This is a genomic window from Lentzea sp. NPDC051838 (assembly GCF_040681245.1).
GTDB lineage: Bacteria > Actinomycetota > Actinomycetes > Mycobacteriales > Pseudonocardiaceae > Lentzea.
The window spans coordinates 1-55315 of the sequence record NZ_JBFAYI010000030.1; the positions used below are offsets into that span (position 1 = coordinate 1).

Genomic DNA, 55315 nt, shown 5'->3' on the forward strand with positions numbered 1-55315 from the left:
TGGGGCAGAGCTCCCAAGGGGAAGCACGCAACAGGAACTCTGACTACGCAAGCCGGGAACGGCACGGACTCGCAACAGGAACACGCCCAACGCAAGCCGACCACCCGCAAAGCCGCGACTCGCAAGGCGACAGCCGCAAGCAACAGGGGAACAGCACGGACAACAAACCGGAACCCGCCAACGAAACAGGGGGACGACCGACGGACCCGGTGCGCCCCCCACCAACCCCAACCTAGAACGGCTTGGTCTCCACCGCGATCTCCCCAAGAATCTCGCTCAACGGCCGCGAAGACTGCACCGACATAGCAGCCGAACCAGAAGCCACAGCCCCCGGCGGCACGTTCTCCGCAATGTCAGTACCAGCACAAGTAACCCGAGAAGCCGGCAAAACCCCAGAAACCAAGTACTTGTTCACCAACGCATCCACACAAGCGTTACGCCGCAACGCATAGTGCCCATGCTGCCCATCGTTGGCAACGTTGATCAGCGGAACCCCAAGGTGCTCAGCCATGACCCGCCCATTGGCCAGCGGAGTCTGAGTGTCCCCATCAGAGTTGACCACCAACCCAGCCGGATACTTCCGAGTGATAGCAGGAATCTTCTCCGGCCTCTTGAACGCCCGGAACGTGCAGTTCGTAGGCGCCATGTAGTCCACAGTCCCGCCATACGGCTGAGTGTCCCGCCACCGCTTCATGTCGTTGTAGTAGGTGTTCACATCGCTGAACCAGTCCCACTCACACGTGACAGCCTGGTACGTACCAGCAGAAGTAGGCTCGATGTCGCCCTTCTTCAACGCCGCCACAACAGCAGCAGCCTCACCCGAATCCGAAGACCCCGCCTTGATCGAAGCGATGTGCCGCGAGAACGCCGCCCAGGACCGACGGTACCGAGTAGCCCCAACCGCGTAGTCGAACGACGAAACGTCCGCGTACCCACCGTACGGCCCGACCTTCAACCGAGCAGCGATCGCGTCCAGCTCAGCCCGAACAGCAGTCGGCGTAGTCCCGAGCCCGTACGTTCCATTCCGAGCCGCAGTCCACTCAGTCCACTTCTTGAGGTTGTCCGTGATGGCATCCACCACGTCGACATCCTGCTCGTGCCAGGTCTTCAGCGGGTCCAACGCCGAGTCCAACACACTGCGATCCAACGACTTCGGGAACATGGACCCGAACACCGCACCGAGCTGAGTCCCGTACGAGTACCCGACGTACGAAACCTTCTTCTCCCCCAAAGCACCGCGGATGACGTCCATGTCCCGAGCGGTGTTCATCGTCGACACGAACCGGCGCATCTCCCCGCCACCGCGCTCGCAGTTGGCCTCGACGGAACGCGCGTACTCGGACCAGTTCGACAGCTGCGCATCCGTTGGGCGCGAAGGGAACTCATCATCAGAGGGCGTCGAGATGCAGCGCAGCTGGGTCGAACGGCCGACACCACGCGGGTCCATCCCGATGACGTCGTAGATCTTCAACACCTCGGTCTGCGCGTTGAACCAGTGCACCGCACCGAGTCCGGACCCACCTGGCCCACCGGGGTTCGTCAGCAAGACGCCTCTGCGACGCGCGGGATCAGTAGCCTTCTTGCGCGAGATCGCGATTTCCAGGTTGCCGTTGTCCGGGTTCTTGTAGTCCATGGGCACGATCACGGTGGCGCATTCGACGCCAGTCGAAGGCGAAACCCAGCCCGCCGGACACTCGGCCCACGCCACGGGCTGGGTGTAGTACTCGTCCAGCGGCCCCGGTTCCGCATGGGCCGTTCCCACCAGGGACATGAACAGCGGGGCGACCAAAGCCGCCGCGCCCCAACGCTTCCTCACCACAACACCCCTCCGGTCGATGGTCCCGCCTAAGATCGACGACGACGCTTCCGCAGTCGCCGACCCCGCCGGAACCCCCGAAGGTCGGGTGAATTTCACCTCACGAAGCACACCTCGTAAGTCAGCACCAGGCCGTCCAAGACACCCTTTGCGACTGCTTGGACGCGGTTCAACCAGCGGTAGCGGTCGTCACCGGTCTCGAACAACGGAGCCGCGTACAGCGGCGCACCGGAACCATTCGAGACGTCAACCCGCCCTGAGTAGTGCAAAAACACGTAGGCGCCGTCATGAGTCAGCAGGACGGAACGCACGTCGAGGGTCGCAGTACCGTCGGGACCGATGGTCAGCCAGTCGGCGGTGGACGTCCCGTGCATGACACCGGACAACAGCTCGCCTTCAAAAGAACCCGACTCGACCTCGTAGATCAGCCGGTCGCCGACGGGCGTTTTCGGGAGCAGGTAAGGCTTTCGCAGGGTGGCGGTCATCGTCCCCAACGGCACGAGCTCCATCACGCCACCGTCCCGCCGTCGACGACGAGCACAGAACCGGTGGTGTAGGCGGCGGCCGAAGACGCCAGGTACGCCACGGCACCGGCCACCTCGGACGCCTCGCCCACCCGTCCCAGAGCGGTCTTCGCGACCACGGACGCGTGCAGGTCCTTGTTGCCCACGATCGCGGCCGAAAAATCGGTGCGGATCACGCCGGGCGCCACCGCGTTCACCCGGATCCCGGCAGGGCCGAGCTCACGGGCCAACGTCCGGGTGGCGCTGATCATCGCCGCTTTGGCCGCCGAGTACAGCCCCATGTACGGCTCGGCCTTCAGACCGGCGGCCGACACGATGTTGATCACGGAACCACCACCGGCGCCCAGACCGGCGGCAACAGCCGCGCGAGTCAGGGCAAGTGGCGCCCGCACGTTCACGGCCATGATCTTGTCGAACGTACGAGAAGAGACGTCGATCAGAGGACCGAACGGCGGCGCGGCACCGGCGTTGTTCACCAGCACGTCGATGCGGCCGAACCGGTCGACGACAGCGGACACGATGCCCGGGATCTCGTCGTCGTGGCCGAGATCGGCGACGACGGGCAGCGCCTCGACCTCGAACTCGCGCTCGACGGCGGACGCCACCTCCTTGGTGGTCTCGGCCGTGCGCGCGACCACGGCAACGCTCGCCCCCGCGCGGGCCAGCGCGCGCACCGACTCCAGGCCGATGCCGCGGGTGCCGCCGGTGACCAGCGCGACGTGTCCGATCAGCGAAAACGGGTTGCTCGACATGGTGGCGAAATTATTCGACACAGTGTCGAGTGAGCAACGAGCACCGCTTATCTACTGCGGAACCCCATACACCGCCCGCAACCACACAGCAGTCAGCGTCTCCACGACCTCGCGATCACGAGCAGCCGACTTGCGGCCCAGCGAAAGGCTGTAGCACATGGACTCGTTCATCGAGACCAGGACGGTCGCCAGCGCACGCGCGGACGGCGGCCCCGGCACGGCCACACCGGCGTCACGTTCGATCTCGATCTGCTGCGCGGTCGACTCGACGAACTTGCGGGCGACCTCGGACCAAAAGCCGCGCACGACCTCGCTCGTGTCGCGAGCACGGACGGCCGCTCGTAAAACGGGACCGTGCGCCCGCCACAGCGCGACGGTTCCCGAGATCGCGCGCCGGATCGATTCCGCCGGCGGTTCACTGCCGCGGCGCAACCACAGCGCGGCGGAATCGTAGAGACCTTCCACGACCCGTTCCGACAACGCGTGGAGCACCGCTTCGCGCGATTCGAAGTGGAAGTAGAAGGTGGATCTGGAGATTCCCGCGCCCGACGTGAGTTCGTCGACCGCGATCTCGTCGAGCGACTTCGTCTCGAGCAGCTGCTCGGCGGTGTCGAGAATGGCCTGCGAGGTCAGGTCACCCTTGCTCCGCCTGCGCCGCGAGCCAGCACGGTTCATGACGAACATCATTGTGGATCGAATCAACTTTGCAAACAGAAGCGCACGCAGAGTGGATGAGGTAGGAAGAGGGCATGGATCCGGTCAAGGCGTTGAAGCAGGTGGCCTTCCACCTCGAACGAGCGGGCGAGCCGACCTACCGCGTCCAGGCCTTCCGCAACGCGGCGGCCGTTCTCGCCGATCTCGATCCCGCCGAGGTCGAAAAACGAGCGAAACTCGGCACTCTCACGGACCTGAAAGGCGTCGGGAAATCGACGGCCGGTGTCGTGCAGGACGCGCTGGCGAACCGCGAACCGTCCTATCTCGCGAAGCTGCGGCACGTCGACATCACCGGCGGCGAGGAGCTCAGGGCGAAGCTCAAGGGCGACTGCCACGTCCACTCCGACTGGTCCGACGGCGGCAGCCCGATCAGGGACATGGCGGAGGCGGCACGCGATCTCGGCCACGAGTTCATGGTGCTCACGGATCATTCGCCGCGGTTGACCGTCGCGAATGGACTGTCCCGCGACCGGCTGGAGAAGCAGCTGGAAGTGGTCGCCGAGCTGAACGTCGAGCTTGCGCCGTTCCTGATCCTCACGGGCATCGAGGTCGACATCCTCGACGACGGCTCGCTCGACCAGGACGAGGACCTGCTGGCCCGGCTGGACGTCGTGGTCGCGAGTGTCCACTCGAAACTGAAGATGCCGCGCGCCGAGATGACCACGCGCATGGTCAACGCGGTGCAGAACCCGCACGTCGACATCCTCGGCCACTGCACCGGCCGCCTCGTCGTCGGCAAAGGCCGCCCGGAGTCGCAGTTCGACGCGGCAAGAGTCTTCGAGGCCTGCGCGGCCAACGGCACCGCTGTGGAGATCAACTCACGCCCGGAGCGGCTCGATCCCCCGCGCCGGCTGCTCAGCCTCGCCGTCGACGCGGGCTGCACGTTCTCGATCGACAGCGACGCGCACGCGCCCGGCCAGCTGGACTGGCTGAACTACGGCTGCGCGCGGGCGGAGGAGTGCGGGGTCCCACCGGATCAGGTGATCAACACGAGGCCCGCATCTCGGCTGCTGTCCGGGTGAGGTGCTCGTACCAGGAGACCAGCGGCCCGGTGTCGGCGAGCGCCCGGCCGAGCGCGACCCGGCACAGGTCCTGGACGGGTTCGGGATCCCACGACCGTCTCAGCTCCTCCAACGACCCCAGTGACCCCAGCGCGTACTGCTCCAGCCCGGCGCAGATCGGCACGACGGTCCCGTCCGCCTTCACCACGAGCGGATCGACGCGCACGAACGCCGACGGATCCGCGCGCAGCAGTGCGGCGGAGGTGACGTCGAACTGGACCTCGACGGCGTCGTCCTCGGCGACCCGGTTCAGCTCCACCGCCGCGTAGACCAGATCGACCCGGTCGACACCGTGCGGCCGCACCCGCACCTTGCGCGCGCCCTCCCCCACGGCCTCGGTGGCCATTCCACGCAGCGACGCCACGTTGTCCGGCACGAGGTCGATCATCACCGTCACGCGGTGCCCGGCAGCGGCGTACCCGCCCACATCGTCCAGCCCGACCACGAGCTCGGCTCCCGGCACAGCGGTGAGCCAGCGAGGGTCGTGGACCTCGACTCCCATACCTGTTAGGAGCGTCCGTTCGGCCTACAAATACCTCCGTACCGCTCACCGGGCCATTTGGTTTTTCCATGTGGCTGTATCACGGCGCTGCCCGCTTCCATCAGAGTGCAAACGAATCTGGGACCCAGGCCCGTCACGTGCGGGAATGGGCCGATCGAGGGACTTCTCGTCACTCCATCGGGAACCTCGGAAACGGGTGCGGACGTCCAAGCGACGTCACTTTTGGGGAGGGAGGGAGCATGCGCCGCCAATTCATCGTCCCAGCGGAGTCGTGCGCCCGGAGTGCTGCCGAAGCACGCCGGACGGTCCTGCGCGACCTCCACGACGGTGTTGGCCCGTCACTCGCCGCTGTCGCCCTCGGGCTGCGGTCGGCGCGGCAGCTCCTCACCTCCGACCCGGCCGGCGCGGCGCGGTTGCTCGCGCTGCTCGAGGACGAGATGCACTCGGCGATCGACGACATCAAGTCGCTGGTGGCGAGCGAGAGCCCGTCCGTCGTCACCAAGCTCGGGCTCGTCGGCGCGGTCGAGCAGTTCGTCACCGCGTTGCGGTCACGGCTGCACTTCGCGATCGACGTCGTGGTGCCCCAGGAGATCCCCGCACTGCCCGACGCGGTGAGCGTCGCGGCGTACCGGATCATCCGCGAGGCGTTGACGAACGTCGTGACGCACGCCGACGCGCGAACGTGCTCGGTGCGGCTGTGGTTCGACGGCGAGCTGCACGTCGAGGTGATCGACGACGGCGTGGGCGCGCCAGAAGTGTCATCAGGGGTGTCGACGGGCGTGGGCCTCGCGTCGATGCGGCAGCGGGCCGGCGACCTCGGCGGGAACTGCCGGGTCGAGCCCGGACTCGGCGGCGGCACCAGACTCAGCGCCGCTCTACCCGTGTCATGACGTTGCGCGCGCTGGTCGTGGACGACCACCCGCTCTTCCGCCGCGGGGTGATGGCGGCGTTGACCGACAACGGCATCGACGTCGTGGGCGAGGCTTCCGACGGCGCGTCCGCCGTGGAGGTGGCCCACCAGCTGCAACCCGACGTGATCGTGATGGACCTCAACATGCCGGATCTCGGCGGCGTCGAGGCCACCCGGAAGATCGTCGCGGCACGGCCGTCCGCACGCGTGCTCGTGCTGACGATGTTCGAGGACGACGAATCCGTGTTCGCCGCGATGAAAGCCGGCGCGCGGGGGTATTTGGTGAAGTCTTCCAGGCCTCAACAGATAGTGGACGCTGTGCGCGCGGTCGGCGAGGGTGAGGCGATCTTCAGCCCTGCCGTGGCCACCAGGTTGCTCGACTTCTTCGCGACGGCACCACGGCCGAGCGCGCTCCCGGAGCTGACCGGGCGCGAACGCGAGGTCGCCCGGCTGATGGCGGCGGGCAAGGGCAACGCCGCGATCGCCAAGGAGTTGTTCCTGAGCACCAAAACCGTGCGCAACCACGTGTCCAACATTCTCCGCAAGCTGCAGGTCGCGGACCGAGCACAGGCGATAAACCTGTTCCGGGACAACTCGGGATAACTCGGGATGCGCGCCCCTGTGGTCCGGGACGGTCCTGGGCCGATGATTGTTGTGCTGACGTCAGAAGGGGAGCTGATGAACGCCGAACCGGTAACCGTCGTCCTGCACGCCACCGACTCCATCACCCGCGCGGGCGTGACCGTCGCGCTGCGGTCCCGGCCGGAGATCCGGCTCGTCGAACCGGAGACCGCCGAGAGCTGCGTCGCCCTCGTCGTCGCCGAACGCCTCGACGAGAACGTGCTGCAACTGCTGAGAAAGCTGCAGTGCCAGCCGAATCCGGGCATCGTGCTGGTCGCCGGTGACGTGGCCGACTCCGAACTGCTCGACATCGTCGGCAGCGGGGTGTCCGCCGTGCTGCGCCGCTCCGAGGCCACGCCCGACACGCTGGTCCGGCTGATCCGCGCCGCACACGCCGGCGAGGGCTCGCTGCCCGCCGACCTGCTCGGCCGGTTGCTCGGACGCGTGTCGCAGCTGCAGCGCAACGTGTTGCGCCCCAACGGGCTCAACCTCGCCGGCATGTCCAGCCGGGAGACCGAGGTGCTGCGGATGATCGCCGACGGCCTGGAGACGAGGGAGATCGCGGAGAAGCTGTGCTACTCGCAGCGCACCGTGAAGTCGATCCTGCACGACATCACCAACCGCTTCCAGCTGCGCAACCGCGCCCACGCCGTCGCGTTCGCGTTGCGCGAGGGCCTGATCTGACGCGGCGGCCGTTGCACACGGCCGCCGCACCAGCAGTCTCACTCCGCGCGTCCGTTCAGCACCACCGAAGGCGTGCACGCACCCTTCGGTTGCGGGTTCTGGCAGCTCACCCGGAACACGATCTTCTCGCCGGGGTTGAACCGCAGCGGTTCCTGGAAGTGCTCGTCGCGGTCCCGGAAGTTCCCGAGCCCGATCACGCGAATCGTGCTGCGCGTCCCGTTCGCGTCCCGGACCAACTGAGCCGTTCCCGCGTCACCCTTGGAGTTCTCGAAGAAGATGTCCTTGACGAGGATGGTCTTCTTGTCGTCCGGCGGGGTGAAGGTGAGCTCCGTGAACTGAGTCGCGTTCGCGGTGATCTGGGCCGTCACGTCGATCCGGAACGTCACCGGGTCGCCCTTCTCGGTCGCCTTGGGCAACGTCGGCGGCGTGGTCGTGTCGCCCGGTTTGAGGCCCAGCGCGCCCAGTGCCTGCCCGGCGTCGGCCTTGGCCTGCTTCGACTCGTCCTTGGCCGCACCGGCCGCGCTGGCGGCTTCGTCGGCCTTCTCCTTGATCTCCTTGGACTCCTGCTGCATCGCCTCGCGCGCCGCCGACTTCACCGCAGGCGCCAGCAGCGTGAACCACAGCGCCACCAACGCTCCCACGAGCAACAGCAGTGCGAGCAGCGCCGGCAGCAACCACTTCGGCAGCAGCTGGCGTTGCACCATCGTGCCCTGGGCGAGCATCGGTTCCCCGTGCTCGGGCGTGATCTCGACCTGGAACGGGTGCCGCTTCGGCTCACCGCGCATGAACGTCTTGCGCGGTTTCGCCTGCAACCGCACGAACGCGGTGGTGCCCGGTGGCAGCGAGATCTCGGTGCGGTCCAGCCGGAAGTCCAGCTCGTCCTCGGGGTCGACCGCCCGCAGCCGCAGCAGCGCGGGCGCGTTGCCGACGTTGTCGACAGCGACCTCGTACTTGGCCTTCCTGGCACCCTCCGCCTTGGCGGGCACCAGTTCCGCGGCCACGTCGGTGAACGCGCCGACCACGACGACGCCCTCTTCGACGACCGAGCCGTGCGGGTCCTCGCGCGAGATGACCCGCACGCCGAACGGCACCGGGCCCGCGTAGACGCCCGCGTCGCGTGGTGGCGCGAACCGGATGAGCACGGGCGCGGACTCACCGGGGTTGAGGTTGACCACGGCCGGTTCGGCGTGGCTCCACGACGCGGCATCGCCGACGACGTCGATCGTGAACTGGTCCACCAGCTCGCCCGCGTTGCGCACCATCACCTGGCAGGTGACGTCCCCGCCCGGTGCGACGGCCAGGTCCGAAGTGGACAGTGTCGCTGTTGCTCCCATGACTAGCAGTCTCCTTCTTTCCCTGGTGCCGCACAGTGTCGGTCGAGGCGTGGCCGGGTGCGCGCATTCCTGCCCGTTGGGGAAGTCAGCCGCGCTCCACGAAGTCCGATGGCTGCACGGTGTTCGGCAGCGCGAGGAAGTCCCCCGACTTCACGTCGCCGAACTTCGTGCCCTCGACTCGGGTGGCCTGGGCCTGTCTCAGTCCTTCGGTGTCGTTGTGGAAGACCAGCATCTGCGCGGTGAACGCCCCGTCGGTGGTGGTGAGCTCGCCCGGTGTCTCGGAGATGCCGACGGTCCAGCCGAGCCTGATCCTGGCGTTCGGCGGGAAGTCCTTGCCCTGCACCGAGACCACGCCGCCGAGCGGTCCTGCCTGCTGGTCGACGGTCAGCGTCGGCGGCTTGATCACGATCTTCGTCGTCGCCACGTTGTCCGCCGCGTTCTCGTCCGGGCCGGTGGCGATGACGACGGCGGCGAGCTCCTGGTCGACGGCCGCGGTCGCCGGGATCGTGAGCTTGACCTCGGTCTGGCCGTCGGGTCCGAGCGTGCCGACCGCGCACTCCGGCTGGCAGCCGAACGCCGAGGCGTTGACCCGCACGTTCGTCAGCGTCGAGCCTGAGCTGTTGAGCAGCTTGAAGGTCACCGTCACATCGTCACCGCCGACGAACGACGGCTGCGGGCTCGCCGCCACGGTCAGCGACAACGATCCCGTTCGTTCCAGGACCTTCACGGTGACCTTGGAGGTGATCGTTCCCACCGCCGCGGTCACTTCGTGCTCTCCCGCGGTGGTGCCGGTGGCCTCACCGCTGACGACTTTCTTGTCTCCCGCGGCGATCGGGCCGATGTCGCCGCCGGCAGGACCGCCGGTCAGGCCCGGTGGCATGGTCACGGTGAGCGTGGCCGGGCTCGGCGCGAAACCGGTGTTCGCGACGGTGACCTCGATCGTCGTCTTGCCGTTGAACGGGATCTCGGCCGGGTTCGCGGTCGTGGTGACGGTGATGCGCGGAAGTCGTTGCACCGTCGCCTGGCCGGCGTTGCGGGTCAGGAGCTTCGGCGTGCCGTTCACGACCGGGATCGTGTAGAGATCCGGGGGACGCTCGCAGCACGACGACTGGAACACGATCCTGGTGCCGTCCGGGATCCAGGCCGGCATCCGCGGCACTCCGATGGACTCGGAGGTGGCCACGACGACGCGGGCCCCGGTGCCGTCGGCGTTGACCTGGCAGATCTGGTCTTCCTGGGTGAAGGCGATGGTCTTGCCGTCCGGGGACCACGCCGGGTCCTCGTCGTAGTTGCTCTTGCACGGGGCGGTGAAGCGTTGGGAGAGGTCGATCTGGCTGCTGCCGTCCGGGGTGACGAGCCAGATCTCCGGACCGGGCGGGTCGGCCGCCGTGACGGTGATGATCGCGGTGTCGGTCCCGGTGTTGCCTCGCGCGTCGGTGGCCGTGCAGGTCACGCGGGTGACGCCGATCGGGAACCCGGTGCCGGACGGCGGGGTGCAGACCGGGGTGAGCCGCACGCCCTGGCTGTCGAGCGCGGTCGCCTGGTAGGAGACGGTCGCTCCGGTCGTGTTCTCCGCCTGCACCTTCACGTCGTCGACGCGCACCACCGGTTTGACGAGGTCGGCGACCTGCACGGTGACGGTCTGGGTGTGGCCGGGGCGGACCTCGGTCTCCTTGTTGAGCAGGAAGTCGATGGTGCAGCGCAAGGTGCTGCCGGGCGTGGCGGTCGGCGCCACGGTGAACTTCTCGGCGAACGTGTAGTCCTGGCCGCTCGGCCCGGTGACCGGCCCCGGCGGGGTGAGCTCGACGGTGAGCCCGGTGTCGCACCTCGGCCTCGGCGTGACCGTGACGTCGAGGTCCTTGATGCCGTCGAGGATCGCCTTGCTGATCTCCTCCTCGCCGTTCTTCACGTACTTCTGCTTGGATCCCTTGGGGTCCAAGATGATCCTGCTGAGCTGGCCCTTGGAGTCGAGTCCGACCTTCTCGTCGCCGCTGTCGACGCCGACGGTGCGGATGTTGGCGCGCTTGAGGATCGCGATGGCGTTGTCCACCGTGTCCTCACCGGTCATCAGCCCCTCCGCGGTCGGCTCGTCACCGATGATCACGAAGACCTTGCTGGCGTCGGGCGCGAAGTCGAACTCGCCCGTGGCGGACTTGATCAGCGCGTGTGCCCAGACCTCCGTGGAGGTCCGGTCGGTGACCAGCTTGACGTCCTTGACGGCCTTGACCGCGTCGGCTTCCGAGCTGGTCAGCTCGATGACGCGCTTGAACTCGTTGCCCTTGTTCTCCGCGCCCGCGTAGGTGGCCACGCCGAACCTGGTGTCCGGCTGCAGCTTCTTGACCTCGCCCATGATCGTCGCCAGCTGCTCCTGCACGCCGGTGAGCTCGTCGAGCATCGAGCGGCTGATGTCGATGAGGATCACGATCTCCGGCTTCGGCGGGATGCGCGGTGTGTGCACGACCTGCGAGAGGTCGAACGTGCTGCCCTGGCGGGCCGGGATCTCGGGGTCCGGGCCGGGCACGGGCGGTGGCGGCAGGACGATGTTCTCGGCGCTGCGGGTGATCGCGATGGTCTTGCCGTCCGGCGACCAGTCCGGCCGGCTGTCGTCGCCGTCCAGGTGCTTGGGAACCGGGATCGTGCCGACCTTCGCGCCGTCGGACACGCGGTAGATGTCGATCACCGAGTCGCTGCCGTCGCCGTTCGGGATCCGGGTCGTGACCGCGATCATCGTGCCGTCCGGGGACCACGCCGGCTGTGCCTGCGTGAACGTCTCGGTGTTGAGCCGCTTGGGGTTCGCGCCGTCCGCTGCGGCGATCATGATCTGGCCGCGTTCGACGTACGCGAGCTTGGTGCCGTCCGTGGAGAACGCGGGGTCCTGCTGGTTGATGATCGGGCTCTTGGTGATGTTGGTGCGCGCGTTTCCGTTGCTGTCCACGGTGAAGATGTCGCGGTCGTCGTTCTCCAGGCTGGAGAAACCGATCTTGAACGGCTCCGGCTCTGGAGGTTGGGCGGAGGTCGTGGGCACTGGCAGCACCAGCAAGGCCACGAGCAGCAACGGAAGTGCGCGCACTGTCATTTCACCTGCTTCTGGAAGAGCTCTATCTCGCTGATCACCGTGTCGGTGCTCTCGGTGGACGGGTAGACATCGGCGATCAGGATCTGGACCTGTTTGACGCCGTCACCGTTCTTGATCGCGTGTTGCTGCTCGACAGGCTTGTCGGTGAGCGTGATGTCGGTGGTCTTGCCGGTGTCGAACACCAGCGTCAGGCGCCGCGGGCGTTGGGAGCCCGTGAACTTCTTGCCGTCGCCGCTGTAGACGATCATCCGGCGCAGGTCCGTGACGTGGTCGAAGTCGATCGTCAGCGCCGCGGTCCTGGGGTCGGTCGGGGCCGCCCAGAACGTGCCGTAGTCGTTGTCCATCGCGAGCTTGGCCGGGTGGTCCGGCAGCTCGCGTCCGGCCGAGATCCGGCTCTGCCGCACCGGTACCCAGTCCTCGAACAGGCCGGCGACCTTGTCCTTGGCGGAGATCACCTGCGTGTTGACGGTGCTGCGGAACGGCTGCGAGATCCCGTAGAAGCCGCCGAACAGCAGGACCGCGACCGCCAGCGCCCACCGGAACGCCCTGCCGACGCCCTGCTTGACCTTGGTGGCCCTGCGGACTCGGTCGGGCCTGCTGCCGCCTTCCCTGACCTTCGGGCCTCTCGACGGCAGCCAGCGCTTCCACCACGGCTGCTTCTGCGCCACGGCGTCGATCAGCGAGTAGCCGCAGACGCCGCAGAACTTGCGCGTGGGGACGTTGCCGGAGCCGCACTGGCCGCAGATCAGGTCGCCGGGCTGGGCCTGGCGCTTCATCGTCTGGACAGGACGGTGGTGCGGCTGGGGTTGCTGGGGCGCGTCCGGGCGAACCGGGCCGGCCTGCGCCTGGGTTCCGGTCCACTTGAGGAAGTCGCCGCAGTTGCCGCAGAACTCGGCGTTGGGCGCGTTGTGCTCGCCGCAGGTCTGACAGACGATCATGTGGTCACCTCGATGGTCGTGGCGACGTGGGCGGGCACCATCCGGCGCACCGCCGCGGTGATGCGCGCGCGGTCGACGGCGTCCGGGTTCGTCACCCGGATGCGGATCAGCACGTGCGCGGGAGAACTACCGGGAACCTGGCCGTTCGGTCGTGCCGAGATCGAGACTCCGCCGCTGTCCGCGATGTCGACGCGGCCGCCGGTGAGGAGCCAGACGTGTTCCGCCAGGCCTCTTCTGGTGCCGCGGAACCGGTGCAGCCGCACGGCTCTGGCGACGAGCTCGCGGCGTTGGGCGGCGGACCAGCTCTCGTCGAGGTCGAGCGCGACCCACTGCGCGAGCCAGTCGACGAAGTCAGGTGGTGCCACGCGCGGGTCGAGGTAGGCGGAGAAGCAGTCCAGGACGGTGAAGACCGGCGCGATCACCTCGTCCAGGGCCTGGGTGAAGCGCTGGGTGAAGTCGTCGTCGGTGTAGACGGCGGGCATGCGCTCGCCCAACGGATGCGGGGACGTCAAGTCGTCGACAGCTGTGCGCATCTCAGCTCTTCACCACCCTCACCTGATGCCCGTACGAGAACGCCAGCCCGTTCGGCGGCAGATCGACGCGCTGCACGGCCTGTCCGCGCTCACCGGTCAGCAGGTTCGCCGCGAACAGCCGCACGTCCTCCACCAGCTCGACGCCCGGAATCCGTTGCAGGACCGCGTACACCTCGCCGGAGTGCACCGGCCGCCCGAACGGCCACCCGTCGCCGTCCGCTCCACCGCGGATCGGATCGAGGTAGTCGCCCAGCGCGTCCATCGCCCGCGCGCGGACGGCTTCGGTCGGCGTTCCGGTGCGGGCCTTGAGGTCCGCGACCACCGTGATGCCCTGGTAGAACGGCGGTTCCACGCTCACCCGCGCGCCGACACACCTGCGTGCGTCGAGGTGCCGGGCGATCCGTTCGAGCGTCTCCTGGTCGACCTGGAAGGCCTGGAAGTTCGGTTCCTCGTGCTCGGGGACCGCCGGCACGACCAGCACGCGCACCCCGTCGTCACCCGGCGCGCACCGCACGCGTTTGACCTCCGGAGCGGCCTCTCTGGCGAGGATCTCGTAGTCCTCGGCCGTCACCGCCCGATCGCGCGTTCGCAGCGACAGCGGGCCTCTCAGGGCCGCGTCCTCGACCGACTCCCCCGCCACACCGCCGCGGCCGGGCTTGCGGTTCGTCACGTTGCTCACGAACGGCACCGGATCCCGTTGCACCGTCACGAGGTTGCGTGCCACGTTGCCCCGCAGGCCGCCGCCGGTGCGGTACTCGGGCACCCGGATGGCCGCAGACTTGGCCGGCACCGCGCCGTAATGCCGCAGCGTGCCGTCCTGCTGCCGCACCGCCGGGCCGAAGATGATCTGGCCTTCGATGTTGTCCAGCAGGAAGTGCCGATCCTCCGGTCCAGACTCGACGAACGTCGGCACCTCGGTCCACTCGTCCCAGGTTCCGTCGGCGTTCGCGACTTCGACGACGATCGGCGCTCCCGCGACCACCGGGGTGCGGGCGAGCTGAAGACGCTGTCCGGCAACACCTTCAGCAACGCCGAGCTGTTCGGCTTTGACGACGTCCGCGTGCACTGCCTCGGTGGTGCCGCCGATGGTGGCCGCCGTGACGTCGCGGATCTTCGGAGAGCGCTGGTAGAACGGCTGCCCCTGCCACAGTTCCGCGGCACGACAACGCAACCAGCCCGCGCGTTGGCGGACGAGGATCGACGTGGTGTGCCCCTGAGGGACGTGCACGACGACGTCGCCGGAGGAGTTGAAGCCGCCGTTGGTGAAGCTGTCGACCTCGCAGGCGGTCCAGCCGTCGCTCGTCCACGCTTCCCAGACCCACGGCGGGTCGGCGGGGTTGATGCCGGAGCCCATCGGCTCGCAGTCGAACCTGAGCAGCACCGCGCAGCCCGGAACCGCGTTGGACAGGCCGAACAGCACGGCGTCGCCCGCTTGAGGTTGCTCGCTGAAGGCCTCCGGTTCCTTCAACGCCAACAGGTCGTCGGTGCGGTCGACGGGCTGGCCGTCCGCGGTCGCCGTGGCCAGGCGTTGGAGCTCACAGGGCACGATCGTGAGCGGGCGGTCGACCGTGAAGACGACGGGATCCTCGACGCCCTTGCGCTGCGTGGCGATCTGGTTGCCTTGCGGGACCTCGACCGGCGCTTCCTGAGGCGCGGAGAGCCAGTAGGTGACGTCCACGCGTGCGGCGGTCGGCGCGAACAGCTCGACGCCGATCAGCTCCAGGAACTTGAGGTAGTGCAGCCGCGGCACGCGGTTGAGCCGGTACATCAGCTCGTCGACCATGTGCGCGAAGGCCTCGATCAGCGTGACGCCGGGGTCGGAGACGTTGTGGTCGGTCCACTCCGGACAGTGCTGCTGGACGCGACGTTTGGCCTCGTCGACGAGCTGCTGGAACCTGCGGTCGTCCAGGTTCGGCAAGGGAAGCGGCATCACGCACCGTCCTCGTGCGGCGGAATGACGTAGAACGGGAACACGAGGTTGCGCGGGTCGTTGGTGTTGCGCAGGGTGTACCGGATGTCGATCAGCAGGGTGCCGTTGTCGGCCTCGGAGAAGTCGACGACGACGTCGGTCAGGTCGATGCGCGGCTCCCACCGCTCCAACGACATCCGCACCTCGTAGGCGATCTGCCCGGCCGTCGAGGAGTCCGCGGGCGCGAACACCAGGTCGTGGATCGCGCAGCCGAACTCGGGCCGCATCGGGCGTTCGCCGGGCGCGGTCGCGAGGATCAGCCGGATGCTCTCCACGATCTCGCGGTCGCCGTCGACGAGCGCCACCGAGCCCGTCGCGTCGGTGCGGACGGGAAAGCTGAGGCCCCTGCCGATGAAGTCCATCACCCTCCTATCAGGACGGTCGGGCAGCCGGGCGGCAGAATCGGCGCGCCGCAGCCGCTCATGTCGCCGACGCGAGCCGCGGGCATGCCACCGATCAGCACGGTCGGGCAGCCCGGCGGGATGATCGGCGTCGGCGGGTGCACGGCGGGCGGCGGGAACGAGCAGGTGTGCATGCTCCCGACCGTGGCCGCGGGCAGTCCGCCGATGAGCACGGTCGGGACACCGGGCGGCATGATGACGCCGGGGTGCCCGGTCATGTCTCCGACTCTTGCTGCGGGTGGCATTTTCGTTTCCTCAGTTGATTTTCACGATGGCGCCCTTGACCGTGAGCGGGCCACTGGCGGTGACCTCGGTCTGGGCTTGGCCTGCGATCTTGACCTGCATGCCTTCCGCGCTGAGCTCGGTCTGCGCCTTCACGGACACCTTCTGGCCCTTGAGCTCCAGCGGTCCGGTGCCGGCGTCGACGGTGATGCCGTTCTGCGCCTTGACCTTGATGGTCTTGCCGCTGGTGATCTCGATGTTCTGCGCCTTCTGGTCGAGCTTGACGACGAACTTCCCGTCACCGCTGGAGATCACGATGCCGTCGTCCTCGATGAACTCGACCTTGTGCCCCTTGCGGCTCACGAAGCCCCTGGCGGCGATCTGGCCGTTGCCGCCGTCGACCGCGGGTTTGCTGAGCTTCGGCGGCTTGTCCTTGCCGTTGTAGAGGCCGCCGAGCACGTACGGGGCGTCGAAGTCGCCGTGCTCGAAGCCGACCAGCACCTCGTCGCCGACCTCGGGCAAGATGAGCGTGCCGCGGTCCGGCCCGGCGCCTTGTTGCACTGTTCTGGCCCAGACGCTGGTGAGATCCGGTGACAGCCAGGGGAACTTGACCTGGACGCGGCCGAGTTGCTTGGGATCCTTGGCGTTCGTGACGACGGCGGGCACGAGTCCGTTGAGCGGCTTGGAGGTCGTGCCGTGGACGAGACCGTAGAGCGAGCGTTCCTGCTTGCCGGACACCGTGAACTCCGTGGTGTAGCCTGTGTGTTCGGCGAACAGGTGCCGTGTGCTGGTGAGGGTGTACTTGCCCTGGAACGGTTCGCCGACGTTGGTCAGCGCCACCGCCGTTCCCGCCTTCAGGTCCGGGTTTCCCCTTGCCACGCCGGTGAGCTCCGCGCAGGAACCACCGAGCTGGGACGCCAGCGCCTCCGCCGCGGTCTTGGCTTCGGCGTGCGTCCGGTAGGGCAGGCCTGCTTCGAGGTGCGGTGGTGCCTTGAACTTCGCGGCTAGTTCTGTTGGTTTCGCTTGTGCGAGTTCGACTCCGGCCGTGTTCGGGGTGGCGGTGGCGAGGACTTCCTGCTTGTTCTCGAAGTCCCAGCCCCTGACCTGGACCTCGGGCACCTGGCCCGCCGTCGTGAGCCCGGCCCTGAGCGCCACGAGGGTGCTGTGCATCTCCAGCACGAGCGGGTCGGACTTGGCTTTGGCGTTGGGTTTCGGCGCCTTGGCGGGCGGCTCGGGCAGCTTGAAGTCGAGCTTGCCGTCCTTGACCGCGATCTGCGCGCCGACGGTTCGCGCCAGGCGGCTCAGGAACTCCCAGTCGCTGACGTTGTCCTGGCTGAGCTGCGTTTCCGGCCTGCCGCCGAAGCCGGGGACGTTGTCGATCGTGCCCGTCTTGATGTTCGCGCGTTCGGCGACCTTCTTGACGACGTCGCTGACCGTCATGTTCGGGTAGACGGCGACTCTCCTGCCGCGGAACAGCCGGTGCGCCTCGTCGTAACCCCTGACCTCGGTGAACGTGCCCTGACCGTCGAGCTCGACACCGACAGCCGTGATCTCCCCGCTCATCAACGACTTCGGCCCGCCGGGGTCCGCGGTTTGGACCTTTATGGACGCTTTCGCGCCGATCTTGAAGCCGCCCTTGGTGAGCACGACGTGGCCGGGGTCGCGGAACTTGAGCACGAACATGTCCGGCAGGTTGCGGCTGTCGTCGACGTAGGCGTAGGTGAGCAGCAGCTTGACGTCCTGTGGCAGCGGCTGGCCCTCGACCTCGACGACGAGGTTGTTGGCGAAGCTCTCGTTAGCCATGCTGGATCTCCTCCAACGCCGGAACGAGCACTGTCGAGCCGAGCTTGAGCCGCATCGGGTCGTCGATGTCGTTGGCCTCGGCGATGTGCCGCCACAGCTCGGGGTTGCCGTAAGCCTTGTACGCCAGCGACTGGAGCGAGTCTCCGGCCGTGAGCGTGTGCTGGTCCCTGGCCGCGAGCGCGCCACTGGTCGGGTTCTGCCCGCCGGGTTCGCCGCTGACCTCTTCGAGGTTGACCGTGCACACCGCCCTGACCGGCATGCCACCGGGCGTGAAGAGCGTGTACTTGGCCGTGACGCTGGAGACGTAGCTCGGGAAGCCACGGATGGTGCCCCACTCGAAGATCACCCAGGGCGGGCTGCCCTTGCCCTTGACGCGGGACTTCTCCGTGGGCACGGTGAGGTTGAAGAGCTGCTCGACCATCTTGATCGTCGAGTTGCCCATGTCCTTGGTGGAGTCGATGAAGACCTCCAGGGCCAGCTTCGCCGGCTCGGCGCCCTTGAACTCGGGCACACCCGACTTGGCCGCGTTCGGCTGCGTCTGCCGCTGCCACTTGGCGTTCTTGGCGAGCGTCAGCTCCTTGGGGTTGAACTGGAACTTGACCTTGTACAGCTCGTCGCCCGGCTTCTGCAGCCCGCCAGGCTTCGGCGGCTCGTACGCGGTGATGACCGCGTGCTCCATCTTCTTGGCCGCGGTCTTCGCCCCCGCGCTCGTGAACGTGACGGTCATCGCGCGTCCAAGAAGCCGTGGTGCGCCAGCTCGAGCGTCTCGGTGGCCACCTTCGTCTGCTCAGCGCTCAACTGCGGCCCCGTCCACCTCACCGGAATGACCTCGGAGAGCGACCAGCGCGCGATCGTCGTGCCCCCAAGGGTCTTCGCCTCGATGACAGCCGTCCTGCGCTTGATCCCCGCCGCCATGCCCGCGATCCAATTGGTGATCTTCTGACTGTCCTTGGTGACGGGCCGGGTGAGCTTCACGTTGGGGTACTTGATGCGCGTGGGCAGCTGCCACACCATGCCGTTGTTGCCGCCCTCCTCCCGCTGCTCGATGACGAACTCGCACCCGAGCCCCTCACAGCTGTTGAACGACCCCAGGTCGTCCTTGTCCACCGACACGCTGAAGCAGACGGCGACGGCTTCCTCTGGTGCGGTCATCGCTTTGTCCTCACAGGTCGGTGAGCGCCCCACGACGCTCACGGTCGAGCCACAGGTCGGCCTTGAGCCGGCGCAGCAACGGGTCGTACAACTTGCGCAACAACTCCTCGGCGTTCTGCCCCTGCGCCTCGGGCTGCGTCGTCGCTTGCGGTTGCGCTTGCGGTGTCTCTGCTCTCTGCACCTCAACAGCGCGCTGAACCGGCGCCGCACTGCTCGGCTCTGGATCCGGCGTCCGCGCCACGACCTGCACGGGAGCCGGCGGCACCGCGACGGGCAGCGGTGTTGTCTGGGAGGTGGAGATCCATTGGACGGGTGCAGCTTCCTTCGTGGCAACCGGAAGAGCCGGGCCTTCGGTGGCACGCTGGACGAACGGCGACGTCAACCCGGCCAGCTGCTTTGCGGCCGGCGCTTCACCGATGTGGAGCTGAGCGGTGGGCGCAGCCCCGGCGAGCCGCTGAACAGTCGGCTCTGAGCCCACGAGTCCGCGGGAGGCCAACGCCAAACCCGCCAAGCCTTGGGAGGCCGACGCCGAACCAACCAAGTCGTGAGAGGCCGATCCCGCACCCACCAAACCGAGAGAGGCCGATCCCGGACCAACCAAGTCGTGAGAGGCCGACGCCAAACCAACCGAGCCGTGAGAGGGCGATCCCGCACCCACCAAGCCGTGAGAGGCCGATCCCGAGCCCACCAGGCCGTCAACGGCCGATGCTGGCCCGACCAGCCGTTGGACACCCGGCGCCGAGTCCCCCAGTGCCTGGACAGTCCGCGCCAAACCCACGGGTCCCTGGACAGCCTGCGTCGAACCCACCGGCCCCAGGACCGTCGGAGTCGAAGCCACCGGTCCTTGGACCTCCGACGGCGAACCAACCAGCCGCTGAACAGTCGGGTCTGTCCCGACCAGCCGCTGAGCAGTCGCGTCCTCACCGACCAAACGCTGGACAGCCGAGTCCGTCCCGACCAGCCGCTGAACAGTCGGGTCCGCCCCAACCAAACGCTGAACAGCCGAGTCCGTCCCAACCAACCGCTGAACAGTCGGGTCCGTCCCAACCAACCGCTGAACAGCCGAGCTCGTCCCGACCGACCGCTGAGCCGCCGAGTCCTCACCGACCAAACGCTGGACAGCCGAGTCCGCCCCAACCAACCGCTGAACAGCCGGGTCCGCCCCAACCAACCGCTGAGCCGCCGAGTCCTCACCGACCAAACGCTGGACAGCCGAGTCCGCCCCGACCAACCGCTGAGCCGCCGGTGTAGTACCCGCGAGCCCCTGAGCAGCCGGTGTAGAACCCACCTGCTGCTCGACAGCTGACGCTGAGCCCGGCAAACGATGAACAGCCGAGCCCACCTGCTCCACGACCGCCGATTCCGAGCCCGGCAAACGCTGAACAGTCGGGTCTGACCCCACCAGTCGCTGGACGGTCGAGTCCGAACCCACCAATCGCTGGACGGTCGGATCCGAACCCACCAGTCGCTGGACACCTTGCGGCGCCCCTGCCTGTTGCTGGACGGCAGACGTCGGTCCCGCCAAATGCTCGACGACAGACGTAGGTCCCACCACGTGCTCGACGCCCGACATCGGTGCTGCCAAGTCCTCCGCGGCCGACCCGTGTCCCACCAACTGGTCTCCAGCTGTCGCCGGTTCCACGAACGGCTCCCCAGCCGTCGCCGGTTCCACGACCTGCTCCCCGGCGGTCGCCGGTCCCGCAAACCGCTGAACAGCCGGAGCAGAACTCGCCGGCCCTTGAACAGCCGGCGCCGCCCCCACCCGCCGCTCGACAGCTGACGCCGGCCCCGCCTGTCCCTGGACGGTTTGCGCGAAGTCCACCTGCCGCTGGACAGCCGGGTCCGAACCCAGCAACCGCTGCGCAGTCGGATCCGAGCCGACCAGACCCTGAACCTCCGACCGCTGGACAGCAGACGTAGATCCCGCGGGAGCTGGTCCCGCCTGTTCCGGTGCAGAGTGCGCGGCGTCCGCATGCTGCTGGACAACCGACAGGTCGGCCAACCGCTGAACAGCCTGCGCCGAGCCGACCAGCGGCTGCACAGACGACGTAGGGTCCGACAAGCGCTCGACGGCCGGCACCGTTCCAGCCAACTGCTCGGCAGAGGGCCCCGATCCTGTCGAATGCTGGTCACGCGGTGCCGAATCCTGCTGCCGCTGAACGACTGGCGTCGGTCCCGCTGGCTGCTGGACGGTCGACGCCGAGTCCACCTGTCGTTGGACCGCGGACATCGGTCCCACGACCTGCCCGGCACTCGATACCGATCCGGCCCCTGCCTGTTCCTGAACGATCGCGGGCGACGACCCGACAAGCCTCTGTGCCACATCAGACTGGGCCGTCATCGGCGAACTCGGCTCAGACTCCACCGCATCGGAGGAAGGTGCGCCGGGCGAGGGAGTTCGTTGCAGCACCGACGAAATCGGTTCGCCGAGGCCCAGCCTCCGACGAGGCTCCGGGCGAGGAGGTTCTTCCGGCGGCACCGAGCGCTGCACCGCGACCGGAGGAGGTTCGACGGGTTCGGGAGCAGGGGCCGAAGGCACGCTTCGCGCTACCACGACGGGTTCGGGCGGCGCCGCGATCCGGGAGACGACGGGCTGTGCCCACACGGTCGAAGACGAGGACGGTTCAGCGGCGGGAGCGGCCACGTCCGAGATCGATCCGGACGGCTCGGAGGGGCCTACCGCGTGGGCGAGCGGGGCGAGGAAGGACGGGTTCTGCCACGAGGTCAGGCTGCCGGAGAAGGACGACACCGGGTTGATCAGCGGGTGTGGTGCGACGACCCGCTGCAGTGGCGGGAGCGAACGCCACTCAGCACGGACCACGGGTAACGCGGGAGCGTCGGCACGCCGTCGAAAGGGCCACACAGCAAGTCACCTCCCCGAACCCGAACCAGCTGAAATCCGCGTGTTGATGCGACCGATCTCCTCCACGTACCGCAACCGCTCGGCGTGTTCCAAGTCCAAAATGGACTCCAGCGACCAGTGGAAGTGGTAGGCGACGTACGCGACCTCCGAATACAGCCGGTCTGGCGCGTACGTCACGATTCCCCCAGGCGCCCACCCGCGATGTCGACCTCGAACCCGTGGCCGCAGGAGGGGCACGCGACGCCGGAGCGCGTGTGGCCCTCGCTGTTGATCCGGCGGTACATGTCCTGCAGGAAGGCGAGGTCCGAGGCGAAAAGGTCCTCGATGATCCCCGCGTGCACGTCGACAACCGATCCGATGCGCACCACCACCCGGCCCAGCAACACCACCGTCAGGTAGGCCGAGTTCTCCCGAACCCTGTCGTCCCGCAACGGGATCAGCTCGTCGCGGGCCGTCGCCAGCCGCATGACACCCTCGCGATGAACGACCCCGGAGTCGTCCACGTACCCGCGCGGCAACTCGAAGGCGAACTCCGTCTGCATCCGAGGAGCAGCGACAGCGGCAGCAGTGCGCTTCACTCGACTTCCATCTCCTCGTAGGTGACCGTGAGCTTCTCGGTCAGCACGGAGGTGTCGCCCGCCTTCAAGGTCCCGATCTCCAGGGACTTCGGCCAGCAGCGCACGATCTTGTAGCGCTTGATCGCCGCGCCCTCGTAGTCGTAGACCACGACGACGCCGTTCTTGCGCGCGGAACCCATCTTGCCGAAGCGCGAGTCCTTGACCCACTTCTCGAACGAGTTGTCGGCGGTCAGGCCTCGGGTGAAGACGACCTCGCCCGCCTTCATGCGGCCGGGCAGCTTCTTGATGACGTACTTGCCGTCGGCCATGTTCTGCTTGAGCTCGATGACGTCCTGTTCCATCTTCAGGCCGGTCACCTCGGAGATCTGCTTGATCGTGATGCCGTCGACCTCAAGGCCGAACGAGTGGCCTACCGACGTGTCGAGATCGGGGAGTGCCATGTCGTGCAACCGCCTTTACTCGTTGACCAGACTGGTGCCGCCCTGCATCTGGGCGAGCCGGAAGATGACGAACTCCGCGGGCTTCACGGGAGCGATGCCGACCTCGCAGACGACCTGGCCGAGGTCGATGCCCTCCGCCGGGTTGGTCTCGCGGTCGCACTTGACGTAGAACGCCTCGTCGGGCGTCAGGCCGAACAGCGCGCCCTTGCGCCACTCCATCACCAAAAAGGCAGAGATGGTACGACGAATCCGGGCCCACAGCGCGTCGTCGTTGGGCTCGAAGACGACCCACTGCGTTCCGTCCAGAATGGACTCTTCCAGGTAGTTGAAGAGCCGCCGGACGTTCAGGTAGCGCCACGCCGGGTCGGACGACAACGTACGCGCGCCCCAGACGCGGATGCCGCGACCGGTGAACGTGCGGATGCAGTTCACGCCGATCGGGTTCAGCAGCTCCTGCTCGGCCTTCGTCAGCTGGGTCTGCAACGCGACCGCGCCGCGCACGGTTTCGTTGGCAGGAGCCTTGTGCACGCCGCGGGAAGCGTCGTTGCGCGCCCACACGCCGGCCATGTGACCCGACGGCGGCACGAAGATGTTGTCCGAAGTGGACGGGTCGTAGACCTTGATCCACGGGTAGTAGAGCGTCGCGTACTTCGAGTCGTAGCCCGCTTCGGTCTGCTTCCAGTTCTTGACCTGGTCCGGAGAGAGAGAAGGCGGCGGGTCGAGGATCGCCATGCGGTCGCCCATGAGCTCGCAGTGCGCGATGATCGCGGACTGCACGGTCTTGACGGCTTCCAGCGTGATCAGCCCGCGCTGGTAGGAGCTCATCAGGTCGGGCACCGAGACCATCGTGACCTCGTCGATCGCCTCCAGGCCACCGAAACCGGTGCGGTCGGCGACATCGCCCACGTAGTCGTCCGGCACGACCTTGCGCGGCACCGGCGGCGGCGCGGGCGCCTCACGCAACGCCACGGAAGCCTTGTCGGGACGAGCCAACGACGCGCCCGCGACCTCCTCCACCGTGATCAGCTTCGACGCCGCGTTCACGACGGTGAGCACGTTCTCCTTGCCGCGCTTGGCGGACACCTGGTGCGTCTCGACGACCTTGCCGTTGTCCTTGACCACCAACGAGAAGCGGTCGTCCGGCTGGTTCTCCCCCGCGGCGTCACCGACCTCGACGGACAACGAACCGGCACCGAGCTCGCGAGCCGACACCCGGTAGCCGCCCAGCTGGGCCTGTGGGCCCGCGGGCAGTGCGGCGGCGGAACGCGAGCCGCCCACGCGGACGACGTAGCAGTTGGTGCCACCGTTGAGGAAGTAGCCGTAGACGGCCAGCGGCAGGTAGCAGCCCTCGGCGAAGTCGCCGAACTTCTCGGTGTACTGCGCCCAGTTCGACACCAGCGTCGGGGTGTTGAACTCACCCTTGGCCGCGAACCCGACGAACGCGGCGACGGCGGTGCCCACGCCCTCGATCGGGCGGGCACCTGCCTCCACCTCCTCGACGTACACGCCCGGCGAGAGATAGGTGGGCATCGACGGCCTCCCAAGTCGTACGGAACCCTGTACGACACATGCTCCAAAGACCTGGGAAAACGCGACACGACCGCGCGGCGGTGCCCGAGGGAGCCCGTGACTGCCCGAAAGGGCAGCCACCCCGGAGCGGGGTTTTCCCGCCGTTCACCGAACTGCCTACGAACGACCGTTGGAGAGCGGTGCTCCGCACCCCTACCCTTCGCGACGGCCCATGTCCGCCCACCACTGCAAGGACTGGCATGTCACGTCGCAGAGCGCCCCTGGCCGTGCTCTCCACGATCATCGTCACGGCGGCAACCCTGACCGCCTCCACCACCGCACACGCGGCGACCACGACCTTCACCCCCACCGCCGACACCTACGTCGACAACGCCGCCACCGGCACGAACTACGGCACGTCGGGGCAGCTCGGCATCGACAACTCGTCGATCAAGCGGAGCTTCCTCAAGTTCGCCGTGTCCGGCCTCAGCGGCACCGTCAGCAGCGCCAAGCTGCGCGTCCACACCGACGACGTCACCGACGCGCAGAGCCCCAACGGCGGCACGTTCCGGTCCACGTCCAACGTCAGCTGGACCGAAACCGGTGTCACCTGGAACAACCAGCCCGCGATCGACGGCGCCACGCTCGGCTCCCTCGGCGCGGTCGTGCGCAACGCCTGGTACGAGGTCGACGTGACCAGCTACGTCACGGGCAACGGCACGTTCAGCATCGGCATCACGTCGAGCAGCTCGGACGGCGCGGACTACGACTCGCGCGAGTCCGGTGCGTCCACGGCGCCCCAGCTCGTGATCACCAGCGGCACGACCCAGCCGCCCGGCGACCCGGTGTGGGTCGGCGCCGGTGACATCTCGGACTCCGGTTCCGGTGACACCGCGACGGCCAACCTCCTGGACAACATCCAGGGCACGGTCTGGACGACGGGTGACAACGTCTACGACAACGGCACGGCGTCGGAGTTCAACTCCTACTACGAGCCGACGTGGGGCCGGCACAAGGCGCGCACCAAGCCTTCCCCCGGCAACCACGACTACAACACCAGTGGCGCCACGGGTTACTACAACTACTTCGGGTCGGTGGCCGGTCCGTCGGGCCGGGGTTACTACTCCTACGACCTCGGCAACTGGCACATCGTGTCGCTGAACTCCAACGTCAGCATGTCGGCGGGCAGCGCGCAGGAGCAGTGGCTGCGACAGGACCTGGCGGCGAGCACGAAGCCCTGCACCGCGGCGTACTGGCACCACCCGCTGTTCACCAGCGGTGCCAACCACGCGCCCTCGACGGCCACCAGGCCGCTCTTCCAGGCGCTGTACGACTACAACGCGGACCTCGTGGTCACCGGCCACAACCACCAGTACGAGCGGTTCGCCCCGCAGAACCCCACCGGCGGGCTGGACAACGCGCGCGGCATCCGGTCGTTCGTCGCGGGCATGGGCGGCGCCGGTGCGTACGGCTTCGGCACGATCAAGCCGAACAGCGAGGCCCGCAACACCGGTACTCGTGGCGTGCTGAAGTTCACGTTGCACAGCAACAGCTTCGACTGGCAGTTCGTCCCCGAGGCCGGCAAGACCTACACCGACAGCGGCACGACCAACTGCCACTGAGCCGCACCGCTGGAGGCCGATGTGTACCTGTCCACAATAGACAAACCCGGGACGGCGAACTGGAAAGGGCTGAGCGGCAACGTCTTCGCGCTCGGCACGGTCAGCCTCATCACCGACGTGTCGTCGGAGATGGTGGCCGCGATCCTGCCGCTGTACCTGGTCATCGGCCTCCAGCTCAGCCCGGCCGCGTACGGGCTGATCGACGGCGTCTACACGGGCGCCACCACCCTGCTCAGGCTGGCCGGCGGCTATCTCGCCGACCGGACGAACAGGCGCAAGGCAGTCGCGGGCTTCGGCTACGGCATCTCCGCCGTGGCCAAGCTCGGGCTGCTGGCCGCGGGCACCTCCACGGCCCTGCTCGGGCTGGTGATCACTGCCGACCGCGCGGGCAAGGGCCTGCGCACGGCACCGAGAGACGCGCTGATCACGTTGTCCACACCCAGCGGCGACCTGGGGCGCGCGTTCGGCGTGCACCGCGCGATGGACGGAATCGGCGCCTTTGCCGGCCCGCTCGTAGCCATGGCAGTGCTCGCGGCGTCGGCTCAGTCGTTCGACGCCGTGTTCGTCGTCAGCTTCTGCATCGCCGCGTTCGGTGTTCTGGTGCTCGCGCTCTACGTCAAAGACCGGCCAGAACCGTTGGAACGCAAGGACCCCATCAAGCTCGCACTGCTGAAGGACCCGGCTGTCCGCAAGATCGTGCTGGCCGCGTCGCTGCTCGGCCTGGTCACGATCGGCGACGGTTTCGTGTACCTGTTGCTGCAGAAGCGGGAAGGGCTGGCGTTCGGCTGGTTCCCGCTGCTCGCCGTCGGCACGAGCCTCGTCTACCTGCTGCTGGCCGCCCCGCTGGGCGCGCTCGCGGACCGCGTGGGCCGCCTGAAGGTGATGCTGTGCGGTTATGGCGCGCTGACCGTCGTGTACCTGCTGCTCTTCGGCCCGCTCGGCGGCTGGCCGCTGATGCTGCTGGTCGTGCTGCTCTACGGCGTCTTCTACGCCTGCACGGACGGCGTGCTGATGGCTCTCGCGGGCCCGGTGCTGCCGGAACGCCTGCGCACCACCGGAATCGCCCTGATCCAGAGCGGGCAGGCGCTCGCCTACCTCGGCTCGTCCGTCCTGTTCGGACTCGCCTGGCAGTTCTGGAGCCCGGAAGCCGCCACTAGGACCGCCGCCGTCGCGGTCGTCCTCGCCCTGATCACCACCGCCGCACTGCTGGGACGACGTCGAACCTCATGAACAAACGCCTGCTGATCACCCTGACCGCCGCCGTGCTGCTCGGCGGTGTCGCCGTCGGCTACACAGCGCTGTCCGGTGCCGCCCCTCAAGACGCCGCGCAATCCGTTCAGACCGGAGCAGGTCCGCGGCTGATGGTTCTCAGCAACGGCAAGCTCTCCACGGTGTCACGCACCGACCCCGCAGGCTCTCGCGAGGTCACCGAACAGCGCTGCGACCGGGCTTACGAAGCCGCGGGAACCATCTCGTGCCTGCGTCCGGTCGGCGCTCTGAAGGCGAGCGAGCTCGCGGTGCTCAGCAGCGACCTGAAGGAGCTCCGCACCGTTCCGCTGACCGGTTTCCCCAACCGCACACGGGTGTCCGCGAGCGGCCGGATGGTGGCCTGGACGCTGTTCGTCGACGGGCATTCGTACGCCGCCAACGGTTTCTCGACCAGCACCGGCATCCTCGACACCAAGTCCGGGACGCTGGTGCAGTCACTGGAGGAGTTCACCGTCGACGGCATGCCCCAACGCCCGGTCGACTCGAACTTCTGGGGCGTCACGTTCACCGCCGACGACAACCGCTTCTACGCCACCATGTCCACCGGCCCGCACCGCTACCTGATCGAGGGCGACTTCGCGGCGAAGCACCTCACACCGTTGACGGACCTGGACAACGTCGAATGCCCGTCGCTCTCCCCCGACGGCACCCGCATCGCCTTCAAGAAGGCCGTCGACGGCGACCCGCAGAAGGGCTGGCGAGTCTCCGTGCTCGACCTGGCCACGAAGAAGATCACGCAGCTCGCCGAGACCCGCACGGTCGACGACCAGCCGGCCTGGGTCGACGACAGGACCGTGGCGTACGGGATCCAGCGCGACGACGGCCTCAACGACGTGTGGGCAGTGCCCGCCGACGGCACCGGGGAAGCCAAAGTCCTGGTACCGGAGGCAAGCTCACCGGCGCCGATCAGCTGATCACTCGGCGGTCTCTTCCTCCTCCTCGGCCCGCTGCACGAACGTCTGCGCGGTTTCTTCTTCCTCCGCAGGCGCTTCCTCTCGCTGCACGTGCGCCTCGCCGTCGTGGGAACCGTGGTCCTCGCACCGCTGCACAGGAGCGGCCGGAGCTGCCATGATCCGATCCGCGTTGGCCACGGCGTCCCGCTCGAACCGGTCCGACGGGTCGCTCACCTTCACGCCACCACCGGTGTCGGTGCCGTCGACGGGCCCGGACCGCTGCTGCACCACGTGCGTGAGCTCGTGGGCCAGCATGTGCTTGCCGGAGTCCGAACCGGGGTCGTACTTGTCGCGCTGGAACACGATGTTCGAGCCGACCGTGTAGGCCTGGGCGTTCACCGACTTCGCCGAGTCGTGCGCGGCGGAGTCGGTGTGCACGCGGACGTCCGAGAAGTCGGCGCCGAAGCGGCCTTCCATGTCAGTGCGCACCTCCGGGGCCATGGGCGAGCCGCCGGACGTGATCACGTTGGGAGAGTCCTCCACGACGGCGCCCACGCCCGCGTTGCCCACGGCTCGTTGCAGGCCGAGCATGCCGGCCGGGCCCAGGACGTCGGGACGGCCCGCCGCGGCCGCTCGGCCCAGGACGTCGGGTTCCTCGTGCGGGATCCGGTCGCCCTTGGGGCGCAACGAGGTCTCAGAGTCGTGTTCGTGGCCGTGTCCGTGCATCTCCCGCTCCCTAGTTCCCTAACCCACCAGACGTTCGGTGGCCAGTTCGAAGTACCGGCCGAACTCGCGTTCTCCCACCAGGCGCCCGAGCTTGCGGTACTCGCGCGCCACAGCGCCGATCAGCTCGACCATGCCGACGACGTGGCCCGCCGCGGCGGCGAGGTAGGCCGCCGTCACCGCCGCCGACCGGATGTGGCCGCCCGCCAGTTCGAACGACGCCGCCAGGAAGTCCAGGTCCACATCGGACGATCGCGGCACCGCACCACCCAGACAGCGGTCCCACAGGCCACGACGGAGATCCGCGTCGGGCAGCGGGAAGTCCACGATCACGTCGATGCGGCGGGTGAAGGCGTCGTCGAGGTTCGCGCGCAGGTTCGTCGCGAGCACCGCGATGCCGTCGAAGGACTCCATGCGCTGCAACAGGTACGCGCTCTCGATGTTGGCGTAGCGGTCGTGCGCGTCACGAACCTCGGAGCGCTTGCCGAAGATCGCGTCCGCCTCGTCGAACAGCAGCACGCCGTTGACACCCGCGGCCTCGACGAAGATCCGTTCCAGGTTCTTCTCGGTCTCGCCGACGTACTTGTCCACGACCGTCGCGAGGTTGACCGTGTACAGGTCCAGCCCCAGCGACGCCGCGATCACCTCGGCCGACATCGTCTTGCCGGTGCCGGAGTCGCCCGCGAACAACGCCGTGACGCCACGGCCACGACCACCGCCGGGCCGCATGCGCCACTCGTCGATCACGCGGTCGCGGTGCTTCGCGCGGGCGGCCAGCTCGCGCAGCAACGAGGTGATGGTCCCGGGCAACACCAGATCCGGCCACGACACCGCGGGCTCGATGCGCCGGGCCAGCCGTTGCAGTCCGCCGGCGTTCTGGCTGCGCGCACCCGCTCGCAGATGCCCGACGTCAACCAGTCCGTCGTCCGCCAGCGCCGACACCGTGGCCGCGTGCGCCGCCCTGCTGATTTGTGTCGGACCCAACACGAAGTGGGCGGTCACCTCGGCAGGGTCGATGCCACGCGCGAGCTTGCCGTCCAGTTCGGTGCGCCACAACGACACCCGCACGTCGAACGGCACCTGCGTCGCGTCGTGCTGCAACGGCGGCATCCGCGTCCAGCGCGGCTCCCACGCTCCCGGCCCGTACGCGACGACCGGAATCTCGTCGTGCAGCAACGGATCCAGCGTGAAGTTCGAGTCGACCGGGCCGATGACGATCCCCGCGCCCCGCAGCAACGCCTCACGGGTGACCGCAAGCGCGTCCGTCATGCGTGCCGCGTCGACCAGCAACGCCGGAAAACCCGCCCGTGCCAGCGCGGAGACCGCCAGGTCCGCCGCACCGCCACCAGGATGCTCACGCAGATACACAAGCCGCACTCCGCGTTCGACACCACGCGCCAACCTCTCCGCACCGGGCATCGGCACCGGATCTCCTGACAGCGTCACGAAGTCCGCGAGGTGCGGATCCGGCCGGTCGTCGCCCAGCAGATGCGCGCCGACCCGGTCCGGCACCCGCAGCGACCGGCTCAGCAGTGGCCTTTCCGCGTCCTCGACCGTGATCAGCCCGGATCTGACGAGCGGACTGCCGTGGTCGAGCCGGGCACGCCCCTGCGACGAAGCCTCCGCGAGCCCGCACAACCGCAACGCCAGCCCGACGGTCGCCCGCCGCCGCGTCACGTCGTCGTTCAGGTACCCGTAGAACTGCTCGAACCGGCTGTCGACGTCCGGTGCCAGCGCGACCAGCAGCAGCTCTACGTCCACTTCGGACAGAGAAGCCTTGCGCGCCAACCGCCCGAGCCGCCCGTCCGCGGGAGAAGAGCTGAACGCCGCGAACGGCTCGCGCCCGCTGTCCAGCAACGCCTCGATGACCTCGTCCGACAGGTAGAGCCCGCGAAACGGGTCGTCCGGGTTCGGGTCCGTGGCCCGCCGCGCCGCGACCGCCGTCCGGATCCGCCGCTCCAGCACCGCCATCCGCTCGAAGATCATCGGGCCACCTTGCGCATCCCGACACCGTCCGCGGACACGTTGTGCCGCACCCGATCCTCGCCCGTGTGCAGCTCGACGCCCTCCCGCGCGGGCGGCCCGGCAGCGATCTTGCGCCCGGACGACACCGGCGCCGACACCACGACGTCGAGCGACGGCTTCAGCTCGCCCCCCAGCGCACTCCACACGTCGGCGAACGCCCGATCCTCCGGCGGCGGCAACGCGACCGTCATCGGCACCGGCAACGCCAGCTCCTCCAGCGACCCCGCGAGCAGCCGCGGCGGCACCGCGTCGTACTTCAGAAACCCGATCAGCAGGTCAGACAGCAGCCGGTGCTCGTCCTCCGGCCGCTGCGTCCACGCCGTGACCAGGTACGACAGCTTCATGTGCCGCGGCGGCAGATGGCGCGACGCCACCTTCCCCTGCGCGTCGTACTCGTTGAGCAACCCGCGCTGCCGCCGCCGCATGTCCTCACGGATGTCGTAGAGGTAGATGTTGACGGTGGGCGCGTTCCGCCGCGCCGCCCAGTCCTTGGTCGGCGCGTCGAACGCGACGTCCAGATCCGAACCGCGCAGCGCCTCGTCGCGGACCAGGCGGCGCAAAGCCTCGTCGACCTCGTGAATCACACCGTCCACGATCGCGCGCACGACCAGGAAGAACGACCAGCGCGCCGACGTCCGCGGGGACACGATCGGCTGCCCCAACGGGCAGTTCCGCTGGCCGGTGCAGAGATGTGCCGCCACGGCGAGGCCTGGCCACACTCGACCGCATGCGCAGAACATGGACGATCGCGGCGGCCTTGATCGCCGTACTGCTGGTGTCCCCTCAGACGACGTCCCAGAGCGGCGACGGTTCGTTGCACGTCGCCTGGAAGTCGAACGGCGGACAGGGCTCCTGACTCGTCGAGGGACTAGACCGGCAGCGGCCGCATCCTGTCCGGCATGTGCGCGCGTAACGCGTCGTGCAGCAACGTCACCTCGTCCGCGTCCAGGACGACCGAACCGGTGGCACAAGCCAGCACGGCTTCACCGGTGCGCTGATCGGGCACGTACCGCAGTGTCCATTCCTGTTGGGCCACATCGCGGACAGTGCACGACTCCGCCTGACGAATCGCGGTCAGCAACTCCGACACCCGTTCGTACCCCAGCCGCGCGCTCCAGCGCAGCGCGGCCGGGGGACGGACGAACAATCGGAGGCCTCCTGCGGCTCGGCGAACCTCGACGCACGTCAACACCGCAAAACCTCCTACTACTGCCTCACCAGCGAGACTAGCCAGAAAACCACGCTGTCAGAGGCGGGTGTCACCCGTTCGGTTCATTGGTAGCAGGGCTTCTCGAACTTGAAATCTTTTGCCGTCGAGCCGGTGAAAAAGTCCTCTACCAGCGTCACTCCGGTCGGCGCGGCGTCGTCCGGGCGGTAGATGAGTGACTGACGGAACAGTGCATCCTGGGCAGAAGCGGAGAAATTGCCTGCACCCGAAGGAAGCATTCCCTCGTAGTCCACAGAGGTGAGTTGACGCACTGCGGCGAGCAGTCCGGCGCGCGTCAGATCCTTGTTCGCGGCGGCCTTCTCCAGCGCCGCCTTCAACGGGTACGCCCACACCCAACCGGCCGTGTAGCCGTCGTTCGGCGTCACGCCCGGCAGCGCGGCACGCATCGCGGTGTGGCCGACGGACTCGGTCGCCCACGCCTTCCACGGCGCCGACTGCATGTACAGGGCCTTGATCGCGGGTGCGGCCGGCGACTTCAGCAGGCCGGGGTTCCACGTCGGCGAGGTGCCGATGAACTTGCCCTTGTAGCCACGGGCCGCGGACTGGCCGACGATCACGGCCGCGTCCGTCGGACCGGTCGTCAGGACCACCAGGTCGGGCTTCTTCGACACCACGGCGTCGACCGCGCCGCCCTGGTTGTCCTGGCCGCTCTGGGTGGTGACGTTCTCGAACGACAGCCCGCGCTTCTCCGCCGCGATCTTCGCGCCCGCCGCCGCGTCGTCGCCGTAGTCACCGGCGAGGTGCACGGCCATCACGGACTTCACGCCGAGCTTGTCGACGGCGTAGTCGACCGTGTTCATCGACTCGACGCAGTAGTTCGTGCCGGACTCCAGCACGACCTCTTCGTGGCCCCACAACGACGTCCACGACGCCGGGACCGACACCATCTGCAGGTTCTCGAGGTCGGGCAGGATCGCCGCGGTCGTGGGAGAGCCCAACGTCTGGGTCAGAGCGAGGATCTTGCCCTTGATCTCCTGGTAGACCTGGTTGTGGATCTGCGGGTTGTACTTGTTGTCCTTCACGTACGTGGTCACGTCGATCTCGTAGCCGCCGATGCCGCCGCGGTCGTTCACGCGCTTCCAGAACGCCTTCTGCGCGTCCGTGATCGGCACGGCCAGCGTCTTGAACGGGCCTTCGGTGAGGTCCGAGATCGTGCCCAGGTAGATGCAGCCCTTGGCCTTGTCGGTCGCCTGCGGGCAGGCCTCCTTCGTGACACCGAAGTCGACCTTGGTGCCACCGGCGTCCTGCTGCGGTGCGGCGCCGTCCCCGCCACGACACGAGGCCAGAGCCAGCATCCCGACGAAGATCAGTGCGAATCTCTTGCCAGACATGGGGATTCTCCTCAGTACGAGAACGGCCAGGTGCGCCAGTAGTTGCGGACGCGCACCCAGATGCCGAACAACCCGCGTGGCTCGACGATCAGGAACACGATGATGAGCACGCCGTAGAGCACGGCTTCCAGCTGGAAGACCGTGAACGTCCCGGTGGCGTCACCACTGATGAACGGCAGCACCGCGGGCAGCTCCCTGGTGATGCGTGGCAGCAGCGTGATGAACAGAGCGCCCATGATCGCGCCGGAGATGGTGCCCGCGCCGCCGATGAGCACCATCGCGATGTACTGCACTGACAACAACAGGCTGAACGAGCCGGGATCGAAGAACCCGTTCATCACGAACAACAACGCGCCCGCGACACCCGCGTAGAACGACGACACCGCGAACGCCAGGACCTTGTACTTCGTCAGGTCCACGCCGATCACCGACGCGGCCAGGTCCCGGTCCCGCACCGCCGCGAACGCCCGCCCTACCCGCGAGCGCACCAGGTTCCGTGCCAGCACACCGAAAATCACCAGCAGCACGAACATCACGAGATAGAGCTGTTGTGCCGCCGTGAACATCGCGTTGTCCCGGTCCAGCCGCACCCCGAACAGCTCGGGCACGGCAGCGGGCCGCCCGACACCGGGCCCGCCGGTCAGCGACGTCCATTCCCGGAACACGTGCTCTCCCAGGAAGACCAACCCCAACGTCACGATCGCGAGGTACAGCCCTCGCAACCGCACTGCCACCGGCGCGACCAGCACGCCGAAGAACGCGGCCACCAGACCCGAGGCCAGCAGCCAGATCGGCAACGACGTGATGCCGAACCCGATCACCCGCCCCGTCTCGGAGCCGCTCAAAGCAGCACCCGTGTACGCGCCGATCGCGAGGAAGAACGCGTGGCCCAACGAGACCTGGCCCGCGTAGCCCGTGACGATGTTCAGCCCGATCGCGCCGATCGCCGCGACGAACCCGGTCGCGAGCAGCTGCAGCAGGTCGTCGGTGATGGCGAACGGGAGCACCAGCGCCAGGACGACCAGCCCGCCCGTCCACGCGCGCTTCGGGCGCGTGTTCAGGAACGCCATGTCCTGCCCATAAGAGGTGTACAGCTCAGGACGACCCTTCACAGCCGCTCGACCTCCCTCTTGCCGAACAGTCCGTAAGGTCTGACGAGCAACACCAGCAGCATCAACGCGTACGGCGCGACCAGCCCGAAGTTCGGTCCGAGCCAAGGAGCGAAATCACCCTGGTACGTCCCGAAGAGCGACTCGACGACACCGACCGCGAGCCCGCCGACCACCGCGCCGCCCAACGACTCGAGTCCGCCGAGGATGATCGCGGGCAACGCCTTCAACGCCACGATCCACAGCTGCTGGTCAACGCCCGCACCCGTGGCCACGAACACGCCGGCCAACGCGGCGAGCCCGCCCGCCAGTGCCCACGACAGCGCGAACACCGAGCCGACTGAGATCCCTTGGGCCAAAGCCACTTCCTGGTCGTACGCGACGGCTCGCATCGCGAGTCCGATCCGCGAGTACCGGAAGAACAGGAACAGCGCCGCCGTGACCACCGCCGTGGTCCCGATCATCACCAGGTAGCGCTGCTGCACCTCGGCACCCAGGAACGACACCGTGTTCAGGCCCCAGGGATCGCCGACCTGCCGCACGTCCAGCCCGATGAACGCGTTGGTGACGACCCTGACGACGACGTCCACACCGATCGTGATGATCGCGACCACGAACACCGGCTTGCCGACCATCGGCCGCAGCACCGTGCGTTCGACGCCCAGCGCGAGAATCGCGATCACCACTGCCGCCACCAGCACCGCGCCGAAGAACGAGACGGTGGGCGCCAGGTACGAGACCAGCACCGCGCCGGCCAGCATGAACGCCGGCTGCGCGAAGCTGATCACCTGCGTCGACTTGTAGATGATCACGAAGCCGAGCGCGAGCAGCGAATAGATCGACCCGGTGCCGAGGCCTCGGATCAGCGACTGGAGAAACTCATCCATACATGCTCTCCACGAGGTCGTCGAACATCTTGCCCAGCGCGGATCTCTTCACCTTCTGCGTCGCGGTCAGCTCGCCGTCCTCGTGGTCGAGCTCCTTGGGGAACATCCGGAACTTCTTGATCTGCTCGACGTTGGCGAACTTGCCGTTCACCTCGGTCACGATCTTCTGCACCAACTCCAGGACCTCGGCCTTCTCCGACAGGTCCCGGTAGGTGGTGTAGGGGATCTTGCGCTGCTGCGCCCAGTGCCCGACCGTGTCCAGCTCGATGCCGATCAACGCCACCAGGTACGCCCGCTGGTCGCCGATCACCACGGCTTCCTTGATGTACGGGGAGGTCTTCAGGGCGTTTTCCAGCTCGGACGGCGCGATGTTCTTGCCGCCCGCGGTGATGATGATGTCCTTCATCCGGTCGGTGATCTTCACGTGCGTGCCGTCGACCCACTCGCCGACGTCGCCGGTGTGCAGCCAGCCGTCCGTGACCACCCGCGCGGTCGCGTCGGGATCGCGCCAGTAGCCCGCGAAAGTGCCGCCGTGCCTGGTGAGGATCTCGCCGGTCTCCTCGTCGATCCTCAGCTCGATCCCGGGCTGCGGCTCGCCGACCGTGCCGACCTTGACCCGGCCGGGACGGTTTCCCGTTGCCACGGCGGTGTTCTCGGTCATGCCGTAGACCTCGTGCATCGGAACTCCGATGCCCATGAAGAACTTCAGCACGTCCGGCGCGATCGGCGCGGCACCGGACGAGGCGTACCTGACGTACCTCATGCCGATCCGGGCCTTCAACGCGCGGAAGCAGAACAGCCAGCCGAGAACGTACAAAGCCCGGCTGGAGCCCGTGTGCTTGCCACCGGTGCGCACCAGCGTCGACCCGATGGATTCCGCGCGTCGCAGCCAGAACCGCGTGACAGAACGCTTGAGCCAGGACGCCGACGACACGCCGATCGTGACGCCCGCCAACACCTTCTCCCAGATGCGCGGCACACCGAACAGGATCGTCGGCTGCACCTCGCGCAGGTTCGCCTGCACGGTCTCGATCGACTCGGCGAAGTGCACCTGCACGCCACTCGCCGCGCTGAACCACGTCGTGAAGATGCGTTCGGCGACGTGGCACAACGGCAGATAGGACAGCGTCACATCGGTGGACGACGGCGGTGGCGAAGTGAAACCGCCGCCGTCCACCAGCACTTGGACCGCGAACTCGACGTTCGCGACGGTGAGCATCGCGCCCTTGGGAGGCCCGGTGGTTCCGGAGGTGTAAATCAAGGTCATGACGTCATCCGGCGACGTCTGGGCCATGCGCTCAGCCAGTTCGTCGCCGTGCGAGTCCCGGTACCGCGCTCCCATGGCGAGGAAGTCGTCCCACCACAGCAGCTTCGGGTTGTCGTAACGTCCTTTGATCCCACGGGGTTCGAGGTAGACGATCCATTCCAGGTCGGGGGTGTCCTCCAGGACCAGCAACGCTTTGTCGACCTGCTCCTGGTCTTCGGCGATCAGAATCCGCGCGCCGGAGTGCGACAACAGGTACGCGACCTCGGAAGCAGGGTTCGTCGGGTAGAGACCGACCGTGATTCCACGTGCCGCGACAACACCCAGATCCGCGTAGAGCCACTCGCGGCGGTTCTCGGAGTGGATCGCGACCCGGTCGCCGGGCTGCAGACCGAGCGACAGCAACGCGTCGCCGACGAGCTCGACGTTCGCCCAGTACTGCGCCCACGAGACTTCCTGCCAGATGCCGAAGTCCTTGGCGCGCAACGCGATCTGGTCGGGCGTGTTGGCCGCCCGGTTCTTCACGCGACTCACGACGGTCGTGGTCATGCCGTCACGCTCCTGTGCTGTTCGCCCAGGTAGGCACGGATGACGTCCGGATCGGCCTGCACCTCGGCGGGTGTGCCGGTGCGGATCGGACGGCCGAAGTCCATCACCATCACGCGGTCGGCGAGGTCCATCACGAGGCCCATGTCGTGCTCCACCATGATCATGGGGATGTTCAGCTCCTCGCGGACGTCGAGGATGTACCGGGCCATGTCCTCGGTCTCCTCGACGTTCATGCCCGCGACCGGCTCGTCCAGCAGGAGCAACCGCGGCTCCATCGCGAGCGCGCGGCCCAGTTCGACGCGCTTCTGCACGCCGTAGGGCAGCAGGCCGACCGGGAACCGGCGCCACTGCTCCAGTTCCAGGAAGTCGATGACGTCCTCGACGGCGGACCGGTTGTTCAGCTCTTCCCGTCGTGCTTTCCCGAGCCACAAGAAGGCACTCAAAGCGCCGTACTTCATGTGGTTGTGGCGCCCGAGCATCAGGTTGTCGACGACCGTGAGGTGCGAGAACAGCTCGATGTTCTGGAACGTGCGGGACATGCCCTGAGCCGCGATCCGGTGCGGCCGCAGCCCCAGCAGGTTCTCGCCGTTGAACATCACCGAGCCCTGCTGCGGCCGGTAGACGCCGCTCAGCACGTTGAAGATGGAGGTCTTGCCCGCGCCGTTCGGGCCGATGATCGCGAAGAGCTCGCTCTCCCCGACCTCGAACGACACCCCGTCAACGGCCACCACGCCGTCGAACGCCAGGCGGATCCCCTCGACGCTCAGGACAGCCATCGCTTCCTCCGCTTGTAGTGCTTGACCGCGCGGAACGAGGAGGTGCCGAGGCCGAGGTAGAACTCGCGGATGTCGTCGTCGGCGAGGAGTGCGGCAGCCGGCTTGTCCATGACGACCTTGCCGGTCTCGAGGACGTAGCCGTGGTCGGCGATGGAGAGCGCCATGCTGGCGTTCTGCTCGACCAGCAGGACCGTGGTGCCCTGTTCGTTGATCTTCACGACGAGGTCGCGGATCTGCTGGACGAGCAGCGGCGCGAGGCCGAGGCTGGGTTCGTCGAGCAGCAGGTATTCGGGTTCCGACATCAACGCCCGGCCGATCGACAGCATCTGCTGCTCTCCGCCGGACAGATAGCCCGCGCTCTGTCTTCGCCGCTCTTCCAGTCGCGGGAAGAGCTCGTAGCAGCGGTCGAGGTTCTGCTTGAGCCGTTTCGGCCGGGCGTGGCCGCCGACCTTGAGGTTCTCCTCGACGGTCAGCTCGGCGAGGATTCTGCGGCCTTCGAGAGCCTGCTTGATGCCTCGGTCGGCGATTCGCGCAGGTGAGAGCTTGTGGATCGGTTCACCGTCGAGCGTGATCGAGCCCTTGGTGACCTTGCCGTCGTGCACGTCGAGCAGGCCGCTGAAGGCCCTCATCAACGTCGTCTTGCCCGCCCCGTTGGCTCCGAGCAGGGCCACTACCTGGCCTTTCGGCACTCTGAGGCTCACGCCGCGGAGCACCAGCATCACGTCGTCGTAGACAACCTCGAGGTTGCTCGCCTCCAGCACCGGCGCCTCCTAGGGCGTGGATTGCCGATCAGTATGACGTGGATCACAACCGTTTATGACCACTGTGGGCGATTTCGTGATGCGCAGGTCGCGATTGGTTCACCACTCTGCGTGACCGTCCAGTGTGGACCGGTACTCGATGTGTAACTGGGCGTGACGTGGGTACTCAAATCTCGACGACTACTGATGAGGAGGAGATTTCGTGACCACCATTGAGAAGTCGGTGGACGTCCTCGTGCCCGTGAGCACGGCATACAACCAGTGGACGCAGTTCGAGTCCTTCCCGGCGTTCATGGACGGCGTCGAGAAGATCGACCAGATCACGGCGACCAAGACCCACTGGACCACGAAGATCGGTGGCGTCGTCCGCGAGTTCGACGCGGAGATCACCGAGCAGCACCCGGACGAGCGCGTCGCGTGGACCACGGTCGACGGCTCTCCGCAGGGTGGCGTGGTGACCTTCCACCGCCTGGACAACGAGACGACTCGGGTGCACGTGCAGATGGAGTACGACCCCGAGACCTTCACCGAGAAGGCCGGCGCCGTGCTCGGCGTCGTCGGCCACCGGGTCGAGGGCGACCTGAAGCGGTTCAAGGAGTTCATCGAGAACCGCGGCGTCGAGACCGGTGCGTGGCGCGGTGACGTGACGCCGCCGCCCCAGGTCTGATCGCGAGGGACGTTGACGCCAGACCAGCACGCGGCGTTCGAGGAGCTCGCCCGCACAGCACGTGACTCGCCGTGCTACTACGCACTGCGAGACCGGCTGGTGCGCGAGTACCTCCCGCTCGCCCGTCACATCGCCCGCCGCTTCAGCGAACGCGGCGAACCGATGGAGGACCTGGCGCAGGTGGCGGCCGTCGGGTTGATCAACGCCATCGACCGGTTCGACGTGGGCCGGCAGACGGACTTCCTGTCCTACGCGGTGCCCACGATCACCGGCGAGGTGCGCCGCCACTTCCGCGACCAGTGCTGGGCCGTGCGGGTACCGCGCAGGTTGAAAGAGCTGTGCGACTCCATCGACGGGGCCACCGCCGAGCTGTCGCACAAGACCGGGCGATCTCCTACTCCCTCCGAGATCGCCCGGCACCTGGCGGTTCCGCTGTCCGACGTCTACGAGGGCCTGCGCGTGGAGAAGAACGTCGCGTTCGCGTCCCTCGACTCCTTGGAGGGCTCGACCGCCGACGACCCGGCGTTGGAGGGAGTGGAGATCCACGAGGCGCTGCAGCCGATGCTGCGCGGCCTGCCCCGGCGCGAGCGGACCATCGTGGTGCTGCGGTTCTTCGGCCGGCTGACCCAGACGGAGATCGCGCGCCGCGTCGGGATCTCCCAGATGCACGTCTCGCGCCTGCTCACCAAGTCGCTGGAGCAGCTGCGCCACGATCTCCTGGCGGAAGACTGAAATGAGCGAGCGGGAATGTCCGGTTTTCGCGATACTGGCCGCATGAACCGGTTGCGGTGGCCCCAGAAGCTGGCGATCAGCACTGGCGCCCTGCTCGTGGTCTGGGGAGTGGCCGGGTTCTTCGTGACCGGCTTCTCGTCTTTCGCGGGTTCTTCCGACACCTGGATCCTGTGGCTGCGCGTGAACCCGTTGCAGAACACCATCCACGTCGTGCTCGGCGCCGCACTGGTGCTCGCCGCGCCCCGGTTGAAGGCGTTGAGCGGGGTCGGGCTGCTGACGGCGCTGCTGTTCCTCGTCGTGTTCGGCCTCGGGCTCTCCCGCTACGACGACGAGGTCGTGAACTTCCTGAACGTGAACCCCGGCAGCAACGCGCTGCACCTGCTGGCCGGGTTCGCCGCGCTGGCCGCTGCGCAGGGGGCCGCGTGGTGCCGGCAGTGCGACCGGGTGGCGGCGCTCAAGACTGTTTGAGCAGCTTGCGGGTGGCCCGTTCCGGGTTTCCGTCGCCGATCACCTCACCGCGTTCGAAGGCTTCGACGAGACGCGGGTCGACGTAGGACTTCCTGGCCACCGCAGATGTGTTGCCCAGGTGCGGAGGTCCTTCACGCTGTACTCGTCGCCGACCAGCTCGCGGAAGCGTTCGTTGACGTCGTCCGCGGTGAGGTCGAAGACGCGATCGCCCGCGGTCCGGTTCTTGAGGAGCGTTCGGACGGCGCGGGCGAGTCGCGGATCGGTGATCTCCTCGTCCACCTCGACGCCGCTCTTGGCGGGGAACCTGAACCTGATGCGGTCTCCGCGGACTTCGAGGTGTTCGCACAGCAGCGTGGCGACGCCGTGGGTGCCGTTGTCGTCGGCGTACTCCTCGTGGCCGACGCGGAAGACGCCGAGGTCGAGCATGCGCAGCGCGATGGCGAGCAACCGCTTGCGGCCGCGTGACTTCATGTCTTGGGCCACCTGTTCGCGGAACTTGTGCAGACGCGGTGCCAGCTCGAGGACGCGGTCGAACTTCTCGGCGTCGCGGTCGGTGCGCCACTTGTCGTGATAGAGGTACTGGCGGCGGCCCACGTCGTCGTAGCCGAGGGCCTGGATGTGCCCGTTGGGGTGCGGGCAGATCCGCACCTCCTGCCACGCGGGCGGGATGACCAGGGCTTTCACCCTGGTGACGTCGTTCTTCGAGAGCGGTCGGCCGTGGGCGTCCAGGTAGCGGAAGCCCTTGCCGTGCTTCACGCGCGTCCAGCCGGATCTCGCCGGGTCGCTGCGCCGCAGCCTCATTTTTGATCTTGTGGGTTGATCTGCACGAATCGCGGGTACCCGCTCACCGATGAACCACTACACGGTCGGTGTGGAACAAGAGTTCCTTCTTGTTGATCCCGAGTCGCGGCGGCCGGTAGCACTGGCACCCCGAGTCCGGGAGCTCTCCCGCGCGCCCGGTGACCTCGACGTGCAGGGCGAGCTGACACCGTTCCAGATCGAGATAGCGACCGGGGTGACGTCGTCCTTCGAGGAGCTGTCCGACCAGGTGCGGCGTGCCCGTCGGGTGCTCGTCGACGCTGCCGACGAGGCGGGGTGCCGGCTCGTGGCGACGGGGATGCCGCCGATCGGGAAAGCCGGTCCTCCCCCCGGAACGGATGACCCCAGATATCACCAGATCGAGTACTCCCACCGAAGACTCGTGATCGGGCAGGGTGCGTGCGGGCTGCATGTGCACGTGGGCGTGTCGTCGAAGGCCGAAGCGCTGGAGGCGTCCAACAAGCTGCGGCCGTGGCTGCCGACGTTGCTGGCCATGAGCGCGAACTCCCCGATCTACCACGGAGAGGACACCGGGTACGCGAGCTGGCGGTCGATGGTGTGGTCGCGCTGGCCGGTGAGCGGGCCGCCGCCGTGGTGGGACGGCCCCGAGCACTACGACCGCACGGTCGACGCGATCATCTCGACGCAGGCGTTGCTGGACAGGGCGATGGTGTACTGGGACGTGCGCCCGTCGGCCGATCATCCGACGGTTGAAGTGCGCGTTGCGGACATTCCGCAGCTGGCAACGGAAGTAGCCGTTCTGGCCGAGCTGGTCCGTGCCCTCGTCGTGACGGAACCCTCCGAAGGACGGGTGGACGATTCCGTGCTGCGAGCGGCATATTGGCGGGCGTCGCGCGACGGGGTCGACGGACTGGCCGCCGATCCACACACCGGAAAACTCTCCCCCGCGTTCGACCGAGCAGTTGAGCTCGTAGAGCACGTTGCGGTCGCGCTGCGCGATCGCGGCACTCTGTCTACTGTGGAGCGGCAGATGGACTGGTTGCGCCACAACGGCTGCGGTGCCGCTCGGCAACGACGCTGCCCGGACCCCGAGTCCCTTGTGGACATGCTGATCGCCCGAACGCGTGAGGAAACCTGATGCGCCTCCCCGCTCCCCGCGGCCACATGAGCTCAGCCCTGGTCGCAGCACTCCGCCGGCCTCCTGTCGTGCGCCCGGCGTTGCTCGTCAGTGGCGGAACCCGCGAGGTCTTCCTCGACGACGACCTGCAGCTGTCGCTGTGGATCTGCTACGAGCTGCGGATGCGCGGGTTCGACGACGTCGCCCCCGGCTGGGAGGAGAACTCCGCTCTGGCCCAGTTCCACGCGGCACTGGAAGAGCGCTGGGAGTCCGCGTTGCGCTCCTTGACCGAGATCACGCAGCCCGCGCCGCTCTCGTCCGACGGGGTGGCCGAGCTGCGCAAGCACCACGCGTTCTGGCAGCCGCGCCGCGAGATGCGCTCGGTGCTGCGCGACATCCAGGGCGACGCCTACGGCACCCGCTCGGAGCGCACGCACTCGGTCCTGTTCGCCGTGACGTTGCGCGACGTGGAGCCTTCGGCCGTCGACGAGATGCCCGCCCTGACCCTGGCCCTGGTGAACGCGCTGTCGTTGTTCGGCCTGCACCAACGCCTCGTCGGCTGTCTGGTCGGGTTCCTGACCGCCGTCGACACGATCGGCGGCGACCCGTTCGCCCAGCTCCTGCCCGTCCAGTGCCCGCCGGAGGACATCCGCCTCGGCTTCACCGCGTGCCACGAACTGCACGCCCGCCTGACCCAGCACGTCCACGCGTCGCTTTCCGCGGGCCGCACCTCGCTGCGTGGCCGCTGGCTGGCGTCCGCGGGCAGGGTTAACGTGGGGTGCTGACCCCGCTTTTCGTTTGGAGGGAGAACCGTGCCGGACCCCACCGCGCTGGCCTCCGTGGTAGTCGACCGGATCGCACCCGACGTCGTGGTGCTGCACGTGTCCGGCGAGCTCGACACCACGTCCAGCAGCGAACTGACCACCCCGCTCGACGCCCACGTGGTGCCAGGTCAACGGGCTGTCGTGGTCGATCTCGGCGGTGTCCGGTTCCTGGGTTCAGCAGGGTTGGAGGCGCTCGTGCTGGGGCAGCAGCGGGCAGCCAAGGCCGACGTCGACTTCGTGGTGGTGGCTTCGGTGCGGGCTGCGTTGCGGCCGATCGAGGCGACGGGGCTGGACTCGGTGTTCACGATGCTGGCGTCGGTGGACGAGGCGGTAGCTCGCTACTCGTCGTGACGTCGCTGAACGTCGCATCTTCGAACTCGGGCAGCTTGGCCAACGCCGCTGTGTCGAGGTCGGTGCCCTTCGCGAACACCACCCCGGTGAACCACACGGCGCTGCCGAACGAAACCCGGCGAAACGATGACCAGCGGTGCAGCCGCGCCTGCCCGAAATCGGCGCTCCCGCTGAAGACGGCGTCGTCGAACGACGAGCAGTAGATCGTCGCCTTCTGGAACGACACGAACTGGCCGAAAGAGGCACGGGTGAACACGGCGTCTACCTCGAACGACGCACCTTCGAAGGAAGTCACACCCTCGAACGACGCACCAGCGAACGAAGCACTGCGGGCGAATGTCGTTCTGAGATCTGTCTCGCCGAGAAACCGTGCCCCGTCGAACTTCGCGGGCCCCAGGCTGCGCCAGTTCAGGGCGAGGTCGATCAGCACGGCCCCGGTCAGGTCGATCTGCCGCAGTCCCCAATAGGTCTCCGGGTCGGGGGCGTAGAAGTGCGCCGTCAGGATGCGCTGCGCGGTGAGCCGCACCTCCCGCTCCTGCTGCGCCTCGACATCTGGGGTCTGCCCGTCCGGCGGCGTATAGGGCATGCGCAGGTAGGCACACAGCACGTTGACGATGGTCTGCTGCATCTCGGCGTGCTGCTGGCCCAGCCGTTCCAACGCGTACAGGCCGCCCAGCCGGACCGGCGCCTGCGGTTCGCCCAGCTGCTGCACCGCTTTCGTGTACAGCTCGGTGATGCGGCGGGCTTCGGCGTCCGCGTTGGTGTCGGCCTGGGCCTGTTCCTGGTGCTGCTGCCGCCGGGCCGCCAGGTACAGCGTGAACAGGCCACCGCCTCCCAATGCGACACCGGACGCCACTTTGATCACTTCGAGCTGCGCGAGCGTGCGCTTCTCCGGATCGGTCCACCTCTGCCCGTTCACCCACAGCCACAACAGCGCCAGCACCGCAGCCGTCAGCACCAGGATCACGAGCGCGACCAGCGGCATCTTCCAGGGCGACATCGGCTTCTTGGCCGTCATGCCCTACAGGTCGCGTTTCACCCCAAAAGCGCTACCAGGGCAGCGTGCCCTGGGCGTCGAAATAACCACCGGTCGGCCCGTCCGGACCGATCTGCGCCATCTTCACGATGATCGCGGCCCCTTCCGAGACGGTCTGCCGCCCGGTGCCGCGGTTGAGATCCGTGGCGGTGAAGCCGGGCTCGACGGCGTTGATGCGCATGGCGGGGAACGCCTTGGCGTACTGCACGGTCACCATGTTCACGGCGGCCTTCGACACCGGGTACGCGACGCCGGGATAGCCGCTGCCCTCCGAAGCCGTGGCCAGCGAGGCGAGGCGGCTGCTCACGTTGACCACGACCGGTGCCGAAGAACGTTCCAACAACGGCAGGAAGGCGTGCAGCACGCGGACGATGCCGAAGAGGTTGACCTCGAACGTCTCCCGCATCAGGTCGGCGGTGAGCTCGCCCGCGCCGACGACGCCGGATTCCGTCCACTCCGGAGCGATGCCGGCGTTGTTGACCAGCACGTCCAACGAACCCACGACCTTGGCCGCCGAGGCGACCGACTCGTCCGAGGTGACGTCGAGCTGCACGAACCGCGCGCCGACAGACGAAGCCGCCTCCTCCCCTCGCGCGGCGTCCCGGCTGCCCAGCCACACGGTGTGGCCTGCCTGGACGAGCTGACGAGCGGTTTCGAGGCCGAGGCCCTTGTTGGCGCCGGTGACGAGGACGGAAGACATACCTCGAACCTAAGACCTGGAGCGCACTCCACGGCAAAGGGTTAATCCTGGCCGATGTCCTCGAACCAGAGCTCGGGGCGTTCGGCGATGAACGTGGTCATCAGCTCGATCAGGGAAGCATCATCGACGATCGTGATGCCGACTCCGTGCTCGGCCAGCCAGTCGTGGCCGCCGTAGAACGTCGTGGCCTCGCCGATCAGCACGTGCGAGATGCCGAACTGGCGCACCAGGCCGCTGCAGTACCAGCAGGGCGAGAGCGTGGTGACCATGGTGGTGCCGCGGTAGCTGCGCTGGCGGCCGGCGTTGCGGAAGGCCGAGGTCTCCGCGTGCATCGAGGCGTCGCCGTCCTGCACGCGGCGGTTGTGGCCCCGGCCCAGCAGACGGCCGTCGCCGTCGAAGAGTGCCGCGCCGATGGGGATTCCGCCTTCGGCGAGTCCCATCCGCGCCTCTTCGACGGCGACGGCCAGCATGTCTGAAGCAGCTGTCATACGCGACAAACTACTTCGTCTTGAACAACTTCACAGTCATCGACGTGCCGGACTGCCGGAGCACCTTCAGACCGACGCCGACCGCGGGCAGCTTCACGCCTGCCTGGGGCTGCTCGGCGAACCAGAACTGCTTGGTGTCGTCGAACGTCGGCTGGGCAGCCGCGCCGCGGATGTAGGAGGCCTTGCCGTTGACGTGCAACGTGAAGGAGTCCGACTTCTGCAGCCCGAACGGCGCGTCGTAGCCGGCGACCGAGGTCGACCAGCGCTGGCCCTCGAGGTTGTAGATCGGCGCCGGGTTGGCGTCGATCGGCAGGATCAGACCCTCACCGGGGTGGTCGCTGACGTTGTTGTCGAGGAACGAGGTGTTCCACAGCGACACCAGCAGACCGTCCTGGTACGCGAAGTGCTCCACGAAGTCGGGCTTGTCCGGGAAGCTGAAGCGGTAGGGGCCGGTCTTGTTGTACTTGCCGTACGACTCGTAGGTGCGGTTCGACGCGATGTAGAACTGGTCGAACGTCTTCGTCTCCTTGCCCACGGTCGTGCGGAAGCCGCGCGTGGTCCACGGCGAGGTGGCCTCGGCGCCGTCCGTCAGCACCGGGGTGCCGTCGGCGGTGACGGTGATGTCGTCGGCGAGGAAGCCCTGCAGCGCCAGAGCACCGTCGGTGCGGTACGCGAGGCGCAGCTTGGTGTTCTTGCCCGCGTAGGCGTTCAGGTTGACGCTGAAGTCGACCCACTGGCCACCGGACGAGGCGCTGAGCGCGGGAGCGTTTGCCGAGTCGCGCTGGAACGGCTGACCGTTCGCGACGCCGTCGAGCTGCGTCCAGCTACCGTCCTCATTGGACGCTTCGACGTAGAGGTAGTCGTAGTCCACCTCGATGTCGTAGCGGGCCTTCATGCTCAGCGACGCCGACGTCTTGCCGCGCAGGTCCAGCGGGACCGTCATGGAGTTGTCGAGGTCGTTGCCCTTCTCGCTCCACCACATCTTGGTGCCCGCGAAAGGCGCGCCGTAGTCGAAACTCTTGGAGATGTCCGGCAGCACGACGACGAGACCCTGCGCCTTGGCGGTGTTGTACTCGTGCGGGCCGAGCTCGAACACCTTCTCCTGCCCCGCGACCGCGACCTCGTAGTCGAGCCAGCCGAGCTGCAGCTTGTCCCACGCGGAGAACTCGTTGGCACGCTCGCCAGGAGCCTCACCGGGCGCGTTCACCCGGTTCTGCGCCATGATCGACCACCAGTTGACGCCGTTCGCGCCGCCGTTGGTGTCGTAGTGGTCCGGCAGACCGAGGTCGTGACCGAACTCGTGGGCGAAGACGCTCACGCCGCCGTTCTCGGGCTGCACGGTGTAGTCGCCGACCCAGATGCCGGTGTCACCGATCGGCGCGCCGCCGAGCTTGTTGGTGCCGGGCCCGGTCGAGTAGTTCTTGAACGCGTAACCGCGGTGGCTCCACAGCGCGTCCTCACCCTGCAACGGGTCGCCGTCGGCCTGGTCGCCACCCGCGTGCACGATCTGGAAGTGGTCGACGTACCCGTCGGGCTCGTTGAAGTCGCCGTCGGAGTCGTAGTCGTAGCGGTCCCACTGGTCGTACTCGGCCAGCAGCGCATTGATCTGCGCGGTGGTCTTGCCGGCGGCCTGCTGGTCCGCGACCCACTGCGTGACGGCGTCCTTGATGAGCTCACGCGAGTTGTTGCAGATGTTGTCGTTGCACGGGAACCCGTTGCTGCGACCGTAGCGCGCCTCGTTGTACTTGACCTTGACCCAGTCGCTGACGAGGCCGTTGACCGTGTAGCGGCCGCTCGACTGCTTGTCGTAGAAGTTCGCGACCGAGTTGGCGTCCTTCTTGCGGCTGAAGTACAGGTCCTGGAAGTACTTCTGGCTGAAGTCGGGCTTCCAGATCGTGGTGTTGTCCACGGCCCGGTTCGGCTCGGGAATCTGGTTGTGCGTGGGCCCGTCGAACCGCTGCGGCCCCGGCGTCGTCGGACTCGTGTCGCGGTCCGGGTAGTCCGGGTGCCGCTCGTTGCCGAACTCCGCCAGGATCACGAAGATCTTGTCGGTCTTCTCCCGCTTGAGCTCGACGTACTGGTCCTTGTTCTGCTTCTTGCCGACCTTCGCGACGGTGCTGGTGCCGCGCTTCTCGGTCTTGGCCTCCCCCGTCAGCACCTCGGCCAGCGCCTGCTGCTTCAACGCGCGGCGCTTGACCTCGAGCTCGTGCGGCTGCTCGTCGGCCTGCTGCTGCACCTGCGGGTCCGGCTGCTGCGCCGGCGCCGCGGTGGCCGGCGTGACCAGGCCCGCCGTGATGAGCGTGAGCGCCGCTGCCCCCGCCAGTAGTCTTCGCACGGTTCGTTCCCCTCTCGGAATCCGGAGGGCACGCTACGTAGCTGATCCGCAGCTCAACACGTCCGAAAGTCGGGACTAACCGGACACGCCGCGTCTCAGCGACCCTGCCACTCGGACACCTTCTCGATGGTGCGGGAGCCGAAGGGCAAGCTGCTGCGGAAGCCGTCAGCGCGCAACAGAGCCAGGTCCAGCTCGAAACCGGTGAAGCCCGCCTCGGTCATGCGCTTGCCGGTGTCGCGCAGAACCAGGAACACCTCGTAGTGCACGCGGGTCACGGTGCCGGTCGCACGGTCGATCTCGCGCATCTGAGTGTTGCCGGCGAAGTGCTCGCGGACCCGATCCAGGAGGGTCACTTCGGCGGCAGCGCTTCCACGAACTCGCGGCACCGCGCGATCCAGTCCTCCAGCGCCTGGTCCTCCGCCACAACCGCCCCGTCCACCACGACCCAGCCCTTCATCGGCCGCCGGGTGAAGTCGAACACCCGCGCCCCGGGCTGGGCCAGCGCATCCTCGTGCGCCTCGGGCCCGACGCGGGCGATCAGGTCCGTGCCCATGACGCCTACCAGCATGTTTCCGTTCCACATGAAGACCACGCCGCCGAACATCTTCTTGGCGATCACGCCGGGCAACGCGCCCAGCACGTCGCCCAGGCGGTGGGCCAAAGCCTCGTCGTAAGCCACACGCTGAATACTGTCTCAGCGAGTTGCCAGGCGCCTCTCAGATTCGTGTGGCTTGATGGACATACAGGACATAGGGAGGCCATCTTGTTCGGCTTGGTCGGCTTCGTGCTCTTTTGGCTGCTGACGCTGTTCATCCTCGTGATGATCGGCCGGATGATCGTGGACTGGGCTGTCACGCTGGAAGCCCGCGGCGACTGGGTTTGGAAGGTGCGGCGGGTGACGCACGCGGTCACCGAGCCCGTGCTGGCGCCCGTGCGGAAGATCCTGCCGCCGCTGCGGTTCGGCGGGTTCGGGCTGGATCTGGCGTTCACCGTGGTGTTCGTGCTGGCGCTGATCCTCAGGTCGATCGTGGCGTGAGGACGCCGGGGTTCAACAGTCCGGCGGGGTCCAGTGCTGCCTTGGCGCCGGACAGGGCCAGCGCGAAGACGTCGGGGCGTTGCCGGGAGTACCAGGGCATGTGGTCGCGGCCCACTGCGTGGTGGTGAGTGATGGTGCCGCCTGCAGACAGCAGAGCCTCCGACACCGCGGCCTTGATCTCGTCCCACTGCGAGGTCAGGCTGCCCCACCGCCCTGGCGCGTAGATGCCGTAGTACGGCGCCGGGCCGTCCGGGTAGACGTGGGTGAAGCGGCACGTCACGACGCCGATGCCGCACACCGAACGCAAAGCATCAGTGGCCGCCGAGACGACAGCAGCGTGCAACGACGCGAAACGGTCCCACGTGCACGCCGTCTCGAACGTCTCGGTGATCATCCCGTGCTGTGCCATGGCATCGCGCTGGTAAGGCATGCGCAGGAACGACTTCCGCCACTGCGCGGCCGCTCCCTCGACGACCTCGCCGTCACCGCACAGCTCCAACGCGGCCGCCAGCAGCGCGTCCACCGGGTGATCGCACGACTCGAAACCCAGCACCAGCACCGAAGACGGCGAACCGGCGTTCAGGAACGCCTCGGCCGGGTCCAGCAGACGGCAGTTGGCCGGGTTCAACCCGGACTGCGCGATCAGCCGGGTCGCCTCGACCGCACGCTCCCACGACGCAAACCGCACCGAAGCCCCCGCGCGGAACGACGGTGGCGACTGCAGCCGCATCCACGCCTCGGTGATCACGCCCAACGTCCCCTCGGAGCCCAGGAAGAGGCGGTCCGGCGACGGACCCGCGCCCGACCCCGGCAGCCGGCGCGACTCGGAGACACCGGCGGGCGTCACGACCCGGAGCGACTCGGTCAGGTCGTCGATGTGCGTGTAGAGCGTCGCGTAGTGGCCGCCGGCGCGGGTCGCGAGCCAGCCGCCGAGCGACGAGAACTCGAACGACTGCGGGAAGTGCCGCAACGTCAGTCCGGAAGCCTTCAGCTGCGCCTCCAGCGATGGTCCGAACACGCCCGCCTGGATCCGCGCGGCACGAGACACCGGATCGACTTCCAGCACCCGGTCCAGCAGCGAGAGATCCAGCGTGACGACACGGTCCAACGAACGCGGCTCCACCCCGCCGACCACGGAAGTGCCGCCACCGAAAGGAATCACCGCTACACCGGCCGACGAACACCAGTCGAGCACGTCGACGACGTCCTGCTCGGTGCGCGGCCGTGCGACAGCGTCCGGCAGCGGTCCGACGTCACCGGCGAGGTTGCGAGTGACGTCGCGGTAAGCCTGACCACGGGCGTGCGAAAGCCGGTCGACGACATCGGTCGAGTAGAGATCGCCGGGAGGCACGACGCGGGGCGGCGGCACGTCCAGCGACGAAGGATCCGGCGGAGCGTGGAACGTCAGGTCCGCGTCCGGCAACACCGCCCGCACGCGCGAGACCAGCTCACCGCGCTCCGAAGGAGTCACGGCGTCCTCGACGTTGCCCCAGCCCCACCACGACCTCGTTGTCATGGCGAGCAACGATAAGCGAAACTCCCAAGTTCTGAAATAGGGATGAGTAGAAGTACGGGCGCGCGACGGGCGTCCGGACCACTAGCGTCCGCAGGCATGAAGCCTGGGGGAATAGTGGCTTTGACCGCGGCAGCACTCGCCGCCGGAACAGCGTGGCACTACGCGACCCGGCCGCCAGGAGACTGGTGGACGGATGCCGCGGCCGATCAGTACGCGCAGTGCATGCCCTGGTGCGCCAGCGGACCACCGGTCGTCAAGAGCACCACCAGCCCGGACCGCCTCACCGATCTCGAGGGGACCAGCCGGTGGGACGTCATCCAGATCCACCACGACGAGCTGAGCGACATGAGTGCCGCGTTCGGCGGCTACCACCGCGCCATGACCGCCTGCTACGAGGTGACCTTCAACTACTACGGGAAGACCGGCGGACCTAGGCGCGTCGACTGCCCGCAGAACGGCACGGGGGCGACGCCGTGAAGTCCTGGGGGATCGCGCTTCTGCTGGTGCTGATGACCGCGCTGGGCGGGGCCATGTACCTGGTGTCGAGACCGGACGGCACCAGCGCCACCGACAAGAAGGCCCACGAGGTCGCGGATCGCATCGGCTACCCGGTCGGGGTCGACGGCAACTCCTACGCCCGCTCCGCCCTGCACGGGAACACCGACCAGAAGTACTTCGCGGTCATCGGCATCACCGACAGCCCGACGAACGACCCGGAGAAAGTGCGCGTGAGCCTGGTGTTCCGCGTCTACGACCCCGGCACCTCGGAGTCGCAGTCCTTCCGGCTCTGGGAGCAGGACCCGGTGCTCGCGTGCTACCGCGCCGACTTCACCTACTACGGCGTCACAAAGGGCGGCCCCGACCGCATCCGCTGCCCCGAGAACGCCAGGCCGATCATGCCGCCACCCGCGCAGAAGACGGGTGTGCCGGACACCTACCTCGAAGCCTTCAAGACGATCCTCGCCGAGCTGCCACCCGCGCCAACGCAGGACGAGGTGCTGAAAGCGTTGCGCGCCAAGCTGCCGCCGGTGCCGGTCGACGAGCAGACCAAGCTGCCGTGGGTCGACCCGCGCCTCGACGCCTTCGTGAAGGACGGCGCCGTCGGTGTCATCGCGGGCAGTGGCGGTGACTGCCTGAACGGCGTGCGCCTGGCCGACGGAACGGTCCAGGCGTGGTACCCGCCCCGCGTGCAGACGCAGCCGGGCGAGTACGGCTGCTCGGGCCAGAGCGCACTGCAGCTCTACCAGGTGCCACCACCTAAATGACCCGCGCGACGGGCGGTGAAGCGCTACCGTCCCGCGTCATGAAGTCTGGGGGGACAGCGGCTCTGCTCTGGGGAGCGGCGGCTTTGGTGGCGGCCGTGCTCGTCGGGCTCGCGTACATCGGTTCGGGACCGGAGGGCGACTCGTCCACCGACGCCGCCGCCGACAGCGCGGCCGGGTGCCTCACCAGGCACCCGATGCCGGACAACGCTGCCGGGTTCGCGCGCGACGAGCTGAATCAATGCGGCGGCTGGGACGTCATCGAGTACACCGACATCGGCGACCGCCTCGCCGAGCCCGAGAAGCCCAGCGTGCGCCTGGTGATCCGCGTCCACCGCGACGAGCAGGCCGGCCTGCTCTTCCACGAGGACGCCATCAACGCTTGCTACCGCATGGAGTTCAACTTCCACGGGCGCGCCGGCGGCACCTCCCGGGTCAAGTGCCCACCCGGTGCCCCGGCGCTGCTCCCGCCGGGTGTCCAGCGCCACGGCGTGCCCGACGGCTACGCGGAAGCCTTCAAGGCGGCCCTGTCCGCGCTACCGCCCACACCCACCCGCGACGAGGTGTTCACGGCGGTGGACGCGAAGCTGCCACCGTTGCCGATCGACGAACACGGGCAACCGTGGCGGGCGCCACGGCTGGACGCGGTCGTCGAGAACGGCGAGATCGGTGTGATCGCCGACGGCGGCCGCGACAAGTGCCTGGAGGGCGTGCGCCTCGCGGACGGCACGGTCACGGTCGAAGTCGCGGAGCCCTCGAACACGACGTATGCCAGCGGAGGCTGTGACCCCTCGAGCGCGCTCTCCAAACGCTAGCCCGCGCCGAAGCACACGAACCCGACGGCGGCAGCGTAAGCAGCGTCGTCGGCAGCAGCCCGTTGCACCGCGGCCAGGGCCTCGGCGGGCGCCATCCCCGCGGCCAGCTTCTGGTGCAGCTCCACCATCACCGGCGCCGTCCCGTCGGTCGGCACCGGCACGACAGGCGCGATCAACGTCCGCGTCCCGAGCCCCAGCAGCGCCGCCGTGAACCCCATCAGCTCGTCACCAGGCCGCACCGCCGACTGCCCGGTGTCACAGGCGGACAGCACCACCCGAGCAGGAGGCGTCCGCAACCGTTCGATGTCGTAGACCGTCAACGGCCCGTCAGCGAGTTCCAGTGCCGAGAACAGCGGGTTGTCGACGCGGAACGACCCGTGCGCCGCGATGTGCGCCAGCGCGGCACCGTCCATTGCGGACGCGACAGCGCTCACCGTCGCCTCCGAGTCGACGAGAACACGACCGGGAACGTGCGAGCTGATCGCCTTGATCTCCGCGGGCGCGGCCGCCATCCGAGGCCCGGCGGCCAGCACGGCCTCACCCGAAGCGTCAGCGGCGGAACAGGCTCGCAGCCACACCGCGGCAGAAGGCGCGACGGTCACCTGACGCTCCAGCACAGCCCACGGCAACCCGTTCAACGCACCCGTCGGCACGACCACCAACGGCCGGCCGTCGATCCGCGCCGCCAGCGGCGCCATCAACCGCTGATCCAGCAACGATGCGGCGTGCGCGGCGGAAGACCGCGCCACCGCCAGATTCGGCAGCTGCGGCGGCAGAGTCACCAACCGGTGCAAGGCGAAGCGCAGCAACCGGATCTCCCGGACCACGCCCTCCGACGACCCGAGCGAGTGCAGCGATGCCCGGCCACCCGCGAGCACCACCGCCATCAACGAGCCGTCGTACTCGACGAACTCGATCAACGCCGCAGTGCCCAGAGCGGACACCAGCGATGCCACCGAAGGCGGCTTGAACACCGCCACCTCACCAGACATCTGCCGCGTCAGGTCACGAACCCGTTGCTCGGCCCGGACCAGCTTCACCCGCAACGCACCAGCGGGCTTCCCGGCCAGCAGAGCCGACTCGATGTCCGCCGACACCGCCCGCAACGAAGCCAGCGCGTCCTCCAGCCGCGGGTCGTCCGGCGGCGACACGGCCTTCATCCGCAACGCACCGGCCCGCCAGCTCTCGGTCCACGACAGCACCCGCGCGGCGTTCCCGGACGCCACGGCCAGCCGCAGGCCCTCCAGCGCCAAGGCCTGCCCCTGCACCCCTGTCGACGCCCGCAGCTCGGCCGCACCAAGAGAAACCCGGTACTCGTCGAGCAGCCCGATCCCCCGGCGCAACGCGGCGGACGTGCCGCGGACGTCCCCGGAAAGCTTGCGCCGCAACGCCTCCGCGTACCAACCGCGCACCCGCAACCCAGCAGGCCCGCGCAACCGCGCGGCAGCGGCGACGGACAGCTCCGACACCGCGCGAGCCCGGTGCCCGAGATCAGCCGCGACCAGCCCGGCGTCGATCCGGGCCTCCAGCGCGGGCAGCCGCCAGTCCATCGCGTCCAGCTCGGAGGCGACCCGCGACAACGCCAGCCGCAACGGCCGGGTCCGGTCACCGCGCAGCACGGCGGCGTGCAGCTCCAGGTACCGCGCCCCGGCGGCCCACAACAACCGTTGCTCCCGCCGGAACCGGCGACGAGCCTCCGCCGCGAAGCCGTTCGCCGCGTCGGGATCGTCGTCCAGCAACGCGATCCGCGCCCGGAAGTACAACGCCTCCGACACGCCCAGCGGGTTCTTCAACGCCTTCAGCTCGGTGATCGCCCGGTCCGCCGCCGCGCGCGCCTCGTCCAGCAGCGGCACCGACACCAGCAGCTCCAGCCGGTTCACAAGCAGCACGGGACGCATCACGTCGAGCCGCCGGTGCACCTCCTCGGCCTTGTCGAACAGGGTCAGCGCGGCCGGCACGTCACCGGAGCGCGTCGCCATGATGCCCGCGTTCCAGTGCACGTCCGCGACCCCGAGCTCCTGCCCCAGCTCCCCCAGCAACGCGGCGGCGAGCGCGAAGTCCGCCGACGCCTCACGCATGTTGCCCACGTACGCGCGCGCGAGGCCCCGATTGTTCAACGCCCGTGCCTCCACGAGCTTGTCACCGACGCGGCGGGCTCCGGCGATGGCGGCGGTGTAGTCGCGCTGGGCCTCGTCATGACGCGTCAGGTAGTGGAAGACGACGCCGCGCTGCATCAACGCCGCCACCGCGTCGGCACCGGAGAGCTCCGGCATCGCCTCGTCGAGCGCCTTCAACGCCTGCTTCTGCTTACCGGTGTAGACGAGCACCCACGCCAGGCTCATTTGCGCC

57 protein-coding genes (1 of these 57 cut by a window edge) are annotated in these 55315 nt (G+C 68.0%); 18 read left to right on the forward strand and 39 right to left on the reverse strand.

What is annotated here, in order from left to right:
• Positions 1 to 232 precede the first annotated feature (232 nt).
• From AB0M24_RS38590 to AB0M24_RS38605, 4 genes are all read right to left on the reverse strand, one after another.
• A complete protein-coding gene (locus AB0M24_RS38590) occupies positions 233 to 1816 on the reverse strand; it encodes an alpha/beta fold hydrolase (protein WP_363778442.1) in 1584 nt (527 codons plus the stop codon).
• A 95-nt stretch (positions 1817 to 1911) separates the two neighbouring features.
• Complete coding sequence (locus AB0M24_RS38595; protein WP_363778443.1) at positions 1912 to 2325, reverse strand: DUF3237 domain-containing protein; 414 nt, start codon at positions 2323 to 2325, stop codon at positions 1912 to 1914.
• Positions 2325 to 3092: a glucose 1-dehydrogenase gene (locus AB0M24_RS38600; protein ID WP_363778444.1), complete on the reverse strand. Its 768-nt coding sequence runs from the start codon at positions 3090 to 3092 to the stop codon at positions 2325 to 2327. The genes AB0M24_RS38595 and AB0M24_RS38600 overlap by 1 nt, the downstream gene beginning before the upstream one ends.
• A 51-nt stretch (positions 3093 to 3143) precedes the next feature.
• Positions 3144 to 3767 (reverse strand): TetR/AcrR family transcriptional regulator, encoded by a 624-nt coding sequence (locus tag AB0M24_RS38605; protein WP_363778445.1) that lies wholly within the window; start codon positions 3765 to 3767, stop codon positions 3144 to 3146.
• A 74-nt stretch (positions 3768 to 3841) separates the two neighbouring features.
• Here AB0M24_RS38605 and AB0M24_RS38610 point away from each other — a divergent pair, with 74 nt between their 5' ends.
• Positions 3842 to 4828 carry a PHP domain-containing protein gene (locus AB0M24_RS38610; RefSeq protein WP_363778446.1) on the forward strand — a complete coding sequence of 329 codons (987 nt, stop codon included), beginning with the start codon at positions 3842 to 3844 and terminating at the stop codon, positions 4826 to 4828.
• Here the strand turns inward: AB0M24_RS38610 and AB0M24_RS38615 are convergent.
• Positions 4791 to 5369, reverse strand: a complete 579-nt coding sequence (locus tag AB0M24_RS38615; RefSeq protein WP_363778447.1) for a hypothetical protein — start codon at positions 5367 to 5369, stop codon at positions 4791 to 4793. The genes AB0M24_RS38610 and AB0M24_RS38615 overlap by 38 nt on opposite strands.
• A gap of 239 nt (positions 5370 to 5608) precedes the next feature.
• Here AB0M24_RS38615 and AB0M24_RS38620 point away from each other — a divergent pair, with 239 nt between their 5' ends.
• The 3 genes from AB0M24_RS38620 (at position 5609) to AB0M24_RS38630 (ending at position 7584) form a co-directional block, all read left to right on the forward strand.
• The gene (locus tag AB0M24_RS38620) at positions 5609 to 6259 is read left to right on the forward strand and encodes an ATP-binding protein (RefSeq protein WP_363778448.1); all 651 of its coding nucleotides are present in this window, start codon (positions 5609 to 5611) and stop codon (positions 6257 to 6259) included.
• Positions 6256 to 6882 (forward strand): response regulator transcription factor, encoded by a 627-nt coding sequence (locus AB0M24_RS38625; RefSeq protein WP_363778449.1) that lies wholly within the window; start codon positions 6256 to 6258, stop codon positions 6880 to 6882. Before AB0M24_RS38620 ends, AB0M24_RS38625 begins: the two co-directional genes overlap by 4 nt.
• 75 nt (positions 6883 to 6957) lie before the next feature.
• Entirely contained in the window at positions 6958 to 7584 is a 627-nt protein-coding gene (locus tag AB0M24_RS38630) for a response regulator transcription factor (RefSeq protein ID WP_355553201.1), read from the forward strand.
• Positions 7585 to 7622: 38 nt separating this feature from the next.
• On the opposite strand, the gene AB0M24_RS38635 is transcribed toward AB0M24_RS38630, so the two are convergent.
• The 15 genes from AB0M24_RS38635 to AB0M24_RS38705 all read right to left on the reverse strand — a co-directional run bounded on the left by AB0M24_RS38635 (position 7623) and on the right by AB0M24_RS38705 (position 24423).
• Positions 7623 to 8918 carry a hypothetical protein gene (locus tag AB0M24_RS38635; RefSeq protein ID WP_363778450.1) on the reverse strand — a complete coding sequence of 432 codons (1296 nt, stop codon included), beginning with the start codon at positions 8916 to 8918 and terminating at the stop codon, positions 7623 to 7625.
• An 85-nt stretch (positions 8919 to 9003) separates the two neighbouring features.
• Complete coding sequence (locus tag AB0M24_RS38640) at positions 9004 to 11994, reverse strand: VWA domain-containing protein (protein ID WP_363778451.1); 2991 nt, start codon at positions 11992 to 11994, stop codon at positions 9004 to 9006.
• Positions 11991 to 12932, reverse strand: a complete 942-nt coding sequence (locus AB0M24_RS38645) for a zinc ribbon domain-containing protein (protein ID WP_363778452.1) — start codon at positions 12930 to 12932, stop codon at positions 11991 to 11993. Before AB0M24_RS38645 ends, AB0M24_RS38640 begins: the two co-directional genes overlap by 4 nt.
• A complete protein-coding gene (locus AB0M24_RS38650) occupies positions 12929 to 13465 on the reverse strand; it encodes a phage tail protein (protein WP_363778453.1) in 537 nt (178 codons plus the stop codon). Before AB0M24_RS38650 ends, AB0M24_RS38645 begins: the two co-directional genes overlap by 4 nt.
• Before the next feature lies 1 nt (position 13466).
• Positions 13467 to 15395, reverse strand: coding sequence for a putative baseplate assembly protein (locus AB0M24_RS38655; RefSeq protein ID WP_363778597.1), 1929 nt, complete (start codon positions 15393 to 15395; stop codon positions 13467 to 13469).
• Positions 15395 to 15796 carry a GPW/gp25 family protein gene (locus AB0M24_RS38660; protein WP_363778454.1) on the reverse strand — a complete coding sequence of 134 codons (402 nt, stop codon included), beginning with the start codon at positions 15794 to 15796 and terminating at the stop codon, positions 15395 to 15397. Before AB0M24_RS38660 ends, AB0M24_RS38655 begins: the two co-directional genes overlap by 1 nt.
• Positions 15796 to 16080: a PAAR domain-containing protein gene (locus AB0M24_RS38665; protein WP_363778455.1), complete on the reverse strand. Its 285-nt coding sequence runs from the start codon at positions 16078 to 16080 to the stop codon at positions 15796 to 15798. The genes AB0M24_RS38660 and AB0M24_RS38665 overlap by 1 nt, the downstream gene beginning before the upstream one ends.
• Positions 16081 to 16090: 10 nt before the next feature.
• Positions 16091 to 17860 carry a VgrG-related protein gene (locus tag AB0M24_RS38670; protein ID WP_363778456.1) on the reverse strand — a complete coding sequence of 590 codons (1770 nt, stop codon included), beginning with the start codon at positions 17858 to 17860 and terminating at the stop codon, positions 16091 to 16093.
• Positions 17853 to 18587 carry a peptidase M23 gene (locus AB0M24_RS38675; protein ID WP_363778457.1) on the reverse strand — a complete coding sequence of 245 codons (735 nt, stop codon included), beginning with the start codon at positions 18585 to 18587 and terminating at the stop codon, positions 17853 to 17855. Before AB0M24_RS38675 ends, AB0M24_RS38670 begins: the two co-directional genes overlap by 8 nt.
• Positions 18584 to 19012, reverse strand: a complete 429-nt coding sequence (locus tag AB0M24_RS38680; RefSeq protein ID WP_363778458.1) for a phage tail protein — start codon at positions 19010 to 19012, stop codon at positions 18584 to 18586. The genes AB0M24_RS38675 and AB0M24_RS38680 overlap by 4 nt, the downstream gene beginning before the upstream one ends.
• 10 nt (positions 19013 to 19022) lie before the next feature.
• Positions 19023 to 19490 carry a hypothetical protein gene (locus tag AB0M24_RS38685; RefSeq protein ID WP_363778459.1) on the reverse strand — a complete coding sequence of 156 codons (468 nt, stop codon included), beginning with the start codon at positions 19488 to 19490 and terminating at the stop codon, positions 19023 to 19025.
• Between the two features lie 2391 nt (positions 19491 to 21881).
• Positions 21882 to 22052, reverse strand: coding sequence for a DUF6760 family protein (locus AB0M24_RS38690; RefSeq protein WP_363778460.1), 171 nt, complete (start codon positions 22050 to 22052; stop codon positions 21882 to 21884).
• Positions 22049 to 22417, reverse strand: a complete 369-nt coding sequence (locus tag AB0M24_RS38695; protein ID WP_363778599.1) for a hypothetical protein — start codon at positions 22415 to 22417, stop codon at positions 22049 to 22051. The genes AB0M24_RS38690 and AB0M24_RS38695 overlap by 4 nt, the downstream gene beginning before the upstream one ends.
• Positions 22418 to 22449: 32 nt before the next feature.
• Entirely contained in the window at positions 22450 to 22893 is a 444-nt protein-coding gene (locus AB0M24_RS38700) for a phage tail protein (protein ID WP_112274526.1), read from the reverse strand.
• 15 nt (positions 22894 to 22908) lie between these two features.
• Positions 22909 to 24423: a phage tail sheath subtilisin-like domain-containing protein gene (locus AB0M24_RS38705; protein ID WP_363778461.1), complete on the reverse strand. Its 1515-nt coding sequence runs from the start codon at positions 24421 to 24423 to the stop codon at positions 22909 to 22911.
• A 239-nt stretch (positions 24424 to 24662) separates the two neighbouring features.
• On the opposite strand from AB0M24_RS38705, the gene AB0M24_RS38710 reads away from it, so the two are divergent.
• The 3 genes from AB0M24_RS38710 to AB0M24_RS38720 are packed head-to-tail and all read left to right on the forward strand — an operon-like array spanning position 24663 to position 28207.
• Positions 24663 to 26024: a DNRLRE domain-containing protein gene (locus tag AB0M24_RS38710; protein WP_363778462.1), complete on the forward strand. Its 1362-nt coding sequence runs from the start codon at positions 24663 to 24665 to the stop codon at positions 26022 to 26024.
• Between the two features lie 21 nt (positions 26025 to 26045).
• Positions 26046 to 27254: an MFS transporter gene (locus AB0M24_RS38715; RefSeq protein ID WP_363778463.1), complete on the forward strand. Its 1209-nt coding sequence runs from the start codon at positions 26046 to 26048 to the stop codon at positions 27252 to 27254.
• On the forward strand, positions 27251 to 28207 hold the full coding sequence (locus tag AB0M24_RS38720) for a hypothetical protein (RefSeq protein ID WP_363778464.1): 957 nt from the start codon (positions 27251 to 27253) through the stop codon (positions 28205 to 28207). Before AB0M24_RS38715 ends, AB0M24_RS38720 begins: the two co-directional genes overlap by 4 nt.
• Here AB0M24_RS38720 and AB0M24_RS38725 read toward each other — a convergent pair whose 3' ends face one another.
• The 3 genes from AB0M24_RS38725 to AB0M24_RS38735 are packed head-to-tail and all read right to left on the reverse strand — an operon-like array spanning position 28208 to position 31518.
• On the reverse strand, positions 28208 to 28912 hold the full coding sequence (locus AB0M24_RS38725) for a DUF4157 domain-containing protein (protein ID WP_363778465.1): 705 nt from the start codon (positions 28910 to 28912) through the stop codon (positions 28208 to 28210). It lies immediately after the preceding gene.
• A gap of 18 nt (positions 28913 to 28930) precedes the next feature.
• Entirely contained in the window at positions 28931 to 30895 is a 1965-nt protein-coding gene (locus tag AB0M24_RS38730; protein WP_363778466.1) for an ATP-binding protein, read from the reverse strand.
• Positions 30892 to 31518 carry a DUF4255 domain-containing protein gene (locus AB0M24_RS38735; RefSeq protein ID WP_363778601.1) on the reverse strand — a complete coding sequence of 209 codons (627 nt, stop codon included), beginning with the start codon at positions 31516 to 31518 and terminating at the stop codon, positions 30892 to 30894. The genes AB0M24_RS38730 and AB0M24_RS38735 overlap by 4 nt, the downstream gene beginning before the upstream one ends.
• Before the next feature lie 143 nt (positions 31519 to 31661).
• Here AB0M24_RS38735 and AB0M24_RS38740 point away from each other — a divergent pair, with 143 nt between their 5' ends.
• Entirely contained in the window at positions 31662 to 31790 is a 129-nt protein-coding gene (locus AB0M24_RS38740; protein WP_363778467.1) for a hypothetical protein, read from the forward strand.
• 12 nt (positions 31791 to 31802) lie between these two features.
• Here the strand turns inward: AB0M24_RS38740 and AB0M24_RS38745 are convergent, their stop codons facing one another.
• The 7 genes from AB0M24_RS38745 to AB0M24_RS38775 form a co-directional block, all read right to left on the reverse strand.
• A complete protein-coding gene (locus AB0M24_RS38745) occupies positions 31803 to 32081 on the reverse strand; it encodes a hypothetical protein (RefSeq protein ID WP_363778468.1) in 279 nt (92 codons plus the stop codon).
• Between the two features lie 125 nt (positions 32082 to 32206).
• Positions 32207 to 33493, reverse strand: coding sequence for an ABC transporter substrate-binding protein (locus tag AB0M24_RS38750; protein ID WP_363778469.1), 1287 nt, complete (start codon positions 33491 to 33493; stop codon positions 32207 to 32209).
• An 11-nt stretch (positions 33494 to 33504) separates the two neighbouring features.
• On the reverse strand, positions 33505 to 34605 hold the full coding sequence (locus AB0M24_RS38755) for a branched-chain amino acid ABC transporter permease (protein ID WP_363778470.1): 1101 nt from the start codon (positions 34603 to 34605) through the stop codon (positions 33505 to 33507).
• Positions 34602 to 35489, reverse strand: coding sequence for a branched-chain amino acid ABC transporter permease (locus AB0M24_RS38760; protein ID WP_363778471.1), 888 nt, complete (start codon positions 35487 to 35489; stop codon positions 34602 to 34604). Before AB0M24_RS38760 ends, AB0M24_RS38755 begins: the two co-directional genes overlap by 4 nt.
• The gene (locus tag AB0M24_RS38765) at positions 35482 to 37302 is read right to left on the reverse strand and encodes a long-chain fatty acid--CoA ligase (protein ID WP_363778472.1); all 1821 of its coding nucleotides are present in this window, start codon (positions 37300 to 37302) and stop codon (positions 35482 to 35484) included. The genes AB0M24_RS38760 and AB0M24_RS38765 overlap by 8 nt, the downstream gene beginning before the upstream one ends.
• Positions 37299 to 38078, reverse strand: coding sequence for an ABC transporter ATP-binding protein (locus AB0M24_RS38770; protein ID WP_363778473.1), 780 nt, complete (start codon positions 38076 to 38078; stop codon positions 37299 to 37301). The genes AB0M24_RS38765 and AB0M24_RS38770 overlap by 4 nt, the downstream gene beginning before the upstream one ends.
• Entirely contained in the window at positions 38066 to 38839 is a 774-nt protein-coding gene (locus tag AB0M24_RS38775; protein WP_363778474.1) for an ABC transporter ATP-binding protein, read from the reverse strand. The genes AB0M24_RS38770 and AB0M24_RS38775 overlap by 13 nt, the downstream gene beginning before the upstream one ends.
• Before the next feature lie 202 nt (positions 38840 to 39041).
• Here AB0M24_RS38775 and AB0M24_RS38780 point away from each other — a divergent pair, with 202 nt between their 5' ends.
• The 3 genes from AB0M24_RS38780 to AB0M24_RS38790 are packed head-to-tail and all read left to right on the forward strand — an operon-like array spanning position 39042 to position 40706.
• Positions 39042 to 39506, forward strand: coding sequence for an SRPBCC family protein (locus AB0M24_RS38780; protein ID WP_363778475.1), 465 nt, complete (start codon positions 39042 to 39044; stop codon positions 39504 to 39506).
• Positions 39507 to 39518: 12 nt separating this feature from the next.
• Positions 39519 to 40238: a SigB/SigF/SigG family RNA polymerase sigma factor gene (locus tag AB0M24_RS38785; protein WP_363778476.1), complete on the forward strand. Its 720-nt coding sequence runs from the start codon at positions 39519 to 39521 to the stop codon at positions 40236 to 40238.
• Between the two features lie 42 nt (positions 40239 to 40280).
• A complete protein-coding gene (locus AB0M24_RS38790; protein WP_363778477.1) occupies positions 40281 to 40706 on the forward strand; it encodes a DUF4383 domain-containing protein in 426 nt (141 codons plus the stop codon).
• A 39-nt stretch (positions 40707 to 40745) separates the two neighbouring features.
• Here AB0M24_RS38790 and AB0M24_RS38795 read toward each other — a convergent pair whose 3' ends face one another.
• On the reverse strand, positions 40746 to 41507 hold the full coding sequence (locus AB0M24_RS38795) for a DNA topoisomerase IB (RefSeq protein ID WP_363778478.1): 762 nt from the start codon (positions 41505 to 41507) through the stop codon (positions 40746 to 40748).
• Between the two features lie 49 nt (positions 41508 to 41556).
• Between AB0M24_RS38795 and AB0M24_RS38800 the strand changes: the two genes are divergently transcribed.
• The 3 genes from AB0M24_RS38800 to AB0M24_RS38810 are packed head-to-tail and all read left to right on the forward strand — an operon-like array spanning position 41557 to position 43778.
• A complete protein-coding gene (locus tag AB0M24_RS38800) occupies positions 41557 to 42624 on the forward strand; it encodes a glutamate--cysteine ligase (protein WP_363778479.1) in 1068 nt (355 codons plus the stop codon).
• Entirely contained in the window at positions 42624 to 43388 is a 765-nt protein-coding gene (locus AB0M24_RS38805; protein WP_363778480.1) for an iron-containing redox enzyme family protein, read from the forward strand. Before AB0M24_RS38800 ends, AB0M24_RS38805 begins: the two co-directional genes overlap by 1 nt.
• 27 nt (positions 43389 to 43415) lie before the next feature.
• Entirely contained in the window at positions 43416 to 43778 is a 363-nt protein-coding gene (locus tag AB0M24_RS38810; protein ID WP_363778481.1) for an STAS domain-containing protein, read from the forward strand.
• Here the strand turns inward: AB0M24_RS38810 and AB0M24_RS38815 are convergent.
• The 6 genes from AB0M24_RS38815 to AB0M24_RS38840 all read right to left on the reverse strand — a co-directional run bounded on the left by AB0M24_RS38815 (position 43729) and on the right by AB0M24_RS38840 (position 49016).
• Positions 43729 to 44796, reverse strand: coding sequence for a pentapeptide repeat-containing protein (locus AB0M24_RS38815; RefSeq protein ID WP_363778482.1), 1068 nt, complete (start codon positions 44794 to 44796; stop codon positions 43729 to 43731). The genes AB0M24_RS38810 and AB0M24_RS38815 overlap by 50 nt on opposite strands.
• Before the next feature lie 31 nt (positions 44797 to 44827).
• A complete protein-coding gene (locus AB0M24_RS38820) occupies positions 44828 to 45514 on the reverse strand; it encodes an SDR family NAD(P)-dependent oxidoreductase (protein ID WP_363778483.1) in 687 nt (228 codons plus the stop codon).
• A 41-nt stretch (positions 45515 to 45555) separates the two neighbouring features.
• Complete coding sequence (locus AB0M24_RS38825) at positions 45556 to 46002, reverse strand: nucleoside deaminase (protein WP_363778485.1); 447 nt, start codon at positions 46000 to 46002, stop codon at positions 45556 to 45558.
• Between the two features lie 10 nt (positions 46003 to 46012).
• The gene (locus AB0M24_RS38830; RefSeq protein WP_363778487.1) at positions 46013 to 48337 is read right to left on the reverse strand and encodes an immune inhibitor A domain-containing protein; all 2325 of its coding nucleotides are present in this window, start codon (positions 48335 to 48337) and stop codon (positions 46013 to 46015) included.
• Between the two features lie 95 nt (positions 48338 to 48432).
• The gene (locus AB0M24_RS38835) at positions 48433 to 48690 is read right to left on the reverse strand and encodes a hypothetical protein (protein ID WP_363778489.1); all 258 of its coding nucleotides are present in this window, start codon (positions 48688 to 48690) and stop codon (positions 48433 to 48435) included.
• Positions 48687 to 49016, reverse strand: a complete 330-nt coding sequence (locus AB0M24_RS38840; RefSeq protein ID WP_363778491.1) for a TfoX/Sxy family protein — start codon at positions 49014 to 49016, stop codon at positions 48687 to 48689. The genes AB0M24_RS38835 and AB0M24_RS38840 overlap by 4 nt, the downstream gene beginning before the upstream one ends.
• A gap of 84 nt (positions 49017 to 49100) precedes the next feature.
• Between AB0M24_RS38840 and AB0M24_RS38845 the strand changes: the two genes are divergently transcribed.
• Positions 49101 to 49373, forward strand: coding sequence for a YggT family protein (locus AB0M24_RS38845; RefSeq protein WP_363778493.1), 273 nt, complete (start codon positions 49101 to 49103; stop codon positions 49371 to 49373).
• Here AB0M24_RS38845 and AB0M24_RS38850 read toward each other — a convergent pair.
• A complete protein-coding gene (locus tag AB0M24_RS38850) occupies positions 49354 to 50889 on the reverse strand; it encodes an FAD-binding oxidoreductase (protein WP_363778495.1) in 1536 nt (511 codons plus the stop codon). The two genes, AB0M24_RS38845 and AB0M24_RS38850, sit on opposite strands and share 20 nt — an antisense overlap.
• Before the next feature lie 96 nt (positions 50890 to 50985).
• Between AB0M24_RS38850 and AB0M24_RS38855 the strand changes: the two genes are divergently transcribed.
• The 3 genes from AB0M24_RS38855 to AB0M24_RS38865 are packed head-to-tail and all read left to right on the forward strand — an operon-like array spanning position 50986 to position 52966.
• Positions 50986 to 51366 (forward strand): hypothetical protein, encoded by a 381-nt coding sequence (locus tag AB0M24_RS38855; RefSeq protein ID WP_363778497.1) that lies wholly within the window; start codon positions 50986 to 50988, stop codon positions 51364 to 51366.
• Positions 51363 to 52154, forward strand: coding sequence for a hypothetical protein (locus AB0M24_RS38860; protein WP_363778499.1), 792 nt, complete (start codon positions 51363 to 51365; stop codon positions 52152 to 52154). Before AB0M24_RS38855 ends, AB0M24_RS38860 begins: the two co-directional genes overlap by 4 nt.
• Before the next feature lie 38 nt (positions 52155 to 52192).
• Positions 52193 to 52966, forward strand: coding sequence for a hypothetical protein (locus tag AB0M24_RS38865; protein ID WP_363778501.1), 774 nt, complete (start codon positions 52193 to 52195; stop codon positions 52964 to 52966).
• Here the strand turns inward: AB0M24_RS38865 and AB0M24_RS38870 are convergent.
• Positions 52963 to 55315, reverse strand: partial view of a CHAT domain-containing protein gene (locus AB0M24_RS38870; protein WP_363778503.1) — the 3' portion only. Its footprint extends 236 nt past the window's final position; the window shows 2353 of its 2589 coding nt (coding positions 237-2589); its start codon lies off the right edge, out of view; its stop codon occupies positions 52963 to 52965. The genes AB0M24_RS38865 and AB0M24_RS38870 overlap by 4 nt on opposite strands.

Coding starts and splice junctions, on each gene's coding strand:
- AB0M24_RS38595 (WP_363778443.1), bottom strand. CDS start 2,325: ATGGAGCTCGTGCCGTTGGGGACGATGACCGCCACCCTGCGAAAGCCT.
- AB0M24_RS38600 (WP_363778444.1), bottom strand. CDS start 3,092: ATGTCGAGCAACCCGTTTTCGCTGATCGGACACGTCGCGCTGGTCACC.
- AB0M24_RS38605 (WP_363778445.1), bottom strand. CDS start 3,767: ATGAACCGTGCTGGCTCGCGGCGCAGGCGGAGCAAGGGTGACCTGACC.
- AB0M24_RS38610 (WP_363778446.1), top strand. CDS start 3,842: ATGGATCCGGTCAAGGCGTTGAAGCAGGTGGCCTTCCACCTCGAACGA.
- AB0M24_RS38615 (WP_363778447.1), bottom strand. CDS start 5,369: ATGGGAGTCGAGGTCCACGACCCTCGCTGGCTCACCGCTGTGCCGGGA.
- AB0M24_RS38620 (WP_363778448.1), top strand. CDS start 5,609: ATGCGCCGCCAATTCATCGTCCCAGCGGAGTCGTGCGCCCGGAGTGCT.
- AB0M24_RS38625 (WP_363778449.1), top strand. CDS start 6,256: ATGACGTTGCGCGCGCTGGTCGTGGACGACCACCCGCTCTTCCGCCGC.
- AB0M24_RS38630 (WP_355553201.1), top strand. CDS start 6,958: ATGAACGCCGAACCGGTAACCGTCGTCCTGCACGCCACCGACTCCATC.
- AB0M24_RS38635 (WP_363778450.1), bottom strand. CDS start 8,918: ATGGGAGCAACAGCGACACTGTCCACTTCGGACCTGGCCGTCGCACCG.
- AB0M24_RS38640 (WP_363778451.1), bottom strand. CDS start 11,994: ATGACAGTGCGCGCACTTCCGTTGCTGCTCGTGGCCTTGCTGGTGCTG.
- AB0M24_RS38645 (WP_363778452.1), bottom strand. CDS start 12,932: ATGATCGTCTGTCAGACCTGCGGCGAGCACAACGCGCCCAACGCCGAG.
- AB0M24_RS38650 (WP_363778453.1), bottom strand. CDS start 13,465: ATGCGCACAGCTGTCGACGACTTGACGTCCCCGCATCCGTTGGGCGAG.
- AB0M24_RS38655 (WP_363778597.1), bottom strand. CDS start 15,395: ATGCCGCTTCCCTTGCCGAACCTGGACGACCGCAGGTTCCAGCAGCTC.
- AB0M24_RS38660 (WP_363778454.1), bottom strand. CDS start 15,796: ATGGACTTCATCGGCAGGGGCCTCAGCTTTCCCGTCCGCACCGACGCG.
- AB0M24_RS38665 (WP_363778455.1), bottom strand. CDS start 16,080: ATGCCACCCGCAGCAAGAGTCGGAGACATGACCGGGCACCCCGGCGTC.
- AB0M24_RS38670 (WP_363778456.1), bottom strand. CDS start 17,860: ATGGCTAACGAGAGCTTCGCCAACAACCTCGTCGTCGAGGTCGAGGGC.
- AB0M24_RS38675 (WP_363778457.1), bottom strand. CDS start 18,587: ATGACCGTCACGTTCACGAGCGCGGGGGCGAAGACCGCGGCCAAGAAG.
- AB0M24_RS38680 (WP_363778458.1), bottom strand. CDS start 19,012: ATGACCGCACCAGAGGAAGCCGTCGCCGTCTGCTTCAGCGTGTCGGTG.
- AB0M24_RS38695 (WP_363778599.1), bottom strand. CDS start 22,417: ATGCAGACGGAGTTCGCCTTCGAGTTGCCGCGCGGGTACGTGGACGAC.
- AB0M24_RS38700 (WP_112274526.1), bottom strand. CDS start 22,893: ATGGCACTCCCCGATCTCGACACGTCGGTAGGCCACTCGTTCGGCCTT.
- AB0M24_RS38705 (WP_363778461.1), bottom strand. CDS start 24,423: ATGCCCACCTATCTCTCGCCGGGCGTGTACGTCGAGGAGGTGGAGGCA.
- AB0M24_RS38710 (WP_363778462.1), top strand. CDS start 24,663: ATGTCACGTCGCAGAGCGCCCCTGGCCGTGCTCTCCACGATCATCGTC.
- AB0M24_RS38720 (WP_363778464.1), top strand. CDS start 27,251: ATGAACAAACGCCTGCTGATCACCCTGACCGCCGCCGTGCTGCTCGGC.
- AB0M24_RS38725 (WP_363778465.1), bottom strand. CDS start 28,912: ATGCACGGACACGGCCACGAACACGACTCTGAGACCTCGTTGCGCCCC.
- AB0M24_RS38730 (WP_363778466.1), bottom strand. CDS start 30,895: ATGATCTTCGAGCGGATGGCGGTGCTGGAGCGGCGGATCCGGACGGCG.
- AB0M24_RS38740 (WP_363778467.1), top strand. CDS start 31,662: ATGCGCAGAACATGGACGATCGCGGCGGCCTTGATCGCCGTACTGCTG.
- AB0M24_RS38750 (WP_363778469.1), bottom strand. CDS start 33,493: ATGTCTGGCAAGAGATTCGCACTGATCTTCGTCGGGATGCTGGCTCTG.
- AB0M24_RS38760 (WP_363778471.1), bottom strand. CDS start 35,489: ATGGATGAGTTTCTCCAGTCGCTGATCCGAGGCCTCGGCACCGGGTCG.
- AB0M24_RS38765 (WP_363778472.1), bottom strand. CDS start 37,302: ATGACCACGACCGTCGTGAGTCGCGTGAAGAACCGGGCGGCCAACACG.
- AB0M24_RS38770 (WP_363778473.1), bottom strand. CDS start 38,078: ATGGCTGTCCTGAGCGTCGAGGGGATCCGCCTGGCGTTCGACGGCGTG.
- AB0M24_RS38790 (WP_363778477.1), top strand. CDS start 40,281: ATGAACCGGTTGCGGTGGCCCCAGAAGCTGGCGATCAGCACTGGCGCC.
- AB0M24_RS38795 (WP_363778478.1), bottom strand. CDS start 41,507: ATGAGGCTGCGGCGCAGCGACCCGGCGAGATCCGGCTGGACGCGCGTG.
- AB0M24_RS38800 (WP_363778479.1), top strand. CDS start 41,557: ATGAACCACTACACGGTCGGTGTGGAACAAGAGTTCCTTCTTGTTGAT.
- AB0M24_RS38805 (WP_363778480.1), top strand. CDS start 42,624: ATGCGCCTCCCCGCTCCCCGCGGCCACATGAGCTCAGCCCTGGTCGCA.
- AB0M24_RS38815 (WP_363778482.1), bottom strand. CDS start 44,796: ATGACGGCCAAGAAGCCGATGTCGCCCTGGAAGATGCCGCTGGTCGCG.
- AB0M24_RS38820 (WP_363778483.1), bottom strand. CDS start 45,514: ATGTCTTCCGTCCTCGTCACCGGCGCCAACAAGGGCCTCGGCCTCGAA.
- AB0M24_RS38825 (WP_363778485.1), bottom strand. CDS start 46,002: ATGACAGCTGCTTCAGACATGCTGGCCGTCGCCGTCGAAGAGGCGCGG.
- AB0M24_RS38850 (WP_363778495.1), bottom strand. CDS start 50,889: ATGACAACGAGGTCGTGGTGGGGCTGGGGCAACGTCGAGGACGCCGTG.
- AB0M24_RS38855 (WP_363778497.1), top strand. CDS start 50,986: ATGAAGCCTGGGGGAATAGTGGCTTTGACCGCGGCAGCACTCGCCGCC.
- AB0M24_RS38865 (WP_363778501.1), top strand. CDS start 52,193: ATGAAGTCTGGGGGGACAGCGGCTCTGCTCTGGGGAGCGGCGGCTTTG.